The organism is Cupriavidus sp. 8B, assembly GCF_054589115.1.
Genome location: NZ_BAAILO010000013.1, coordinates 1 through 50,934, shown reverse-complemented (window position 1 = coordinate 50,934; position 50,934 = coordinate 1). Strand labels below are relative to the sequence as shown.

At 64.5% G+C, this 50,934-nt stretch carries 49 protein-coding genes and 5 pseudogenes; 27 read left to right on the top strand and 27 right to left on the bottom strand.

Annotation, left to right across the window (positions count from 1 at the left end; genetic code table 11):
* Positions 1-847 (top strand): transposase family protein (locus tag ACYP5B_RS01415; protein WP_459568273.1); only part of this gene is annotated, 847 nt, incomplete at its 5' end.
* Positions 848-1,205: 358 nt separating this feature from the next.
* Here ACYP5B_RS01415 and ACYP5B_RS01410 read toward each other — a convergent pair.
* A complete protein-coding gene (locus tag ACYP5B_RS01410) occupies positions 1,206-1,850 on the bottom strand; it encodes a BON domain-containing protein (protein WP_459568272.1) in 645 nt (214 codons plus the stop codon).
* A 228-nt stretch (positions 1,851-2,078) separates the two neighbouring features.
* On the bottom strand, positions 2,079-2,918 hold the full coding sequence (locus ACYP5B_RS01405; protein ID WP_459568271.1) for a universal stress protein: 840 nt from the start codon (positions 2,916-2,918) through the stop codon (positions 2,079-2,081).
* Between the two features lie 436 nt (positions 2,919-3,354).
* On the opposite strand from ACYP5B_RS01405, the gene ACYP5B_RS01400 reads away from it, so the two are divergent.
* A complete protein-coding gene (locus tag ACYP5B_RS01400; protein WP_459568270.1) occupies positions 3,355-3,843 on the top strand; it encodes a universal stress protein in 489 nt (162 codons plus the stop codon).
* Positions 3,844-4,055: 212 nt separating this feature from the next.
* On the opposite strand, the gene ACYP5B_RS01395 is transcribed toward ACYP5B_RS01400, so the two are convergent.
* From ACYP5B_RS01395 to ACYP5B_RS01380, 4 genes are all read right to left on the bottom strand, one after another.
* Positions 4,056-5,405 carry a phosphoribosyltransferase family protein gene (locus ACYP5B_RS01395; protein ID WP_459568269.1) on the bottom strand — a complete coding sequence of 450 codons (1,350 nt, stop codon included), beginning with the start codon at positions 5,403-5,405 and terminating at the stop codon, positions 4,056-4,058.
* Between the two features lie 133 nt (positions 5,406-5,538).
* Positions 5,539-8,253, bottom strand: coding sequence for a magnesium-translocating P-type ATPase (gene mgtA, locus ACYP5B_RS01390; protein ID WP_459568268.1), 2,715 nt, complete (start codon positions 8,251-8,253; stop codon positions 5,539-5,541).
* The gene (locus tag ACYP5B_RS01385; RefSeq protein ID WP_459568267.1) at positions 8,250-8,501 is read right to left on the bottom strand and encodes a hypothetical protein; all 252 of its coding nucleotides are present in this window, start codon (positions 8,499-8,501) and stop codon (positions 8,250-8,252) included. Before ACYP5B_RS01385 ends, mgtA begins: the two co-directional genes overlap by 4 nt.
* A gap of 113 nt (positions 8,502-8,614) precedes the next feature.
* Complete coding sequence (locus ACYP5B_RS01380; RefSeq protein ID WP_459568266.1) at positions 8,615-9,082, bottom strand: CBS domain-containing protein; 468 nt, start codon at positions 9,080-9,082, stop codon at positions 8,615-8,617.
* Between the two features lie 302 nt (positions 9,083-9,384).
* Between ACYP5B_RS01380 and ACYP5B_RS01375 the strand changes: the two genes are divergently transcribed.
* The 7 genes from ACYP5B_RS01375 (at position 9,385) to ACYP5B_RS01345 (ending at position 16,375) form a co-directional block, all read left to right on the top strand.
* Complete coding sequence (locus ACYP5B_RS01375) at positions 9,385-9,720, top strand: ElaB/YgaM/YqjD family protein (RefSeq protein WP_459568265.1); 336 nt, start codon at positions 9,385-9,387, stop codon at positions 9,718-9,720.
* Positions 9,721-9,727: 7 nt separating this feature from the next.
* The gene (locus ACYP5B_RS01370) at positions 9,728-12,028 is read left to right on the top strand and encodes a heavy metal translocating P-type ATPase (RefSeq protein WP_459568264.1); all 2,301 of its coding nucleotides are present in this window, start codon (positions 9,728-9,730) and stop codon (positions 12,026-12,028) included.
* A 160-nt stretch (positions 12,029-12,188) separates the two neighbouring features.
* Positions 12,189-12,683 carry a hypothetical protein gene (locus ACYP5B_RS01365; RefSeq protein WP_459568263.1) on the top strand — a complete coding sequence of 165 codons (495 nt, stop codon included), beginning with the start codon at positions 12,189-12,191 and terminating at the stop codon, positions 12,681-12,683.
* A 176-nt stretch (positions 12,684-12,859) separates the two neighbouring features.
* Positions 12,860-13,063: a YgaP family membrane protein gene (locus tag ACYP5B_RS01360; RefSeq protein WP_459568262.1), complete on the top strand. Its 204-nt coding sequence runs from the start codon at positions 12,860-12,862 to the stop codon at positions 13,061-13,063.
* 246 nt (positions 13,064-13,309) lie between these two features.
* A complete protein-coding gene (locus ACYP5B_RS01355; RefSeq protein ID WP_459568261.1) occupies positions 13,310-13,819 on the top strand; it encodes a hypothetical protein in 510 nt (169 codons plus the stop codon).
* Positions 13,809-14,591, top strand: a complete 783-nt coding sequence (gene phbB / locus ACYP5B_RS01350; protein WP_459568260.1) for an acetoacetyl-CoA reductase — start codon at positions 13,809-13,811, stop codon at positions 14,589-14,591. Before ACYP5B_RS01355 ends, phbB begins: the two co-directional genes overlap by 11 nt.
* The gene (locus ACYP5B_RS01345) at positions 14,588-16,375 is read left to right on the top strand and encodes a PHA/PHB synthase family protein (protein ID WP_459568259.1); all 1,788 of its coding nucleotides are present in this window, start codon (positions 14,588-14,590) and stop codon (positions 16,373-16,375) included. Before phbB ends, ACYP5B_RS01345 begins: the two co-directional genes overlap by 4 nt.
* A gap of 52 nt (positions 16,376-16,427) precedes the next feature.
* Here ACYP5B_RS01345 and ACYP5B_RS01340 read toward each other — a convergent pair whose 3' ends face one another.
* Together ACYP5B_RS01340 and ACYP5B_RS01335 are read right to left on the bottom strand one after the other, a co-directional pair.
* Positions 16,428-16,625: a DUF2950 family protein gene (locus ACYP5B_RS01340; protein WP_459568258.1), complete on the bottom strand. Its 198-nt coding sequence runs from the start codon at positions 16,623-16,625 to the stop codon at positions 16,428-16,430.
* Positions 16,561-17,004 (bottom strand): universal stress protein, encoded by a 444-nt coding sequence (locus tag ACYP5B_RS01335; protein ID WP_459568257.1) that lies wholly within the window; start codon positions 17,002-17,004, stop codon positions 16,561-16,563. The genes ACYP5B_RS01340 and ACYP5B_RS01335 overlap by 65 nt, the downstream gene beginning before the upstream one ends.
* A 1,148-nt stretch (positions 17,005-18,152) precedes the next feature.
* Here ACYP5B_RS01335 and ACYP5B_RS01330 point away from each other — a divergent pair.
* Positions 18,153-18,455, top strand: coding sequence for a hypothetical protein (locus ACYP5B_RS01330; RefSeq protein WP_459568278.1), 303 nt, complete (start codon positions 18,153-18,155; stop codon positions 18,453-18,455).
* A gap of 92 nt (positions 18,456-18,547) precedes the next feature.
* Here the strand turns inward: ACYP5B_RS01330 and ACYP5B_RS01325 are convergent.
* Positions 18,548-18,628, bottom strand: a pseudogene (locus ACYP5B_RS01325) (IS5/IS1182 family transposase); the annotation flags it as partial.
* On the opposite strand from ACYP5B_RS01325, the pseudogene ACYP5B_RS01320 reads away from it, so the two are divergent.
* Positions 18,625-19,115: pseudogene (locus ACYP5B_RS01320) on the top strand (transposase); the annotation flags it as partial. The pseudogenes ACYP5B_RS01325 and ACYP5B_RS01320 overlap by 4 nt on opposite strands.
* A gap of 20 nt (positions 19,116-19,135) precedes the next feature.
* On the opposite strand, the gene ACYP5B_RS01315 reads toward ACYP5B_RS01320, so the two are convergent.
* The 7 genes from ACYP5B_RS01315 to ACYP5B_RS01285 all read right to left on the bottom strand — a co-directional run bounded on the left by ACYP5B_RS01315 (position 19,136) and on the right by ACYP5B_RS01285 (position 25,495).
* Entirely contained in the window at positions 19,136-19,711 is a 576-nt protein-coding gene (locus ACYP5B_RS01315; RefSeq protein WP_459568256.1) for a hemerythrin domain-containing protein, read from the bottom strand.
* A 489-nt stretch (positions 19,712-20,200) separates the two neighbouring features.
* Positions 20,201-20,656: a hypothetical protein gene (locus ACYP5B_RS01310; RefSeq protein ID WP_459568255.1), complete on the bottom strand. Its 456-nt coding sequence runs from the start codon at positions 20,654-20,656 to the stop codon at positions 20,201-20,203.
* 19 nt (positions 20,657-20,675) lie between these two features.
* Positions 20,676-22,034, bottom strand: coding sequence for an MBL fold metallo-hydrolase RNA specificity domain-containing protein (locus ACYP5B_RS01305; protein WP_459568254.1), 1,359 nt, complete (start codon positions 22,032-22,034; stop codon positions 20,676-20,678).
* An 11-nt stretch (positions 22,035-22,045) separates the two neighbouring features.
* A complete protein-coding gene (locus ACYP5B_RS01300; RefSeq protein WP_459568253.1) occupies positions 22,046-22,882 on the bottom strand; it encodes a universal stress protein in 837 nt (278 codons plus the stop codon).
* A gap of 56 nt (positions 22,883-22,938) precedes the next feature.
* Entirely contained in the window at positions 22,939-23,361 is a 423-nt protein-coding gene (locus ACYP5B_RS01295) for an Hsp20/alpha crystallin family protein (RefSeq protein WP_459568252.1), read from the bottom strand.
* A 137-nt stretch (positions 23,362-23,498) separates the two neighbouring features.
* Entirely contained in the window at positions 23,499-24,143 is a 645-nt protein-coding gene (locus ACYP5B_RS01290; RefSeq protein WP_459568251.1) for a response regulator, read from the bottom strand.
* The gene (locus ACYP5B_RS01285) at positions 24,140-25,495 is read right to left on the bottom strand and encodes a PAS domain-containing sensor histidine kinase (protein ID WP_459568250.1); all 1,356 of its coding nucleotides are present in this window, start codon (positions 25,493-25,495) and stop codon (positions 24,140-24,142) included. The genes ACYP5B_RS01290 and ACYP5B_RS01285 overlap by 4 nt, the downstream gene beginning before the upstream one ends.
* A gap of 262 nt (positions 25,496-25,757) precedes the next feature.
* On the opposite strand from ACYP5B_RS01285, the gene ACYP5B_RS01280 reads away from it, so the two are divergent.
* The 5 genes from ACYP5B_RS01280 (at position 25,758) to ACYP5B_RS01260 (ending at position 30,882) form a co-directional block, all read left to right on the top strand.
* Positions 25,758-26,189, top strand: a complete 432-nt coding sequence (locus ACYP5B_RS01280) for a response regulator (RefSeq protein WP_459568249.1) — start codon at positions 25,758-25,760, stop codon at positions 26,187-26,189.
* Between the two features lie 182 nt (positions 26,190-26,371).
* The gene (gene fnr, locus ACYP5B_RS01275) at positions 26,372-27,091 is read left to right on the top strand and encodes a fumarate/nitrate reduction transcriptional regulator Fnr (protein ID WP_459568277.1); all 720 of its coding nucleotides are present in this window, start codon (positions 26,372-26,374) and stop codon (positions 27,089-27,091) included.
* A 16-nt stretch (positions 27,092-27,107) separates the two neighbouring features.
* Positions 27,108-27,329, top strand: coding sequence for a hypothetical protein (locus ACYP5B_RS01270; RefSeq protein WP_459568248.1), 222 nt, complete (start codon positions 27,108-27,110; stop codon positions 27,327-27,329).
* Between the two features lie 284 nt (positions 27,330-27,613).
* Positions 27,614-27,898 (top strand): DUF1488 family protein, encoded by a 285-nt coding sequence (locus tag ACYP5B_RS01265; protein ID WP_459568247.1) that lies wholly within the window; start codon positions 27,614-27,616, stop codon positions 27,896-27,898.
* A gap of 260 nt (positions 27,899-28,158) precedes the next feature.
* Entirely contained in the window at positions 28,159-30,882 is a 2,724-nt protein-coding gene (locus tag ACYP5B_RS01260; protein WP_459568246.1) for a bifunctional acetate--CoA ligase family protein/GNAT family N-acetyltransferase, read from the top strand.
* 3 nt (positions 30,883-30,885) lie between these two features.
* Here the strand turns inward: ACYP5B_RS01260 and ACYP5B_RS01255 are convergent, their stop codons facing one another.
* Entirely contained in the window at positions 30,886-32,271 is a 1,386-nt protein-coding gene (locus ACYP5B_RS01255; RefSeq protein ID WP_459568245.1) for an MgtC/SapB family protein, read from the bottom strand.
* A gap of 518 nt (positions 32,272-32,789) precedes the next feature.
* Complete coding sequence (locus ACYP5B_RS01250) at positions 32,790-33,170, bottom strand: TraR/DksA family transcriptional regulator (protein WP_459568244.1); 381 nt, start codon at positions 33,168-33,170, stop codon at positions 32,790-32,792.
* A 492-nt stretch (positions 33,171-33,662) separates the two neighbouring features.
* Between ACYP5B_RS01250 and ACYP5B_RS01245 the strand changes: the two genes are divergently transcribed.
* Both ACYP5B_RS01245 and ACYP5B_RS01240 read left to right on the top strand, forming a co-directional pair.
* Complete coding sequence (locus tag ACYP5B_RS01245; protein WP_459568243.1) at positions 33,663-35,180, top strand: bifunctional aminoglycoside phosphotransferase/ATP-binding protein; 1,518 nt, start codon at positions 33,663-33,665, stop codon at positions 35,178-35,180.
* 227 nt (positions 35,181-35,407) lie between these two features.
* Positions 35,408-35,944, top strand: coding sequence for a SagB/ThcOx family dehydrogenase (locus tag ACYP5B_RS01240; RefSeq protein WP_459568276.1), 537 nt, complete (start codon positions 35,408-35,410; stop codon positions 35,942-35,944).
* A 73-nt stretch (positions 35,945-36,017) separates the two neighbouring features.
* On the opposite strand, the gene ACYP5B_RS01235 is transcribed toward ACYP5B_RS01240, so the two are convergent.
* The 5 genes from ACYP5B_RS01235 to ACYP5B_RS01215 form a co-directional block, all read right to left on the bottom strand.
* Positions 36,018-36,548 (bottom strand): flavodoxin family protein, encoded by a 531-nt coding sequence (locus tag ACYP5B_RS01235; protein WP_459568242.1) that lies wholly within the window; start codon positions 36,546-36,548, stop codon positions 36,018-36,020.
* A 10-nt stretch (positions 36,549-36,558) separates the two neighbouring features.
* Positions 36,559-37,164: a lipid-binding SYLF domain-containing protein gene (locus ACYP5B_RS01230; RefSeq protein ID WP_459568241.1), complete on the bottom strand. Its 606-nt coding sequence runs from the start codon at positions 37,162-37,164 to the stop codon at positions 36,559-36,561.
* Positions 37,161-37,814 carry a BON domain-containing protein gene (locus ACYP5B_RS01225; protein WP_459568240.1) on the bottom strand — a complete coding sequence of 218 codons (654 nt, stop codon included), beginning with the start codon at positions 37,812-37,814 and terminating at the stop codon, positions 37,161-37,163. The genes ACYP5B_RS01230 and ACYP5B_RS01225 overlap by 4 nt, the downstream gene beginning before the upstream one ends.
* Positions 37,815-37,861: 47 nt before the next feature.
* A complete protein-coding gene (locus ACYP5B_RS01220) occupies positions 37,862-38,692 on the bottom strand; it encodes a universal stress protein (RefSeq protein WP_459568239.1) in 831 nt (276 codons plus the stop codon).
* Between the two features lie 98 nt (positions 38,693-38,790).
* Positions 38,791-39,270 carry a universal stress protein gene (locus tag ACYP5B_RS01215; protein ID WP_459568275.1) on the bottom strand — a complete coding sequence of 160 codons (480 nt, stop codon included), beginning with the start codon at positions 39,268-39,270 and terminating at the stop codon, positions 38,791-38,793.
* Between the two features lie 240 nt (positions 39,271-39,510).
* Here ACYP5B_RS01215 and ACYP5B_RS01210 point away from each other — a divergent pair, with 240 nt between their 5' ends.
* The 4 genes from ACYP5B_RS01210 (at position 39,511) to ACYP5B_RS01195 (ending at position 43,349) form a co-directional block, all read left to right on the top strand.
* On the top strand, positions 39,511-40,518 hold the full coding sequence (locus ACYP5B_RS01210) for a zinc-dependent alcohol dehydrogenase family protein (RefSeq protein WP_459568238.1): 1,008 nt from the start codon (positions 39,511-39,513) through the stop codon (positions 40,516-40,518).
* Positions 40,519-40,646: 128 nt separating this feature from the next.
* Positions 40,647-41,102, top strand: a complete 456-nt coding sequence (locus ACYP5B_RS01205) for a universal stress protein (protein WP_459568237.1) — start codon at positions 40,647-40,649, stop codon at positions 41,100-41,102.
* A gap of 46 nt (positions 41,103-41,148) precedes the next feature.
* Positions 41,149-42,759: a L,D-transpeptidase family protein gene (locus ACYP5B_RS01200; RefSeq protein ID WP_459568274.1), complete on the top strand. Its 1,611-nt coding sequence runs from the start codon at positions 41,149-41,151 to the stop codon at positions 42,757-42,759.
* A gap of 20 nt (positions 42,760-42,779) precedes the next feature.
* On the top strand, positions 42,780-43,349 hold the full coding sequence (locus tag ACYP5B_RS01195) for a DUF882 domain-containing protein (protein WP_459568236.1): 570 nt from the start codon (positions 42,780-42,782) through the stop codon (positions 43,347-43,349).
* Positions 43,350-43,560: 211 nt separating this feature from the next.
* Here ACYP5B_RS01195 and ACYP5B_RS01190 read toward each other — a convergent pair whose 3' ends face one another.
* Positions 43,561-43,992: a universal stress protein gene (locus ACYP5B_RS01190; RefSeq protein WP_459568235.1), complete on the bottom strand. Its 432-nt coding sequence runs from the start codon at positions 43,990-43,992 to the stop codon at positions 43,561-43,563.
* 90 nt (positions 43,993-44,082) lie between these two features.
* A pseudogene (locus ACYP5B_RS01185) lies at positions 44,083-44,196 on the bottom strand (universal stress protein); the annotation flags it as partial.
* A gap of 345 nt (positions 44,197-44,541) precedes the next feature.
* On the opposite strand from ACYP5B_RS01185, the gene ACYP5B_RS01180 reads away from it, so the two are divergent.
* From ACYP5B_RS01180 to ppk2, 3 genes and pseudogenes are all read left to right on the top strand, one after another.
* A complete protein-coding gene (locus ACYP5B_RS01180) occupies positions 44,542-45,723 on the top strand; it encodes a methionine adenosyltransferase (protein ID WP_459568234.1) in 1,182 nt (393 codons plus the stop codon).
* Positions 45,724-46,429: 706 nt separating this feature from the next.
* A pseudogene (locus ACYP5B_RS01175) lies at positions 46,430-46,969 on the top strand (ATP-dependent zinc metalloprotease FtsH); the annotation flags it as partial.
* Complete coding sequence (ppk2, locus tag ACYP5B_RS01170; RefSeq protein WP_267602051.1) at positions 46,956-47,753, top strand: polyphosphate kinase 2; 798 nt, start codon at positions 46,956-46,958, stop codon at positions 47,751-47,753. The pseudogene ACYP5B_RS01175 and the gene ppk2, both read left to right, overlap by 14 nt.
* Positions 47,754-48,036: 283 nt before the next feature.
* Here ppk2 and ACYP5B_RS01165 read toward each other — a convergent pair whose 3' ends face one another.
* On the bottom strand, positions 48,037-48,216 hold the full coding sequence (locus tag ACYP5B_RS01165; RefSeq protein WP_459568233.1) for a hypothetical protein: 180 nt from the start codon (positions 48,214-48,216) through the stop codon (positions 48,037-48,039).
* The gene (locus ACYP5B_RS01160) at positions 48,213-48,623 is read right to left on the bottom strand and encodes a hypothetical protein (protein WP_459568232.1); all 411 of its coding nucleotides are present in this window, start codon (positions 48,621-48,623) and stop codon (positions 48,213-48,215) included. Before ACYP5B_RS01160 ends, ACYP5B_RS01165 begins: the two co-directional genes overlap by 4 nt.
* Positions 48,624-48,683: 60 nt before the next feature.
* Here ACYP5B_RS01160 and ACYP5B_RS01155 point away from each other — a divergent pair.
* Positions 48,684-49,467, top strand: a pseudogene (locus tag ACYP5B_RS01155) (ISNCY family transposase); the annotation flags it as partial.
* 936 nt (positions 49,468-50,403) lie between these two features.
* Positions 50,404-50,934: hypothetical protein (locus tag ACYP5B_RS01150; RefSeq protein WP_459568231.1), on the top strand; the 531-nt coding region annotated here is incomplete at its 3' end.

Sequence of the window (50,934 nt, the reverse complement as noted above, 5' to 3'; positions counted from 1 at the left end):
CGGCAAGCCGGTCGCGTTCTACAGCGACAAGGCGGGCATCTTCCGGGTCAATCAGCCGAATGCCACCGGGGGTGACGGCTACACGCAGTTTGGGCGGGCCCTGTTCGAGCTGAACATCGACATCCTGTGCGCCAATTCCAGCCCGGCCAAGGGCCGCGTGGAGCGGATGAATGGCACCCTGCAGGACCGGCTGGTCAAGGAACTGCGGCTGCGCGGCCTCAGCACCATGCAAATCGCCAATGCCTTTGCGCCAGCCTTCATGGCCGACTTCAATGCCCGCTTCGCCAAGCCGCCGCGCAGCGACTTCGATGCCCACCGGCCGCTGCGCGTTGACGAGGATCTGGCACGAATCTTTACCTGGCGCGAATGGCGTAAGGTGTCGCAGAGCCTGACGCTGCAGTATGACAAGCGGTTGTACTTACTGGCAGACCGGCCCGAGCATCGCCGCCTGATTCATCGCTATATCGAGGTCGCGGAGTATCCGGACGGCAGGATCGAGCTCTGGGCCGATGGCGCTACCCTGCCCTACACCACCTATGACCGGCTGGCCGAGATCGATCAGGGCGCGATCGTGGAGCACAAGCGGCTGGGGCACGTGCTGGCCATCGCGGCAAAGGTCCAGGCGTTGCGCGATAGCCGGCAAACCGCAGGCCCGTCGCGCACGCTCTCGGGCGATCCCCCGCGGCCACACCAGCCTGCGCTGAACACCAAGCGCCAGCGGCTGATTAATCGGCTGGATCTGGAGCGCGCCATCGCCGGCACCACCGCCCCACCCTGTGCTGGCTTCTCCCCTTCCGGCCAGCTTGACCGCGTTACGGGGAAACCACAAAAAGCACGACCGCACTGACATTTCTAATTAGCCAGCCCACCGACAACTAAAAACAGCCTGGACATGGACATGTAGCGGCTAAGCGGTAATGTCGCAGTCAGCGTCGGCTGCGCCACGTCTTGCTTAGGGGCCACGCATACGCTAAGTTGACCTGTATCAACTTTGCCCAGTTGCAGAAGCGCATCATGTGCATCACGAGAGCCCTCAGGAACCGAGGGCTGCTGTGTGCTCAAGCATAATGCCCAGCGCCATCACGTGGCACGGGATGGCGCGGGGGCGAAGCTTTGGATTGCATTGCGAAATCCATGGTCAGCGATGCCGGTGAAGGCGTCCGTTGCCATGACACGCACGAGCTCGCGCCCTCTTCTGCCGCGCTTCAGGAGAGGGTGAGCTGATCGACCACGCTGGTCACACCCGGTGCTGACCATGCCGCGCCCACTGCCGCCTGCCGCTCCTGTGGAGAATCGACCCGGCCATTTAGGGTTACAACGCTGCCCTGCACCTCGACCTTAATATGAGCCGCTTCCCGCTCGGCATGACGCCGCAAGGCTGCGTCGATGCGCTTGGCAACGTCCGGCGGCCCAACGCACGGCTTGATCGCTAGCAGATTGATTACGCCGGCCACGCCACGCAGATGTCCTACGGAACGCTCGGCCAGTTCGCGCTGATAAGCCCATTCCACTTCGCCGGCGAGAGTGACCCAACCCTTCTCAACGCGCACCTTGATACTCGCGGAGGGCAGGCTCGCATGCCATTGCAGCGTTGCTCGGGCGGCCTCTGCCGTGGCTTCGTCATCGTGTTCACCAGGGACGCGTACATCGAGATTCACCACCACTGCCTTGACCCCTTCGACCCGCTCGGCGGCACGTTCGGCCGCCAGCTTTTCAATATAGGTCTTGAGGTGGCCGTTCAACGTCACGACGCCACGGCTGACTTCTACGCCAACCGAAGCCCCGTCAACTGCGGGATCCCACGCAAGCTCGTCATTCACGTCCTGCTTGATCTGCAAATCGGTCTTCATCTGACCACTCCTCCCGATGCCGGTGCCAGGCATACCTGGCGCGTTCGGTATTCCAGATTAGTTGTCACGTACGTACACCCATTGACATATGTCAACGACTGGCGCCGTATAACCGTCAGTTAAGCGCTCGATCCTCTTGCTCAAAGCGCAAGGATCAACGGGACGGCGGCCCAGCGCATGAGGCTGCGCGTCGCGCCGCCTAATATCAGTCCGCGATTGCGACAATATTCAGTGGGAAAAAAGCACGGGAACAGTCATGGCTTCCAGCAACGTTCGAGTCGTCCCACCCAAAACCACCTCACGAAGCCTGTTGTGTCCGTAGGCGCCGGCTACAACGAGATTGGCTTCCAGATCCGCCGCTTCCGACAGCAGGCGCTCGCCGGCATCACCGGATGCCGCCACAGGGAGGTTGCGCAACGCAGCCGTCACGCCATGCGCCGCCAACCAGGTCACCGCATACTGGGAAGGCGCGCTCCATTGGTCGCCAACTTTGCCAGCCAGAGTGCATGTGGCGATTGTCACTGCTTTGGCTTTGCGCAATAACGGCAGCGCATCTCGAATGGCTCGCGCTGCCTCCCGCCCGCCGTCCCAGGCGACCAGGACGCGGCTGCCAACCGTCTGAAACCAGCCTACACGCGGAATCGTTAGGACTGGCCGGCCGCTGGCAAGCACGATGGATTCGACGAAATTCTCGGCCACGAAGGCGGCCGGATCCGCCGGGTCGTCTTGTCCGACCACCAGGAGGTCTGCCAGCCGCGCCTCCCGCTGCCCGATGACCAGCGGAAGATCGTCGAAGGCGTGCCATTCGGCCGTGATCGGCAATTCCTCTGTCGCACCTTCGAAACCATGTCGCATGACCTCGCGATCCTGCTCGTACTGGGCTTGGAGGGCCTCAGAATAGCGCGCGCCGTCGGGGAGGCGGTATACCCAGGCCGGCTCCGGGCGACGACAGGCAAACATACCAACCAGCTTGGCATTGTGCTCGACCGCAAGTCGCGCGGCGATATCGAGGCGGTGGTAGGACCGCCGGCTGGCATCGAGTATGACCAGAATGGTAGCGAAGGACATAAGAATACTCCCGCCGGTTGGTGCGCTCTTGATCGATTCATAAGGCACTGTAGATCTTCCCGCGCGCAGCACAAGCGCGGCTTGTCCACTCCTTGAGCCAGGTCAAGAATCGCCGGACGCTTCGCAAAGCGTTTGCGCAAAGCGAGCAAGGTCTTGATTTGCATCAGACCACGCTAAATGCCTCCTACTAGGATTGGACAGAAGCACTGTGAAACAGAACGGTCACCTGTACGCTCCTCTTCCGAGCAGGCGCCGACGCCTTCGTTGACGCTGGCAAAGCTGGATGATGGTGAAGCGCGCGCCGCCCTCTACGTCCTCGACGATAGTGAGGTCATCTGCCACGCTGGATATCTCAATGCAAACGTCATGCCCTTCAGAAGAGTGAGGCGCAATAGCACCTCTCTGGCCGCTTGCACCCAGATCGATTGCAGTGACCTTGGCCGAGCAAGATCTTCTCCTCGCCTTTCACCCACAGGAGACCGAGAGGCGAAATGCTGTCCTGGCAACGGATGGCTCCATCTGCAGCGATGCGGCTGCGCGATGCGTGGCTGCTAAATGGATGTTCAAGGATATCTTTACCGTGCATGTGGTGCACTGCGTACCCGATCTGACCGATGAGAAAAAACGGTTCGCTAGTAAAGCCAATATTGCAGCCTGGCACGCCAAGGAAAATTTCCGGGCCATGCAATCCGTTGCGGATATTCTGCGCTCGGCAGGCGTGCCATTCGAACTGCATGGCCTTGTCGGCTTTGCGCCCGAGCGGATCGTGGAGTTGGCAATAGCCCTTGAGGCCGACGCCATCCTGATGGGTGCGCATGGCCAAGGCGCGTTCCTCGACGCAGAGATCGGGTCGGTGGCTGGTCGCGTTCTCGCCTATGCGCATTGCCCCGTGTTGCTGGTGAAGGCAGCCGGCCGAGTCAGCTGAGAGTTGCCACACTGCAGCGCACTCGAAACGAGTGGAGTCGGTACATAAGGAATCTCGCACGGTCTTGCGCGAAGCCCGCGCCTTGCGTCGACACCACTCGTTCGACCACCGCCAGCGAAGTGTACGCATCGATCAAGCGCCAGACACTGTCGGAACCGCGACTCGCGGACTATAGCCCCGCTGCGCGAGCAGTAGCGACATCCCGGGCATGCCTACATGACAGCGATCCGCTCATCGGCAAGCAATAGCGAGAACCAGCTTCCTGTCAGCGCGGCCAGTTCTTCAATCGCGGCGGGTTCCTCGAATATCCTGCCCTCGCCTGCCACTAGCCGCAATTGCCGGGGACAGCGAAGCCTGCCGAACACCAGATCATTGATTCGAATGCCCTCTGGATCGCCGGCCCCTACCACGAGAAGCGTAGGTATGGTCACCTTGCCCAAGATGTCGGTATCGGCCAGGTCCACGCGTCCCGCGGCGAGGACCAACGTGCGTAAATCCGTCCCCTCCTCCGCCGCCACGCTCAATGCAGCGGCCGCAGCGGTGCCGGTGCCAAAGCAGCCGAGCGGGACCGCCGGCAAACGCAGCCGCGCGTGCACGTAGCCTGGCACCGCCTGCATCACCACCCGCAGCCTGCCGGCCAGCATGGCGATGTCCCGGCGCTTCTCCATCCGCATCGCCTCCCTAGGCCCGATCAGGTCCACCAGCAGCGTGGCCAGCCCCCTGGCGCGCAGTTTCCTCGCCACATACTGGTTGCGCACGGCATGGTCGTCGATACCGTTGGCATGTACCATCAGCACCAATCCCACAGGACTGGTGGGAGCGTCGAGCACGCCGTGCAGCCTGATGCCGTCGCACGGGATGCTTACCGGCACGGCGGCCGCCAGGCTTTTCGTTCCGATGACCTCGGCATTGCGCGGTTCGGTATCGCGCCAGAGCAGTGCGCGAACTTCTCCGTCGTCCACCTCCGGAAAGCACTGGTAGGCATGGCGGACATCGTGATCCGGCCCGGCGGTGCGCAGGCACACCACCTCGTCGGCGCTGGCGCGGACCGCCGCCAGCCCTTGGGGGGTGCCCACGGGAACCGCGCAAACCAGCCTGGCTGGCTGCTGCCTGCGTACCGCGTGGATCGCCGCCATCATGGTGGCGCCAGTGCAGAGTCCGTCGTCCACCAGGATCACGACGCGGCCATGCGGGTCAAGCCGTGCGCGATGCGATGTGTAGATCGCGCATTGCTGCCGCAGCAGATCGAGCTTTGCCAGCCGCTCCTGGGCAAAATGCATGGGATCGGGCTGCCCGCCCACCGGGTCCTCGACGCGGTAGGTCCAGCCGTTCTCGGTCACGGCGCCGATCGCGGCGATGCCATTGGCCGGGCCCACCAGCTTGCTGACCAGTGCCACATCGAGTTGCCCCTCCAGCGCGTCGGCGAGTCCGCGACCAACGGGTACGCCGCCCTTTGGAATGGCAAGGATCAAGGGATGCTGGCCCCGATATTCGGAGAGTGCCTCGGCTAGCTGCGCCGCGGCCTCCTCCCGCCCCGCAAAGCGGGCAAGTGGCGGATTCATCGATTTGTCTCCCATCCTTCGTGCGGCGGCAGCGCGCTGCGAGCTAGTTCCGGCCTGCGCCCAGAATAAGCCGTTGGCGAAGCCAGTCCTTGTGCTATGTCAAGGGTTGGGCCACGGATCCCTGGATAGCGCCTCAGTCGATCGCAAACCGCCGGATCATCCATCCTCGCAGCGCATAGGTCAGGCAGCAATAGCCTAGGATGATCGGTGGCAGGAATAGCCAGAGCGTGCCCGGCGGAGACAGCAGGCCCAGCGGCGCCGCCAGCGGCGAGTACGGCAGCCAGATGCCGATCAGGCAGATCGCCAATGTGGTGGCAATCAGCGTGGTGCTGCCACGGCTTTGCACAAAGGGAATGTTCCGCGTGCGAATCACGTGAACGATCAGGGTTTGCGACAGCAGCGACTCCAGGAACCAGCCGGTCTGGAACAGGTGCTGCTGTGCGGGCGTGCTGGCGCCCAGCACCCAGTAGAGCGTCGCAAAGGTCATGTAGTCGAACAGCGAGCTGATCGGGCCGATGCATAGGATATAGCGGCCGAGCTTGCCGATCTCCCAGCGGCGCGGGCGGCTGACGGCATCGTCGTCCACGTTGTCGGTAGGCAGCGCAGTCTGCGAAAAATCGTAGAGCAGGTTGTTGGTCAGCACCTGAATCGGTGCCATCGGCAGGAACGGCAGCCACGCACTGGCGCCGAGCACGCTGAACATATTGCCGAAGTTGGAGCTCGCACCCATGCGCAGGTACTTGAGCAGGTTGGCAAAGACCTTGCGACCTTCGATCACGCCGTCATGCAGCACCAGCAGGCTCTTTTCCAGCAGGATGATGCTGGCCGACTCCTTGGCGATATCGGCGCCGCTGTCCACCGAGATGCCTACGTCAGCCGCCTTTAGCGCGGGCCCGTCGTTGATGCCATCGCCCAGTACGCCCACCACCCGTCCGCGCGCCCGCAGGGCCTTGACGATGGCCGCCTTGTGCGCCGGTGCCAGCTTGGCGAAGAGCTGCGTGCGCTCGGCGAGTTCCCCCAGCGCTTGCGGCGAGAGCCCGTCGAGTTCCGCGCCGAGTACGGCCCGATCCACGTCAAGGCCGACTTCGCGGCATATCTTGCGCGCGATCACCGGGCTGTCGCCGGTCAGTACCTTGACCTCGATGCCGCTGTCGCGCAGCGCCGCCAGCGCCGGTGCTGCGCTATCCTTGGGCGGGTCGATGAACGCGATATAGCCAAGCAGGATCAGCGCGGATTCGTCTGCCACCGAGTACGGCTGCGTATCCGGCGCCGGCGGCAAAAGCTTGTAGGCGATCGCGATCACCCTGAAGCCATCTTCGTTGAGTGCATTGCAGACCGTCATCAGCGAGTGGCGATGCGAGTCGTCAAGCGCCATGGCCTGCCCGCCGAGTTCGGCGCTGGCACATGCGGCATAGACTTCCTCCACCGCACCCTTGCAGACCAGGAGCCTGCCCTGCGGCCCGTCCACCACAACCGACATGCGGCGCCGTTCAAAATCGAACGGCACTTCGTCGATCTTGCGGTAGCCGCCCTCCTGCCGCAGCGTTTCGCCCACCTCGTCATGCAGGAGCACCGCCTTGTCCAGCAGGTTGTGCAAGCCGGACTGGTGGTAGCTGTTCAGGTAGGCGAATTCCAGCACGCGCGCGGTCTCCTGCCCCGCCAGGTCGACATGCTTCTTCAGGATGATACGGTCCTGCGTCAGGGTGCCGGTCTTGTCGGTACACAGCACATCCATGGCGCCCAGGTTCTGGATGGCGCTGAGGTGTTTCACGATCACCTTGCGGCGCGACATGACAAGCGCGCCTTTTGCCAGGTTCACCGTCACCAGCATCGGCAGCATCTCGGGCGTCAGCCCCACGGCGACTGCCACTGCGAACAGCAACGCCTCCAGCCAATCGCCCTTCGTCAGCCCGTTGATCAGGCACACCAGCGGCGCAAGGATCACGATCAGGCCGATCATCAGGCGTGCGAAACGCTGCAGGCCTTGCTCGAACACGGTGCCGGACGTTTCCTCGGACAACGAGCGGGCGATGCTGCCGAACACGGCGCGCGGCCCGGTCAGCACCACCACGATGGTCGCGCTTCCGCTGACCACGGCCGTGCCCATCAGCACGATGTTCTCCAGCGTGCCGGGTCCGTCGCCGCTGGCGCTCTCCCGCGCGAACTTTTCCACGGGCAGCGATTCTCCGGTGAGGGCCGATTGGTTGACGAACAGGTCCTTTGAAGCCAGCAGCCGGGCATCGGCGGGAACGAGGTCACCGGCCGACAGGTGAACGATGTCGCCCGGCACCAGTGCGCCGATCGGCAGTTCGCTGGTGATGGGCAATGCCCCCGGCTCCGACCGGCGCTGCGTGGCGGCGGTGGTATGCACCATGGCGCGCAGCGCCGCAGCAGCACGTCCGGAGCGGCGCTCCTGCACCGTGGCCAGGCCAACGCTGAGCATCACCATCACGGCGATCACCGCGGCGGCGTCGTAGTCGTGGATGGCTGAGGATACCGCTGCCAGGGTCAGCAGCATCACATTGAGCGGATTGAGCAAACGGCGCAGCAGGTCGAGCACCGCCGGGCGCGGACGCTCATGTTCCACCAGGTTGGGGCCGACGTTTTGCAGGCGCGCAATGGCCTCGGCGCCTGTCAGCCCCTCCGGGCCGGTATCCAGTTGCTGGAGCAGGGTCGCGGGCGGCATGCCGGCAGCCCGCAGCAGCGCGTCCGGCACGCCGCCGGACGAAGCCGGATTCTGCCTGCCAGTCGGCGCAGTACCTGCCGCGCCTTCCGCCGATGCGGGAGGCTGGCGCCGTAGCCGGCCCACCGTCTCGCCCAGGTACTGGATCGCCCGGCCAACAATCATGATAGCGGCCTTCCCTGTGCTTGCGCAGCGCTGGCGTCCCAGCCCCCGCCCAGCGCCAAGAACAAGGCCACGGTGTTCTGCAGCCGCTGGGTCCTGGCCTGCAGGTAGCCGATGTCGGCCTGCTGGTACTGCGCGTCCGCTACCAGCACCTGCAGGTAGCCGGCGGTGCCGGCCTGGAAGTTGGCCTGCAACTCCTGCAGCACGTTCACCAGTAACTTGTAAGCGAGCTTGAGAATCCCGGGCACCATGGTCTTGCTCTCTTATCCGTGTGTTGTACTGGACTGCACCGCCGTCCGGTCCCGGCGGGGTCTGGGAGAGACATCGGACATCGGGCACGGGCCAAGCCGCGCCCGCCCGCGATTCAGGCGTGCAGCGGTGTCTGCACGCTGCCGGAACGTTCACGCTCCCGCTCGTTGTGTAGCACGCTGGCGAGCATGTTCCACTGAGAGCCCAGGGCGTCAACGAGATCGTCCAGCGACAGCACGCCAACCACCGCTTCGGCATCCGTTACCGCGAGGCGGCGCACGCCGTGCGCCAGCATCGCCTGCAATGCATCGTCGATGCCCGCATCCTTGCCGATCGCCACCACGCCGCGGGTCATCACGTCCGCCACCGTCGCCTGTCCAGGCGCCGTGCCTGCGGCGGTGCTCTCTAGCACGATGTCGCGATCCGTTACGATGCCCATCGCGCGCTGGCCGCCTCCGAATGGCTCTGTCACCACCAGCGCACCAACGTGGCGGTCGCGCATCTGCACCGCGGCGTCGCGCAGCGTGCACGTATGCGGGATATGAACGGCGGACAACGAGCAAATCTCTTCGATCCTCATCATGCTTCTCCTGGCTTGACCTGGGTACGGGCCGATTAAGACGCCCATGGAGTGCATCGGCGATGCGCAGGGGTCGTCAAGGCACGCCGGTGCCGTGCACTCAGTCTACTGTCGGGTGCTCGGCGGCCATTGATGCAGATCAATCGCGCCTGCGGCGCGGAGCGTCCGCCCCAGACTTGATGCCGATCAACTGGCGCGCCGAAGCCCTGCCTATAGTTGGAGATGCCATTCCGCTATTCCCCATGGCGGATCCGACACGCCTCGTCCCACCGCATTCACTTCATTGAACCAGCCAGGAGACCGCCGTGAACGACCTCAGATCCGCCCTGTCCGCGCACCGTGCCATGCTACAGCACGATATCAACGTCCTGTTGTCAGATGTGCAGGCATTGCTGCGCGACGCCGCCGCCTTGACCGGCGAGCAATCCGGTCAAGCCCGTGAGCAGTTCAAGACACGGCTGGAGACGTTGCAACTGCGGCTGCGCGAGTTGCAGGCGCAGGGCCGCGAGCAGGTACGGGATTGGGCGGATTCCGGCGAGGAGTATGTGCAGGCGCACCCATGGCGCGCGCTTGGCACGACCGCAGCCATTGCCGCTGCCTGCGGGGCGCTTTTCGCCATCGCGCTCACCCGCCGCGATTGATCTTGACATGGCGCTCCCGGAGCCTCACTACCACCGCTGGCTCAATATGGGGCTCCTGGCGGCCTCCGCGGTCACGCTAGCCGCGGGATCGCTACTGTATTGGTTCGGATCGGCCGCGCTCGCCCGCACCGTATGGCTGATCGGCATCCTGCCGGTGTTGGTCGCCCTGAGTGCCAGCACAGTCCTGGCGGCATGGCGCCACAAAGCTGGGGTCGATGTCCTTGCGCTGCTGGCCATCGGCTTCGCGTGGTGGCTTGGCGAGCACTTCGCCGCGGCCGTGATTGCCCTGATGCTGGCGAGCGGACGCGCACTGGAGAGTTACGCGGAAGCGCGCGCCTCAAGCGAGATGAGCGCACTGCTGCGCCACGCCCCGCGCGAGGCCAGCCGCTACGAAGAGGGCGAATGGCGGCCGGTGCCGCTGGACCTCGTGCATCCGGGCGACCGGCTGCTCGTACGCGCCGGCGAAGTGGTACCAGCCGACGGGACGCTGATCGAGGCCGCTGACCTGGACGAATCCACCCTGACCGGCGAGGCCATTCCGCAGCGCCGCGCGCCGGGCGAGCCGCTGCGCAGCGGCGTGGTCAACGCCGGCGCGCCGTTCGAGATGCTTGCCGGCGCCACGGCGGCGCAAAGTACCTACTCTGGCATTGTCCGCCTGGTGATGGAAGCGCAGCAAAGCCGCAGCCCGTCGATGCGCATGGCCGACCGCTACGCCCTGCTGCTGGTGCCGCTGGCTTTGGCGGTGGCTGGTGCGGCCTGGTTCATTACCGGCGATGCGCGGCGGGCGCTTGCAGTGCTGGTCGTAGCGACGCCCTGCCCACTGATCCTGGCGGTGCCCGTGGCCATCGTCTGCGGCATGTCGCGCAGTTCCAGCCGGGGCATCCTGGTCAAAAGCGGCGCGGCGCTCGAAAGGCTGGCTCAGAGCCGCGTGCTGTTCTTCGACAAGACGGGCACGCTGACTGCCGGCCACGCCCACGTCTCGGCAATCGAGGCAGCGCCGGGACACGCGCCCGACGACGTGCTGCGCCTGGCGGCCTCGCTGGCACAGGCATCGGTGCATGTGAGTTCCCGCGCGCTGGTGGCCGCGGCACGAGAGCGCGGCCTGGCGCTGGCGTTGCCAGCGCAGGTCTGCGAGGAGCCAGGCGCCGGCCTGAGCGGCATCGTCGACGGACACGTTGTCACCGTAGGCTCCTTGGCCCATGTGGCTAAGACAACCGTGCCCAAGCCGTGGAGCACGGCGCTGTTGCGGCGGATGAGCCATGAGGGCACGTCCGCCGTCTTCCTTGGCGTCGATGGCGCCATGGGCGGCGCGCTGCAGCTCGCGGACCAGATCCGGCTCGACACGCCCCGCGCGTTGCGGTTGCTCAGGCAGGCCGGCATCTGGCGTATGGTGATGGTGACCGGAGATCGCGACGACGTGGCGCAGATGACCAGTGCGATGCTTGGCGTGACGGAAGTGCACGCCCAGCAGACGCCGGCGCAGAAGCTAGCGGCAATCCGCGAGGCGCAGCGCCACGATAGGGTCATCATGGTCGGCGATGGCGTCAACGACGCGCCCGCGTTGGCGGCTGCCGATGTCGGCGTGGCGATGGGCGCGGCAGGCGCGGCTGCGTCGGCGCAGGCAGCGGACGTCGTACTGCTGGTGGACCGCCTGGACCGCCTGGCTGAGGCGATTCAGATCGCCCGCCGCGCGCGCCGCATCGCCGTGCAAAGCGTCGTGGCGGGCATGGCGCTATCCCTGGCGGCGATGACAGCCGCCGCGTTCGGCTACCTGCCGCCGCTGGCAGGTGCGCTGCTGCAGGAACTGATCGATGTCGCGGTGATCCTGAATGCGCTGCGGGCACGCATGCCAGGGCCGGACTGGCGCCCCGCGCAGATCACGCCAGCCGAAGCCACGAAACTGAAGACCGAACACAACGAACTGAGGCAGGTGCTCGGCCAAGTGAGATCGATGGCGGATCGCGTAGCCGACCTCCCTGGGAGAATCGCCGCCGTGGAACTCGCGCAACTCAATCAGGCATTGCGCCAGCAATTGCTCGCGCATGAGCTCCACGACGACGCCGACCTGTATCCGGAGCTGGCGCAACGGCTTGGCGGCAAGGACCCACTGGCCGCGCTGAGCGGCGGGCATCGCGAGATATTCCACCTGGTGTGCATGCTGGAGCGCATCGCCGCCGATCAGGCAGCGGACGGCCTCGACCTGGAAAGCGCGCAGGAGGTACGGCGCCTGTTGTATGAGCTGAATGCGATTCTGCGTCTGCATTTCGCGCAGGAGGACGAGCTGTATCACGCGCTGGGCGACGCCTGATTGACAACGCGGCCGCACAGCAGGGCAAAAGAACGGCCGGCGACCCGGCCCCCCCCTTGCGCCGCATTGCGCTGGATCAAGCCGCGCGCGGCGCCACCGACAATACTGGAACAGCCTGCGCCCTGTTGGCGCAGGCAGATTGACACGGACCAAAACCATCATGGCTAGCAAGCGTGTCGTCGCCTGTCTCGCGGCAGCGGCGTTGATCGGGCTCGTCAATCCAGGGTTGCCCGTCCATGGGGCGCAACCGTATGCTGATACCCCGCTTCAGGTACAGGAGATGAACGGGATCACTTATGTTTCCGGTGGTATCGGCGACGACGAGGTGAAAGCCATTCGCTCGATGGCGGGTCGTTTCAATGTGCGGCTTGGCTTCTATAACGCGAAGGGCGGCGAGGCGCTGTCCGACGTCACGGTATCGGTGGTGGATAGCAACGGCAAGCAGCGTCTGCGGGTAGTCTCGTCCGGTCCCTTGCTATATATGCAGCTGCCGGCGGGCGCCTACACCTTGCGTGCCGAATATCAGGATGACAGCCACGCGCGCCGATTCACAGCCGGGCATACCCCGGTCAGCTACGTATTTCGCCTGCGCGTCAATGAGATGGAAGATGACTGGGTCTATTGCGAGTCGAAGTGCCCGCGACCTGGCCGATGACACCGGAGCCGTTTAACGGCGCGGCGTGCACTCCAGCGCTAGTACGCGTCAAAGTTGCCATAGATCAAAGTCACCGGCAGCCATCAGGCTATATTGGGCTCGTGCAGCCGCTGAATTGCGAAACGAACCCGGCGACGCCGCACCTGTATTTGACGGGCTATCGAAAGGAGGACGCTGTGCAAACCAATATCGGTACGGTTGACCGCACTCTCAGGATCGTCGTCGGCCTGGCCTTAATCGGCCTTGCCGTCACCGGCACGATCGGCGCGTGGGGATGGATCGGCGTGGTTCCGGTCCTGACAGGGCTCGTCCGCATCTGTCCCCTCTACAGCCTGCTCGGCGTCAAGACCTGCCCGGCCTCCGGCGGAAAGCCCGGCTGATCCGGCCGACGCCCGCGGTAACGCCGCTGCCATTCCCACCGGCGACACGCCATGGGAGGCCCAACACTCGATGTGGATCAACGAGCGCGGCCGCCACGCTTCAGAATCATCTCGCAGACGAGTTGCCCGACATGCCTGCCCTGCACTCGTCCTTTCCAGCAATGCCAATCCAGGGTTCTTCCCGCGTGGGAGTACCCATGGCATAGCAGCGGCACAGGGTATGCGCGCCAATCACGGAGAGACACCATGACAGACCAGACTGACGTCCCACTCGCTTTCTTCAGCGCCAATTGCGAGGCGGGCCTGCGTGCGCTGACCCTGTTGCAGGAGAGCCGCCAGCGTTTCCTTGAAATCCAGCTCGAAGCCATCCGCAAGGACATCAAGACAACGCACGAAGTGGGTGCGCAGCTTGCCAATGCAAGCAACTTCGCCGCGCTCGCCGCGCTGCCAGTCACCTTCCTGCGCAACGAAGCCGAGCATTGCGCGCACCTGATGCAAGCGTGGATGAGTCTAGCCATCCAAAACCAGACCGCCATCGTCCAACAGGTGCGCGAAATCGGCGAGTCCTGGCAGCGATGCCAGGCGATGAGCTTGCAGCAGGCGGGGAATACCGCTTCGCCGGTGGCGCCGGTGCAGGATATATTCGAGAAATTCAGACAGGCCACGGCGTGGAATCCCGCGTTGAACGGCACCGGCGCGCAGGCGGGAGGCGGCGCCGCAGCCAGTCCGCGAAAGGGGCCCGCCCATGCCAGTTGAGCACGCAGGCGAGGCGCTGGCCAGCCTCTCTTCAAGGCGGATCGCGCTGGTGACCGGCGGCATGGGTGGACTGGGTGAAGCCATTGCGATCCGCCTGCACGACGCCGGCTACCGCGTGGCAGTCACCCATTCGCCGGGCAATGACCACGTGCAGACCTGGCTCGACCGCCAGCGCGCCGCCGAGCGCGCGTTCAGCGCGTTCGCCGTCGACGTTGCCGATTTCGACGCCTGCCAGCGCTGTGCTGCGCAGGCCCTTGCCGAGCTGGGACAGGTCGATATCCTGGTGAACAACGCTGGCATTACCCGCGACATCACTTTCCGGCGCATGACCAAGGCCGATTGGGACGCCGTGCTCAGGACGGACCTGGACTCGATCTTCAACATGACCAAGCCCCTGTGCGACGGCATGGTCAGCCGCGGATGGGGCCGCATCATCAATATCGCTTCGGTGAATGGCTCCAAGGGCGCCTTTGGCCAGACTAGCTATTCCGCTGCCAAGGCGGGGGTGCACGGGTTCAGCAAGGCACTGGCGCTGGAAGTGGCCAGCAAGGGAGTGACAGTCAACCCGGTATCGCCCGGCTACCTTGCTACGCACATGGTCACGGACATCCCCGCCGACATACTCCAGACCAGGATCCTGCCGCAGATCCCGGTCGGCAGGCTGGGGCGGCCGGACGAAGTGGCCGCGCTGATTCCCTTCCTGTGCTCCGATGACGCAGCGTTTGTCACCGGCGCCAATATTGCCATCAATGGCGGGCAGCACATGCAATGAACGCACCGACACCCGGCAAGGAACTCACCGCCGCGCCCGAGGCGGAATGTGGCTGCGACCCCGTCGCGGCGGAGCCTGACCAGCTCGACGAGCAGCTCCGCTCGATGTTGGCCGGCGCCACCCAGGGCATGTCGCTCGCCTCGCTCTGGCTGGCGGGGCTGGACTGGGCATTGCACCTGGCCGTTTCCCCCGGCAAGGTGGCCACCGCCCTGGGCCAGTGGGTGAGCGGCGCGGTAGCCGCGACCGGCGGGATGTGGCCCGGCCCGGCGGCCGCGGAGCCAACACCCGGCGTGCCGGCGCCGCCATCGGACCTGCGCTTCGCTGACCCCGCCTGGCTGCAGTGGCCTTACCGCTGCTGGCGCGATGCGTTCCACAACCACGAAGCGCTATGGGAGTCGCTCACGCGCGGCCTGCCCGGCGTATCCCCGCACCATGAGCGGCTGGTGTCGTTCTGCGCGCGACAGGTGCTCGATACCCTATCCCCCGGCAATGCGTGGTGGCTCAATCCCGTGGTGCTGCGGGCCACCGCAGCCAGCGGTGGCGCCAATCTGCTCAATGGCGCCCAGCACTGGCAGCACGACATGCAGAACGCAGTGGCCGACCTGGCACGCGCGCCGAAGCTGCGCCGCGCGCCCGCCTTCAAGGTCGGACGGGACGTCGCGATCACGCCGGGCAAGGTGGTGTTTCGCAATGCGCTGATCGAGCTGATCCAGTACGCGCCTGCCAGCGCCGAGGTGTGGCGGGAACCGGTGCTGATCGTGCCCTCCTGGATCTTGAAGTACTACATTCTGGACCTGCAGCCGCGTGACTCGATGGTGCGCTACCTGGTCGAACAGGGCCATACGGTCTTCATGATCTCGTGGAAGAACCCGGGCGCCGAAGCCCGCGACTTCGGGCTTAACGACTACCTGCGCCTCGGCGTGCAGGCCGCCTTGCGCGCAGTGCAAGAGCGCTGTCCCGATACACTCATCCACGCCGCCGGCTATTGCCTGGGCGGTACGCTGCTGTCGATCTGCGCGGCGGCGCTTAGCCGCGACGACAGCGGCTTGCCGTTGCAAAGTCTGACCTTGTTCGCCAGCGAGACGGACTTCAGCGAGCCAGGAGAACTCGGCCTGTTCATTGACAGCAGCGCCTTGTCCACGCTGGACTCGATGATGGGCCAGCAAGGTTACCTGGACGGCAGCCAAATGGCCGCAGCCTTCCAGATGCTGCACTCGCGCGACCTGGTATGGTCCCGCATGATGAGCGAGTACCTGCTCGGCAAGCGGCTGCGCCCGAACGACTTGGTGTCATGGAACCGGGATGTCACCCGCCTGCCCTTCCGCATGCATTCGGAGTGCCTGCACAAGTTGTTCCTCAACAACGACCTGGCGGAGGGACGCTATTGCGTGGATGGCCGCCCCGTCGCCCTGGCAGACATCGGCATGCCGATCTTCGCAGTAGGCACAGAACATGACCATGTCTCGCCCTGGCGCTCGGTCTACAAGCTGCATCTGCTGACGTCGGCACCGTTGACGTTCCTGCTAACCTCCGGTGGCCACAATGCTGGCATCGTGGCCGACCCCTCGCATCCCGGCCGCCGATACCGGGTGGAAACGCGCGCGGCGCAGGCAACCTATGGCAGCCCCGAACGCTACCTCTCGACTGCGGAACGGCATGATGGATCTTGGTGGCCCTGCTGGCAGGGCTGGCTGGCGTCGCACTCCACGAGCCGGGTCCCACCGCGCGACGCTGCGCCCGGCGCGCTCGCCGACGCACCCGGGAGATATGTGCTGGAGCGCTAGGGAGACCGTTGCGATGCGAGCCCGCGCGCACCGCACCCACGGCGTGCGGAAGTCAGCGCATTAACTGCTGCACGATCTTCCAGCTGGCGTCGGGGTTGTACTCTGTCATCTGGCGCGCGATGACACCCGTTTTCGGGCCAAGGTTTTTCTCGAATACGATACCGTGGTGCTTAAGCAGCTTGAATCTAACCGCGGACCAATAGCACAGGCAGATTGGTATGTCGGACCAGCCCCTCCGCGACGCTGCCAAGCAGCAATCGACGCGTACCGTGACGGCCGTGCGTGCCAATTACCAGCAACTCGACTCCTTCCTCTTGGGCAGCTTGCTCGACAACCGTTGATATTTCGCCCATGGCAACCGGCTCATCAAGCAGCCGTGTCTTGCATGGGATCTGCTGCGCCTGGACTTGAGCGCATGCGGCTACAAGCAGCGCCTGGCCAGCCTCTTTCAGCGCCGCGCGGACTTCCGCAGGATTGATATAGCCTTGGTCGTATCTCAGATAACTGTTATCAATGACATGCGCGACTGTTATCTCGCTCCCGCATGCCTTCGCCAACTGAATCGCTTCGGCTAGTGCGAGTTCGGCGTTCTTGCTGCCGTCTACCGCCACCATGATCTTGCCGTACATACCTTCTCCTAATCGCCCATTGGGTTGGAGACTCAGTTCCTTAGTCCAAGAAGTAGAAGCTCGCAACAAGGAGCGCTCCAAACACTACACCACCCAAGGAGAGCGCGGTGACGAGGCCCACCCGCGACCGGAGTCGCTCCGTGAATCCTTGGAGCGCAACACCGATGAGGAGGAACACCAGGAGGTCCGGGAGGCCATGGGTCACCGAGTGACCTCACGAAGCGACAGAGCAAGCCCAGACACTAGCGAAAGAGACAGCCAACACCCGCTTCCTCAATGAAGGTTAGATCCGCATCGACACGCCGATGTGATCTGCGTCAAGGAATGCAGCCGCGTCCCAAATTGAGCCGCTGTGGTCATGACGGCGAGCGCTGTGCCGCCGCCTGCAGCAGGGGTTGCCAAGGAGAAAGCTTGATCTGGCTGAAGGCCGGCCCCAAGTACCCAGCATGCACTCAGGGTTCCCCGCCCAGGTGTGACGTGGACGAGCCGACTACGTTCAGGAGAGGAAAAAACACCGTCGGCGTCTCCCCTTTTCGGGAGGCTTTCAACGCCGCTTACCGACCACATTGAGAATGCGTTGGCCCTCTCTGGTCAGGCGAAATTGGGACCGATCAGGCCTCGAGGTCTCGAGCCGCGCCAGTTGGCGCTCGACGAGCGCACTGATATCAGCCGGGTCCAATTTGCCGGTCTGATCCGAATCACTGAGAATCATAAGTGCTGCGATCTCGTGGGGGCTTAGCATCTCTGTCTCCGGCAGAGGTTGGCGATTACAAGTGGGGCGCTGCAAGACGGAGCCGGAAGGGCCACGCGTCGCATGCAGCAACTGAATTTTAGGGGCCGCTGTGTCAGGGCGTGGCCCTGAGTGCGGATCTTTTGAGGTAGGTCAACTCGGCCTACCGTTCGGCCAAGCTCCGGTCCTGCCGCTTGCGATAAGGAGGCTCGCGCTTGCGTACACCAAGGATGACGCCCCCTCTAGAGCCGCCAAGCAAACTGATGTACTGACGGCTCGGCCGACATTGGATCGCCGGGCGAGGATAAACCATATTCGTTCAGTTTTTTGGCCTGGCATGCACGTTCACAGACAAGAGATTTAGTGCGCCGCAGCAGTCCGACATATCCGGACTGGGTGTGAGGACCGGCTGGTTCCGGTGGAGTGGCGCGTTGCTGAAGGCCCGCCGCTGGTAGCCGTCCAGCGCGAGGCGCCGCTGGACGACCTGTTCATCGTGGGTCACGACGATCCCGACGAGCCGACGGCGTTTGTCGCAGGCCAGTTCGTGGAGACGATCATCCTGGAAGCTGGCCGTCCGGTGTTGCCATCCCCAGCGCCGGCTGGCTCCGCGAGATCGGCAGGCACGTCATGGTCGCCTGGAATGGCAGCCGAGAATCCGCCAAGGCGATCCCTCCGGCGGCGCAAGCCAGTCATCGCGGCGCTTGCCCACGACAGCGCATGACACCCCATCCACCGAATCGGCACGCCGCAGTCGCAAGGAAGGCAAGGCATCATGGCACTCGGGCCTGAATGCCATGCCTGGCCAACCAGGCGAGCGGATACGTTCGCGAGCAGCAACTCGTGTAGTCGGACCCATACGCCCGCCTTCTGCCAGTCGCGCAAACGCCGCCAGCAGGCTGCGCGAGGCCGGCCAACTCGATTTCTCACGTGCGGCCGTCGATTCGTCGTCGGTGCGAGCTGTTGGGGCGGGCGAAAAACGGGGCCGAACCCCACGAATCGCTCGCGACCAGGTTCCAAGCATCACATTCTCGTCGACGCGACTGGAGTCCCCGTCTGCGCGCTCCTTACCGGCGCGAACCGCAACGACGTCACCCAACTTCTGCCACTCGTTGACGCGATTCCACCGATTCGCGGCGTGCGTGGTCGACCACTTCAGAAGGCCAAGGTCATCTACCCCGATCGCGGCTACGATTCCGAACCGCATCGTCAGCGACTTCGCGAACGCGGCATCAAGCCGATGATCGCGAAGCGCCGAACCGAACACGGTAGCGGCACAATTTCCGTCGTCTTCGCATTCGCTTCGAGCGTCGGGCTGATATTCACGAAGCATTCCCGAAGATTGGCTGTTCCCTCGTGCTGGAATATCTTCAGGCGTGCATAGCAGTCTTCTTGAAACGGTCTCTAAGGTTCCCTTATGGCCCTGACGATCATTGCAAAGAGGCGGCCGAAATCTGCCTCTACCTTGACGCCGCCGAACGGATCGCGGTTTGAACCAAACGCCTCATCCAGTGCGTTCCAGTCCTCCTCCGTCAGCCATTGACGCGCGGCAGGCAGAATCACCTCTTCTTCCAGACGCCTGTGATTTGCGGAGAACACAGCGTATTCTTCGACCAACTCGCGCAAGGCCGGGAGCGCGGACTCGTCAGCCAGCTCGTATCGGGTGAACGCATGTTCGATGTCTCGGATTCGCGCTTTGCCCTGAGCGTGCTGTTCCTCTAGCTCGTCGATGGTTTTGTCGAGGTTGTTGGAACGGTGCCGCAAGCGAGCGAACAGATAACGCTCTTCCTTGGGATGATGTAGCCGCTCCGGATATTCGCTAATGTAAAACAGCATGGACCGAAACATCACTGGCCTAGGCACATCTACGCCGGCACCGAGCAGTTTGACAAGGCGTTGCATGCCAGTGACAACCATCGATAGCTGCTGATGCTCTCTCTGGATGACCAGTATGGCTTTTCTCTCTGCCGGCGTTTGCATATCATCCCCCTTACTTATGGACGCGGCATCTTCAACCTGCAATCCAATATTAGTATAGTGGGCGCGGCACGTAACCCTATGATCTGCATCAAAGGCAGTGACGACCAGATCCAGGTCAACTATCGGCCTCAACATGTCGGGATGCTACTGAAATTGTAAGGAACCGGAATTAGCTAGACTACGTACGGTTTTGCTGGACTGGAAATCGTTGGACTGGCGCGCAGCCAATCCCGACGCACGGCGCTCAACAAGCCACTGCGGAAGGCCATGACCCGGTCGCCGGGCTGGGATTCCGGTCCCTGGGTGGATTAGGTGAGCGTGAAGCCGGTTTGAACGGTGAGCACCACGTTGGAGATTAACGTCATTGCAGGGTGAAACGTCGAAGGTTGCGTTGGTAATCGAGTGTGATGACAAGTCAGGTAGGACCGGGACCTGCTAAGCCTGCGGGGTAATACGAGCCTTGAGCTCGCAGTACGAATGAGGCGCGGGTCAGCGTATTTCATCGGGGCCAGCAGCGGTGCTACCGGCTGCAAGAAGGCCATCTTCGCCCAACAGGATAGTGTCATCACGCAATGGCGTAATGCCCGGCGGGAACCGGAAAATCCAGTCCGACTGGATCAAGTGCGCATGGGCACCAGGCTGCCACACCGAACGCGTTATGTCGTACAACAACGGCGTGTAGGTCAGCGGGACCAGAAGATAGGCGCAGATCTTGTCATACTGGTCCAGTGGATGGGCGCGATGACGAAGCAGATCCAGCAAGGCCTGCCGCTTCCCGCCGAAATCGAGCCGCCGTGTCAGCAGCATCGCGGATGCAATCTCCGATCCGGCAAGCTTTGCCATAAGCGTCTGCATCAGCAGTTCGTAGCGCGCGAGCCATTGGACGATCGCCCCGAACAATTGCAAGTGTCGTGGCGTGAGACAGTCTTGCGAGCCATTTTTCATCGTTCCATGCCTCCGCTGGCTAGTCCAGCGAATATGAACGAAGATACTCCGGCATCGTGACCGGCCAGCGCAGCTTCCGCTCAATCCGCTGCCGCAGGGCGTCGCTCGCAGCCGGCTCGCCATGCACTACGAAGGTCTGCCGTGGGGGGCTGACGAAGCCGCCAAGCCATGTCATCAGTTCGTTGGCGTCCGCATGCGCCGAAAGCGAGGTGATCTGCTCCACCGAAGCCTGGACGGCAACCTGCGTGCCGTGGATGCGCAGTTCACGCATGCCCGAGGCGAGCGCCGCGCCGCGCGTACCGGCGGCCTGGAAGCCGGATAGCAAAATCGTGTTGCGCGTATCCTGGCCATATGTCTCCAGGTGATGCACCACCCGGCCGCCGGTTGCCATGCCGCTGCCGGCCAGGATGATCTTGGGCGCGCGGTCGCGGTTCAGCCAGACGGACTGCTGCATGCTCTGCACCAGGATGGCCAAGTTGCACGCTGCCGTGCAGGCGGCGCGGTCGATCCGAAGTTCGTCCGGGTGCAAGGCAAAGACCGTGGTGGCGTCGATGGCCATCGGGCTGTTGAGGTAGACCGGCACGTGCGGAATACGGTTTTGCTGGCGCAGCTTGTAGAGGCAGTACAGCAGCGCCTGGGTGCGCCCGACGGCAAACGCAGGAATCACCACGCTGCCGCCGCGGCCAATGGTGCGGCTGACGATTTCACCCAGCGTGTCGAGCGGATCGTCCGCGGGATGGGCGCGGTCGCCATAGGTGGACTCCACCAGCAGGTGATCCGCTTCGCGGATGATCTCGGGGGCGCGCATCACGATGTCCTGCTGCCGCCCCAGGTCGCCGGAGAAAACGATCCGCTTGCCGTCCACGTGCAGCGTCACGATGGCCGAGCCAATGATGTGTCCGGCGCGATGAAACTCCGCTTCCACGTCGGGCGTCACCCTCACCCGCGTATCGTAATGAAACGGGTCGAGCCGGCGCAAGGCGCGCACGGCGTCCGCGCCGTCGTAGAGCGGCAACGCTGTCTGATGCCGCGAGAAGCCCTTGCGGTTGGCGTAATGCGCATCTTCCTCCGCCAGGTGCGCGCTGTCGGGCAGCAGGATCTGGCACAACTGCGCGGTGCCCATGGTGCAGAAGACCCGCCCCCGAAAGCCGTTGCGCACCAGCAACGGCAGGTATCCGCTATGGTCGATATGCGCGTGCGTCAGCACCACCGCGTCCAGCCTGGACGGATCGACCGGCAAGCGGTCCCAGTTGCGCAGGCGCAGCGCCTTGTAGCCCTGGAACAACCCGCAGTCCACCATCACACGGCTGCGGCCGGTATCGAGCACATACTTGGATCCCGTGACCGTATCGGTCGCGCCGAGAAATTGGAGCTGCATGGGGCGCTCCGTCAGTGCGACAACAGCAGTGGCACTGGCGCATGGTGCATCAGCGTGCGCGTGGTGCCGCCCATGATCAGTTCGCGCATGCGCGAGTGCCCGTACCCCCCGGCCACCAACATGTCGGCCCCCAGCGCCCTAACCGCGTCAAGGAGGGTGGTGCCGACCGGCCACGCCTTCTGCTCGTTGCGCACGCCGGCCATGATGCCGTGGCGCTGCAGGTAATGCCGCAAGCCAGCCACCGGCTCCGAGTCTGCCCGCGGTTCGCCGCGATCGTCCCAGACTCCGACGATGGTGACATGGCTGGCGCGCAGCAGCAAAGGCATGGCATCGGCCACGGCCCTGGCCGCCTCACGCTGCCCGTCCCATGCGATCGCCACGTGCCCGCCATGCAGCCGCCGATACTCCGGCGGCACCAGCAACACCGGGCGGCCGGCGTTGAGGAGGACGTACTCGGCCTCCCCGGCACCCAGGGAAGCCACTTCCTGCGCTGCCACAGGCCGCGCCATCACCACCAGGTCGGCCACGCGGGCCTCCTGCGCCAGGACCCAGCCGGTCTCCTCTTCCACCACGCGGTGCGAAAACGGCACGCCCGGCGCATGCCCAGCCATGACCTCGCTCAGTATTTCGCCCTGCAGTGCTGTCTGCGACAGCAGCCTGCGGCGGGACGCCGCCATATACCGCGCAGCGTCATCGCCAGCACCCCGGATCGGGTCCATGCGCAGGCCGGTAGCGCTGACGCCGGTGATATGCGCGCCACAAGAGGCCGCCAGGTCGGCGGCCATCCTGACGCGCGATGCGCAATCGGGATCCGCTCCGAGCGCGACCAGCACGGTTCGGTAGTCCATGATGTGCTCCGTATTTTGGTGAGCGCGCGCGCGGGCGGGCCCGGGGATGCGCGTTCTCAGCGGATCGTCACGCGCTGCTGCGGCGAGGCTTCCTTCTTAGGCAGTACCACCCGCAGGACGCCGTTCTCGTAGCTGGCATCCACCTTGCTCTCGTCCACGGAACTGTCCAGCGTAAAGGCACGTTGCATCGAGCCGCTGTAGCGCTCACGCCGGATCACACGTTCGCCTTCCTTCTGCTCGGAAGACTTCTCCACCTTGGCCGAGATCATCACCGTGCCGCGATCGACGGACACTTCGATATCTTCCTTCCTGGCGCCGGGGATCTCCGCGACCAGGTTGTAGGCCTTGTCGGTCTCGGTCACATCGACCTTGAATGCGAATCCCCCTTCATAGTTGCCGCGAAACGCGCGCAGCATGCCCTGCAGCATGTCGCCGACCGGTTCGATCGACAGCGGATCGTAAACCCTGAGATTGCTCATTGTCGCCTCCTTGGAGTGAAGGACCCGCATGGGGAGCGGACCTCCACTTCATGGTGGCACAGCGCGCTTATCGCTCCTTGTCCCAGATCAAGCGCGGCGTCACCCGACCGCGAGAGATCGACGGAGCCAGGGCTGGCCTAGATATCGCCTTCGTCGAACAGGCGATGGCGGATCGCATAGCGCACCAGCGCCGCCTCGCTGGGTAGCTGCAGCTTTTCCATCAGCCGCATCTTGTAGGTGCTCACTGTCTTGGCGCTCACGCACAGGCCGGCGGCGATCTCGATCAGGGGCTCACCCAGCACCAGGCGGCGGTAGACTTCCATCTCTCGGTCCGACAAGCGCAGGTGGGGATCCTCGAGGTGCTCGTCCTGCAGACTGTTGGCCAGCTTCTCGGCCATCGCCGGGCTCACGTAGGTGCCGCCCGCGGCGACCTTGCCGATGGCGCTGACCAGTTCAGTGGCCGCGCTCTCCTTGGTCAGGTAGCCCGCCGCCCCGGCCCGGAACGCACGCACCACGTATTGCTCCTCGGCATGCATGGTCAGTACCAGGATGCGCAGCGCGGGCTGCTCCACGCGCAACTGCTTGATCAGCTCCAGCCCGCTGCGGCCGGGCATGGAGAGGTCGAGCAGGATCACGCGGGGCTTGCACTCGCGCGCCATCTGGAGAACGGCGGAGCCATCCACCGCCTCGCCCACCACCTCGAAGCCGCCTGCGCGGCTCAGGATATGGCGCAGCCCGTCGCGCACCACGGCATGATCGTCGGCGATCATCACGGGAATCATGGACTTGCCTCCGCGCTTGCAGTCGTGGCCAGTGGGAAACACACGGTCAGGCAGAAGCCTTCGCCAGGCGCGTGCCTGGTCGCCACGGTGCCGCGAAGCAGCCGTGCGCGCTCCCGGATCCCGACCAGCCCCAGCGATACCCGCTCGCCAACGGCAGGTTGCGTGGGGGGATCGCCCCGGCCGTTGTCCCGCACGGTCAGCTCGTAATGGTCGTCCTGCCGAACCAGCTCGATATCGACACGGTTGGCCTGGGCATGCTGAACGACATTGCTGAGCGCCTCCTGCACGATACGGAACACAGCGGTGGCCGCGTGCTCGCCGACGTCTTCCTCCTCGGCGGCATGGGTGATGACATTGATGCCGTAGCGGGCAGAGAATTCTTTTGCCAGCCATTCGATCGCCGGGATCAGGCCAAGTTCGTCCAGCAATGCCGGGCGTAGGTCGGCGGCGATGCGCCGCACCGAAGCCACAGTTTCGTCAATGACCAGGTGCATGGCGGCAGCCTGGTCCAGCAAGCCAGGGGCCGTTCCAGCGTCCTTGAGGTCGCTGGCGAGGATAGCCAAGTCCATTTTCAACGCGCTCAGGCGCTGGCCGAGGTCGTCGTGCAATTCGCGGGCGATGCGGCGACGTTCCTCTTCCCGCGAAGCCTGGACCCGGTCGGACAGTTGCTGAAGCTCCTCCCGCGACTGCCGTAAGGCCGCCTCCGCCCTTACCCGCTCCGTCGTGTCCCGCAGGATAACGGTAAACAGCTTGCCGCCGCCGTCCTGCGTCTGGGAAATGGAGGCCTCGATGGGAAACTCCGTGCCGTCCTGCCGCAGCGCATGCAGTACACGCTGCTGGCCCATCTGCCGGTCCGTGACCCCCGTTACGCCGAACCGGCGCACGTGCGCCTCATGGGCCATGCGAAAGCGCGCCGGAATCAGCTCCGCCAGAGGGCGGCCGATCATGTCCGCGGCGGCATAGCCAAAAAGATGCTCCGCCGTGGGGTTGAACAATACGATGCGCTGCCCTTCGTCCACCGTGATGATCGCTTCCATCGACGAGCGGATGATCCCTGCCAGCCGGGCTTCGCTGCCCTGGGTACGCGCCAGGTTTTCTTCTGCGTCACGCCGCAGCCGCCGCAAGCGCACCAGCCCCAGGGACAGCATCACGGCCACCGCCAGTCCCCAGGCGCCGAACATCGGCGCGGCCAGGCCGCCAGGCCGTGGGGCGAGCGCGTTGATGAACCACAGTGCCAGTAGCATCAGCAGCACGAGCACGGCGCCACCCGCCGCCAGTTCGCCAAGCGTGGCATGAAGCGATGTCTTTGGCGCAGAAGGCAAATTCGGTGAAGGAGGTTCTTTGGTCGCCATGGCTGGTCACGAAGCGCTTCCGGATGCTCAAAAAGCCCTGCGAGGACTGTTGAAGCTCCCTTGTAAAGGTAGCCGATTTGCGCGAAATGCACACGCTAATTGTGATGTGCTCATAATTTGGCGAGGAGGGAACGGCTGGCGCCATCAGTCGGATAGCCGACGGCCCTTGTCAGGCTTTCCTGACAAGGAGGTTCTCTTTCCGGACGACACTCTCAGCCGCCCCTTCTTTCGAGAGGCCCCGCCATTCACCATACTCGGAAGCATGAACCACCCGGCCCGCCCCGAACCCCTGACCGTACTGCTGCTCGAGGACTCTACCCTGATCGGGGCGCGGCAGACCAGGATGCTGAGATCGATCAAAGAGCTGGAACTGCTCGCCTTGGCCCGGGATCCGCGCGCGGCCCTGCTGGCAGCACAGATCCTCCTGCCCGATGTCGTCATTCTCAGCCTGAACCGGAATGAAAAATCCTGGCTGAACGTGCTGCAGGACCTGAAGCGAATGCGTCGCCACGCAACAGTGGTAGTGCTGAGCAACTGCTCGGTGCCGCCGATGCGCAGTGCCTACCTACAGGCCGGTGCGTCGCTCTTTTTCGACAAGACCACGGAGTTCGACGCGTTGCGCCGCGCCCTGCTCCGCCTGGCTGCGGACAAGAGCGCGGCGACGGGTACGGTCCAGGAGTTCACAGCAGCATAGCCAGCGCGGGGCCTTTGTGCCTCGCTTGGTGCCGGCAGCGAGAGCGAACCACAACAGCGGCCAGCCGATCCGGCTGGGCCCAAGAGACAAAGGAAGCAACCATGTCAGAGTATCTGCAGCGGGCAACACCGGCAGCAATGCCTTTCGCCCCCCTCGGTGCCGAAGTCCTTGAGCCTCTGTCCATGTACAGGGACACCGCCCCGCCTGCAAGTGTGCCCCGCAAGGCAAATTGCTCAAGCTGCGCAATGCGCGCCATCTGCATGGGTGGCAACCTGAACGACGCGGATCGCACCAGGCTGGATAGCGTGATCCATAACTGGCGCATGGTGCGGCGCGGCGAAGCGCTCTATCGTGCCGGCGACGCGTTCCAGAGCATCTATGCCCTGCGTTCCGGATCGTTCAAGACGGTGGTGTCCCACCAGAACGGATGCGAGCAGACGACCGGCTTCTTCATCACCGGCGAGACGCTCGGGCTCGACGGCATCTGCACCGAGCGGCACGCCTGTGACGCCATCGCCCTGGAAGACAGCGCGGTATGCGTGATTCCCTTCCATCTGCTCGAAGCACTCTGCCGGGAAATGCGTTCGCTGCAACAGCATGTGCACCGGATGCTAAGTAGCGAAATCGTGCGCGAATCAGGCGTCATGCTCCTGCTCGCCAGCCTGTCCGCGGAGCAGCGCGTGGCGGCATTCCTGCTCAATATCTCGGCCCGCCAGCAGGCGCGCGGCTACTCCCGCCGCGAACTCACGCTGCGCATGACGCGCGAAGAGATCGGCAGCTACCTGGGCATGAAGCTCGAGACCGTCAGCCGCACCTTGTCGCGCTTCCAGCGCGACGGCCTCATCGATGTCAAGGGAAAACGCGTGACCCTGATGGATCTTGACGCGCTGGACCGGATCTAGGGTCCTGCAGTGGGGCTTGCACGGTGCGCTTGAGCAGCACCTGCATCGCCGCCAGCGAGCGGGTATTGGCTGCCATCTGCGCGGCGGCGGGCCTGCCGCGGCCCAAGACGTCGCATTCTCTCCCGCCGGCACCGCCGACGCAGCCATGGAAGTACTGGCCAGAGTCGCGCTGAGCGCGAGGGAGATGCGCCGCTGCGTGGCCGTGCACGCGGTACTCACGGGCTGCGCCTACACGTAACAGCATGCCGTTGCCTCCGACATCGTCAATTGCGACACCATTGCCCATCCGACGAACGTGATTGCACCGACTGCGTCGCTAGCTGACGCGGTTGCTGCAATGGCGTCACGGTAAGTGCAAGCCCCGACCATTAGGGCCGGCTTGACGTGGGTCAGGAAACCCCGCGGTTCGGCTTGCGGCTGCAACGGTAGCGCATAGACTGGCAGAGCAGAGAGCCGCCGCGCGCGCTTGCCGCTTTGTGCTTTTCCTTGCCCTGTCTTTTCTTCGCTCCGGGGGGCGATGCCATGACCATCAAACAGATCTGTTTCCCTAAAGCCAGCCCCTCCTATTGCCCGGCCGATCTCTCTCTCGAATGTCCTGTCAGCGTGAACGGTACGCCGGCTAGCTACGCAATTACGGCCGAGGCACTGGAAGACCACTTTGGCGCGCGTTCGCACCGGCCGGAAGACCTGCTCCAGGCTTTTGAAGGACATCGCGAGGATATCGAAGGCGTGGCGCGGCAGTTGTTCGAAATGACTGCGGCCCACAATATCGTGCTGCACAGCGGCCATTTCCGTTTCGTGATCTAGCGCGCGCCAACGCCCGCAAGGCTGGATCATGACCGGCGTTGTCACGATCACGCTGAATTCCCGCCGTGGATGTGGCGTTACTGTACATCGAGATTGCCAGCAAGACGCGCGAGAATTCTTCCGTTAGCGCGACATCTAGCGGGAGCGAGTTCCGGTTCATTTCAGCTTCGTGCTACCGGGTCCGACTGTCATCCAGGACGAATGGAAGCGTTGCCTCGGCCAGTGCGCGCGACACGCACTACCCCGAGCCCCCGACCACGATGAGCATCCGTAACCTAGAACATCTGTTCCATCCGCGCTCGGTCGCGGTGATCGGCGCTTCCGCAAGACCGCACAGTGTAGGGGCCACAGTGTTCGCCAACCTCCATGCCGACGGTTTTGCCGGCCCGGTGCACGCGGTGAACCCAAAGTACCGTGCACTGGATGGCCGGCCTTGCTACCGCTCCGTCGCCGCGCTGCCCGATACGCCTGAACTGGCGGTGATCTGCACGCCGCCCGACACGGTGCCGGGCCTGATCGCCGAACTGGGCGAACGCGGCACCCTGGCCGCCGTGGTCCTGACCGCAGGCATGGCGCGCCCGGCCGGCGCGAGCGGGCAAACGCGGCAGGATGCGATGCTCGGCGCCGCCAGGCCATATCGGCTGCGTATCCTCGGCCCCAACTGCGTGGGGCTGCTCGTACCAGGACTGGGGTTGAACGCCAGCTTTGCGCACGCGCCGCCCCTGCCCGGCAAGCTGGCCTTCGTCTCGCAGTCCGGCGCCCTGACCACGGCGGTGCTCGACTGGGCGAGATCGCGCCAGATCGGCTTTTCGCACTTCGTCTCGCTGGGGGACAGTGCCGACGTCGACCTGGCGGACGTGCTCGACTATCTCGGCAGCGACCCGGGCACGCAGGCGATCCTGCTCTATGTGGAAGCGGTCAGGTCCGGCCGAAAATTCATGTCTGCCGCGCGCGCCGCTGCGCGGAACAAGCCGGTGCTGATCATCAAGGCGGGCCGGGTTCCCGAAGGCGCGAAGGCGGCCACTTCGCATACCGGCGCGCTGGCAGGTGCCGACGATATCTATGACGCGGCGATACGCCGGGCCGGGATGCTGCGCGTGGATACCACCGAGGAAATGTTCGACGCGGTTGAAACGCTCGCGCGGGCACGGCCACTAGCAGGCGGTCGGCTGGCGATCATGACCAACGGCGGTGGCGCGGGCGTCATGGCCACCGATGCGCTGATTCTTGGCGGCGGCCGGCTGGCCAGGCTGGGAGACAACACGTTGAAGCAGTTGGACGCGGTACTGCCGCCAACCTGGTCGCACGCCAATCCCGTCGACATCGTCGGGGATGCTCCCATCGAGCGTTACGTCGACACCTTGAAGCGACTTGCGGCAGACCCCGGCAGCGATGCCATCCTGATGATCCACGCTCCCACCGCGATCGTGCCAAGCAGTGATATCGCCACTGCGCTGACCTGCGCCATCATGCCGGCCACGCCGTTGACGGCATCGCTCCCCATCTTCACGAGCTGGCTCGGCGGCGACTCGGTGGCCCGCGCCCGCGACATCTGCCGGCACGCGGGCCTTCCCACCTACGACACGCCGGAACAGGCCGTGCGCGGCTTCCTGCAGGTTGTGGCCTATCGCCACAACCAGGAACTCCTGATGGAGACGCCACCATCGGTTCCGGCAGGCCCCGAGCCCGACAGCGAGCGGGCGCGACAGTGCATCCGCAACGCGCTCGCCGCCGGCCGTTCGATGCTGACCGAGCCCGAAGCCCGCACGGTCCTGACAGTCTATGACATCCCTTTGGTAGAGACCCGGACCGCTGCCGATATCGATACCGCCGTCGCCGCCGCCGAAGGCATCGGCTTTCCGGTTGTCGCCAAGATCCTGTCGCGGGACATTACGCACAAGTCCGATGTCGGCGGCGTGGCACTGGACCTGCAGTCTGCCGCCCAGGTACGGCAGACCCTGGAGCACATGGAAGCCCGCATTCGCGGCGAACGGCCCGGGGCTCGCCTGGACGGCTTCACGGTACAGCGCATGATCAGCCGGCCGGGGGCTTTCGAATTGATCCTCGGCGCCGCCACCGATCCGGTGTTCGGCCCGGTGGTGCTGTTTGGCCACGGGGGCACCGCCGCCGAGCGTATCGCCGACCGCGCCATCGCCCTGCCGCCGCTGAACGTCAACCTGGCGAAGGATCTTGTCGGCCGCACGCGCGTTGCGAAGCTGCTTGCAGGCTATCGGGACCAGGCGCCGATCCGGCATGAGGCCCTGTACCAGGTCCTGATCCAACTGTCGCAACTGCTATGTGACCTGCCTGAAATCACCGAACTGGATATCAATCCGCTGCTGGCCGACAGCGCGGGCGTGCTGGCCCTGGACATGCGCATCAGCGTGGCCACGGCCACGCAGCCAGGCGCCGCCCGCCTTGCCATTCGCCCCTATCCCAAGGAACTGGTGGAGACTGTGACGTGGCACGGCGCACCGTTGCTGCTACGCCCCGTGCATCCCGAAGACGAGCCCGCCTACCAGGCCTTCTTCGCCGCCATGACGCCGGAGGATATCCGCATGCGCTTTTTCTGCATGATCCGGCAACCGCCGCACAGCCAGCTCGCGCGCATGACCCAGATCGACTACGCCCGCGAAATGGCGTTCGTCGCGGTCGGTCCTGCGACCGGGGGGCCGCCGCCCATCCTGGGCGAAGTACGGGCCGTGGCCGACCCCGACAACCTGCGCGCCGAGTTCGCCGTGGCGGTGCGCTCCGACTGCAAGCACCAGGGCATCGGCAGCTTGCTGCTGGGCAAAATGGTGGCCTACTGCCGCGCACATGGCACGCGGGAACTGGTCGGCACCACGCTGGCCACCAACACGGCGATGCTCAGGCTCGCCGAAAGCACCGGTATCCAGGTTCTGCGCACTGGCCGGCCGGCCAGCGAGGGCGTTGAACTCCGACTCCCGCTGGCAGCGCCCAACCCAAACGATGTGCGGTGGTGAGTTCTATCGCATGCGTGCCGACATGACGCGCGTGTAGGGCGCGCACGGCGAAGTGGTCGCCATTGCCATCGAGGGCGACTGGCCCGATGCATGGCGCGAACCGCATTGTCCGGGGCAAGGGCAGCGACGACGCTTAGCGCAGACCTCTGGCATCAGCCCCAGGAGATAACCATCAGGGCAGTGCACCAGGTCGCGGCGGCGGCCAGCACAAGCCCGCTGCCCACGCGACACGCGAAGGCGCGTCCACCTGCCGCGGCCACCACGATCTTGGTCATGGTGTTGGAGGAAAGTGCCGCCAGCACCGGCCAGACCGCAGCCTCGGGGGACAGTCGCCCGGCTGCTACTTGCGCCGCGACCGATACCGTCGCGGCGTGCGCGTCGGCAAATCCGCCGGCCACCGCAACGCCCGGACCCGGCCCATGCCCGCGCGGCGGCGTTTGCGAGCAACAGCAGCGCCATTAGCAGCACGAAGCCCGCCGCCACCCGCCAGTCCATGGACCGGCCGGCCGGTTGCGTGCCGTTCTGCGCGGCCGGTTCGCGGGCCGAGCGCCACAGCCAGGCGCCCGCGTAGAGGAGCATGGTGGCCAGCCCAGCGGTGAGGGGCAGTGCCAGTTCCCGGAATGCAGCCGCACTGGTGGCGGCAAGCAGCAACAGCATCTGCACGAAGGTGGCCACGCTGGAGAGCGAGGCGGACGCCACTGCCGCCTCGTGCGTGCCACGTGCCTTGCGCACCATCGCCGCCATCGAACCGATCGTCGCCACACTGGAAATGAAGCCGCCGAACAATCCGGTCAGCGGCAGGCCAGCCTGTTCGCCGAACAGGCGCGTGGCGATATGCCCGCCCGCCCCCACCAGCATGACCAGCACAGCAACCAGCCAGAGCGTGCGCGGGTTCCAAGCATCGAACGGCCCCATATATCGGTCTGGCAGCAAGGGCCAGATCACGAGGGCGGCGGCGGCGAGCGTCAGGGCATCGCTCACCTCCTGCCGGGTCAGCGCATTGCGCACCAGCCGGTGCAGGGTAGCCTTGCCGTGCAGCAGGATTACCAGGACCGTGGCGATGCCGGCGGCTAGCGCAGGCTGCGAGACGGCGAGCGCGCCGAGCAGTACCGTGCACAGCAGCGCAATCTCTGTGGTCAGCCCCGGGTCGCTGGCTGCGATGTGGCGGTATCCCATGGCGGCCAGGGCGGCCACCGCCAGCAAGACCGCCGGCAGCAATCCGGCAATCGGCAGGAACGCGCCGAGCGCGCCGCACACGCTGGCAATGGCAAACGTGCGCAGGCCTGCAGAGGCCTCGGCGCCGTCCGGCGCCTGGCTGCGCTCCCGCTCAAGCCCGAACCCCAAACCGATAGCCAACGCGACGCAGAACACGACCACCGTTTGATTCATGCCGGGATTCCCTAGGCAACGAACAAGAGGTAAGAGAGCGAGTGCAATGCCAACGCCTGCCTTTCAGGCTGGATCATGCCAAGCGTCAACTGGCAACGGGAGATGTCAGGACTTTCCAGGTCAGGAACGAAGCTGCCACGCGGCTGGCCGAAGCGCTCTCCAGGTACGCTGACACCGATTTTCACTTGCGCCGCGGGAACATGGTCGGCGACACGGTGGCAGGCCGGGCACATCAGTGCCTTGGCGCCGGGCGGCACGGCCCGCCATTGCCAGCGTCCTTTCAGGAAGACCGCATGGCAAGTGGGACAGGATGCGACCGCAGGCGCCGGCACCGGCTGCTAGGCATCGTGGATGGGATCCAAGGGAAGCCGGTCCCAACGGGCCGGCATGACTTGGCTGGAACGCTCACGTACTCTCATGTCTGACTCCTGAGATCGAATCGGGCGGCGCTCACGCGGACGCCCTCCTGTATTGCGGACTCACCTGGAGGGTCCGATCACGGGAAAGCCTGGCCATGCTCATTGCATACCGGTGGGCGTCCGCACCATGTGCTCGTGCTTGCGCTGGCATGGCGTGCAGCGTTTGGCTGTGGGATACGCTTGCAGACGAGGATAGGGGATAGGCTCGCCGCAGTCCAGGCACTCGCCGCAGCTCAGCTCGGCGATCCGCTCACGGGCCGCCGCTATGTCGGCCAGTTCCATACGGTAGTGTTCCGCCACGGCATCGTCCATGCGCTCTTCGGTGCCATGCCCGGCAAGATCTGCATCGTCGCTCGGTTCGCTCTCGGCGGCCACACTGCGGGAAACGGCAACAGCGTCCATCTGGCCGCGGATCCTCTGCTCTCTGCTGTCCAGCAAGGTGACCAGGCTGGACAACTGCTCTTTGGTCAAATCGGACATCGGGGGCTCCCGGGCATGTAAAGGTGGATCCTCTCAATGCGGCGATGAGATCGGGCAAGCGGCTTGCGCAAGGTCAAGTGTCGCGATCCGGATCTTGTCGCCCTCAGCCGCATTGCGGGCAACGCCGGGCTCGTCAGGTACGGTGGCGTCTGCCCTGGGCTTGGGCGGCCGGAACCAATCCGGTCCCGACGCGCAGCCGGCGCAGAGCATGGCGGCAAGGCAGGCTGCAAGGCCACGCGAACGCGTGGAGCCGCCACCCAGACCCTCTTCAGAATTCCTCATTCTCATCGCTACTCTCCCGTCGCAAGCGCATGGGCCGCCGGCAAGAAGTGCTCGCAGCGTCGCGCGCCGAACCTTCATTCCGCTTCAAGCTTCAATATAGGCGGGTGGCTGCCGGCCAACTTGATCCGCGTCAATCCAAATTCCGGCCACGTGCATAGCATGGGCATATGACCTTCCCGATCGGGGAGGCAGGCACCTGGAGAGCCCGGCATGGAACCGGCGGTACTCACGCAAGCGTTGATGCGCCCCACGGCCTACCCACATCCTGCGGGCAAAGTCAGCCTCATCGAGACGCACATCTCGCAAGTGTTCCTGGCCGGAGCCTTCGCCTACAAAGTGCGCAAGCCGGTGCGCCTAGATTTCGTCGACCTCTCCACGCTGGCTGCGCGCAAAGCGGATTGCGAAACCGAACTGGAATTGAATCGCAGGATGGCGGCGGCGCTCTACCTCGGCCTAGTACCGATCGTGGCGGGCCCTGGTCAGCGGGATGTCCGGGTAGGAGGCACTGGCGAAGCGCTGGAGTATGCGGTGAAGATGCACCGCTTCCGCCAGCGAGACCTGTTCTGCGCCATGGCAGAGTCGGATCGGTTGACCGCATCGCATATCGAGACACTGGCTCAGCGGCTTGCCGCGATCCATCGGGCTGCGCCCATAGCCGGGGCCGGCAGCGGGCACGGCACGCCGGAGCGGATCGCGGCGGTGGCGGAACAAGCCATCGCGCGTGTTGCCGTGCTCGCCTCGGCCACCGATGCAACGGCACACCTAGCGACGCTGCTGCGCGAGCGCGCCGCTTCGATGCAGCCCGCCTTTGAAAAACGGCTGGCGAGCGGTCATGTCAGGGAGTGCCATGGCGATTTGCATCTCGGCAATATCGCCTTGATCGACGGCGTGCCCACGCCTTTCGACTGCCTTGAATTCGATGCCGGGCTGCGCTGGATCGACACGATCAGCGATATCGCCTTTCTCTTCATGGACCTGTTGCACGCCGGCAGGCAAGACCTTGCCTATCGCCTGATCAATACCTACCTGGAGTGCAGCGGCGACTACGCGGGCCTGGCATTATTGCCGTTCTACACGGCCCTGCGCGCCGTGGTGCGCGCCCGCGTGCTGCTTGAGCGGGAGCACCAGCGCAACGTGGCGGGCACGAGCACCGCCGTGGAAATGGCAACGATGCAGATGCGCTGCGTCGATTTGCTTGCGCTGGCCAGCGTCACCCTGACGCGGCCTCCGGGTGCGATCACCATCATGCATGGCCTCTCGGGCAGCGGCAAGAGCACCGTTGCCCAGCAGCTCGCGCTAGCCGCAGCCATGGTGCGCGTGCGCGCGGACGTTGAGCGCAAACGTCTTCCACATAGGCACGTCGCTGCACAAGGCGATCTTTACACGGCTGAACACACCACCCGCGTCTATGGCCGACTACTGGCAATCTGCCGGCTTGGCAGTGCCGCTGGCTTCCCCATGATCGCCGACGCGACCTTCCTTGCACGCGAGCAGCGGCTGCGGTTTGCGTCGCTGGCCGCGCGCCGGGGCGTGGCGTTCTCCATTGTCGAATGTAATGCCGACCTGGCTACCTTGCGCGAACGCATCGCCGCGCGCGCGCGCCAGGGCGGGGACCCCTCCGATGCCGACCTTCAGGTGCTGGAGTGGCAGCGGCGCGTGCAGGAGCCGCTGGGCAGCGATGAATGGCGCCATGCAGTGCGAATTGGCGACGCTAGATCAACCGGCTGATGCAGATCAAGCTGTGCCATCGACGCGGAACTAAGCTCGAATGACTCCGGCGGCGCGCGTCGCAGGCCGGTCCGCAAATCCCGAGCTCCAGGAAGAGGTAAAACATGAGCGAAGTAAAGAGGCTACAGTACCAGTCGATCACCGGCTAATTGCCACGCCCCGCAAGCGGCGAGGCTGACAAGCACATTGACCTACCCGCACCCGATATGTCTGGGGGCCTGCCCTTGATGGGCGCGTTTTGGCAACGCAAGAGCACCCGGTCGTTCACAGTGGAAGCGTTAAGCACCCGGCAACTCGGCGACCTGCTGTGGGCCGCCGACGGGGTCAACCGGGAGGGCGGCGGGCGCACCGCACCCTCGCCTCATGGCTTGAACGAGATCGACATCTACGTGGCGCTGCCCCAAGGCCTGTATCGCTACGACACGGCCCATCACCGCCTTATCCTGAAACGTGCGATTGACGTGCGTAACCTGACTGGCTACCAGGATTTTGTCGGCCTCGCGCCGCTGGACTTGATCTTTGTCGCGAACTATAGCCGGATGACCGGTCTCGTGCCACAGCAGCGCGGGGTATTCGCGGCGGTCAGCGCGGGCGCGATTGCGCAGAATGTCTACCTGTATTGCGCCTCGGCGGGGCTGGGCGCAGTAGCGCGCGGATGGCTGAACCACCGGGCGCTCGCCGAAGCCATGTCGCTGAACGAGGACGAGGTGCCGTTGCTCGCGCAGACCGTGGGTTTTCCCGTCGACGCCGTGAAACCACAGTAGCGCAGTAGCCGGCCGGCCTGCAACCACAATTGAAGGATGCGCGGGCTTGGCCGGGTCCTCGGCGTGTGCCGGTTCAGGCTTCTCTAGGTGATAGCCATGCAGGCCGCTGCGCGGTGCCGGTACGTGCATTCGCCGCCTCTACCTGCTCTGCAAAAGCACGCAGCGCCTGCAGCGCTGCCCCGCTGTTCACATCGCTCTGGCGCAGCGCAATGACCGGTGACGGTGCCTCCGAGGCCAGGCGGGCGACTTCCTCTGCCGCATTGAACCCACCTTGCCGGGCCATCACGCAGATCACCGACGTCTTGCAGGTCAGTGGCAGGCTGTCACGCAGGAAGCTGCGCATAGGCGCGGCCAGGTGGCCAACCCAGATGGGCGCGACGATGACAATCTGCTGGCACTCGTCCAGTGAAGGGCCGGCGTAGCGGTAGCCTACATGCCGCTGCAACAGGACATCCAGTACGCAGCGGGCATCGCCCAGCAAGCCCGCGCGGCTGACCTGGTCGCCGACTTCCGCGATCGGCCAGCCGGTATGCGCCGCCAGTTCTTCCGCGGCTTGGCGTGACGTGCCGGTACGTGAGTAATAGACGATCAGGATCTTTTCCATCGATGGCTCCTCAGCTCTCGATCCGCGTTATCCGCGTGCCGACCATCGACAGGTTGATCATGATGCCGCTGTTGGTCAGCACGAAGCCCACAATGTCGCCTCGCACGGTATTGCTGTCTACGCTGGCACCGATGCCCAGGCTCAGGATCGATACCGATCCGTCCACACCCACGGTCCAGCCCTGGCTGGCGCGAAAGCGCTCAAGCGCCTGCTCTGTCAGGAACACCAGCACCACGGCCTTGGATCCCATGCCCGCCTGCACCCCGAGCGAGGCGCCGACCAGCCGGTAATAGGCCTTGTCTCCGCCGGCACCACGCATCATGCCGTCACCCTGCTCCACGCCTGCCACCGCGCCGCCGGCCAGCACATCGGGAAAGACCAGCACACCGCTGGACTTGCCCACCAAGGCCCGCGCGCCGGGATTGCGTACGTACAGGCGCGCCAGTACGGCTTCGCAGCGTGTATCGAGCTCGTCGGCATCCAGCACGAGCTTGCCGGCGGCACCTGCCCACGTGGCCGCCGGCAGGCCTGCGGCGCAGCACAGCACGGCAGCCCCGGCGAGCGCTTGGCATACCAGGCGCCGCTGCATGGCGGCAGGCGGCAACGTGCGGGTCATGGCCCCACCATCATGCGGTCCACCATCTGGGCCACGCCGGGAGCGGACCACGCCGTCTCGCGGGCGGCGCGGATCTCGGCCCAGTTGCGCAGCGTGCCGGACAACGTGACCGTGCCGCCGGCGACGGCGATGCGCAGGCGTAATGCATCGGCGATCACCTGGCGCGAAAGCGCAGTGGTAATACGCTGTGCGAGATCTGCCCGGACGACCGTCGGGCGCACGCTGATGCCGTTGGCAATGCTGGCCGCGCCGCGCACCTGCCGCACCGTGTCGGCGGCGGCCGCGCGTTGGTAACCGTGGTCCACCTCGCCCGTCGGCGTCACCGCGCCCTGTTCCACCATCACCTTGACGGTGTCGGGGAGTAGGGCGGCGTTCCACATCAGCGCGTTTTCGATCCCGAGTGCAATATCGGCATCCGGCCGCTGCTCCTCGGGCGACAGGCGCACGTCGAGTTCGACCACCACCGCGCCGACGCCGGAATCACGCCGCACCGCTTCTTCCACTGCGTGCTTGGCGGCAAAGCTGTCAAGCTGGCCGTTCAAGGTCACCACGCCATCGTTGACCTGAACACCGATGCCCTCCACGCGGATTTCGGGATCCCACTCCAACTCCTCGCAGACGTCCTGCTTGAGTTGCGCATCGCTCTTCATCCTGTTCTCCGGTGCGCTTGTATATCGTCGCGGCGCCGTGCCGGCAGTTAATGTGACATCAGTACCGGCACCGTCATGGTGTCCAGCAAAGTCGCGGTGACACCGCCCAGTACCAGCTCGCGCAGGCGGCCGCGCCCGTAGGCGCCCATCACCACCAGATCGGCGCCGAAATCCGCCGCGCGCGAGAGCAAGGTTTCGCCGATGGCGATGTCCGATCCTTCCTGGCAGTGTTCGATGTCTGCGTGGACACCATGGCTTGCCAGCGCAGCAACGGCATGGCTCGGTGGGCTCGCATCGGGCCGCGCGCCCGCGCCTTGCGCGCAAAGCACCTTGGCCTGGCCACCGGCGATCAGGGGCATGGCGTCATGCAAGGCACGCGCGGCCTCGCGTCCGCCGTTCCACGCCACCATGGCACGTGCGCCGGGCACGGCGAACTGGCCGGCGAATGGAATGACAAGGACCGGCCTGCCACCGTCGAGGATGATGGATTCCAGGAACTGGGTCGCGACAAAGCTGTCAGGGTCGGCGGGATCGTATTGCCCGGCAACGACAAGGTCGGCCTCGCGCACTTCGCGCAGTGCCATCATCAATGGATCGCCCTCCACCGCGCGCCACTCGGTTTCCACCCCCAGGTCCTGCGTTGCGGCCTCGAAGCGGCGGCGCACTTCCTCGCGTGCATCGCTGCCCCGCTGGCGGTCCTCGTCGATATAGGTCGCGGCACCCTCCATCAAGTAAAACCAGGCCGCATCCGGCATAAAGCCGGCAAACAGCCCGATCAGCCGCGCATGGCGGGCCACGGCGAGCCGGGCAGCGATTTCAAGCCGGTCCAGCGCGCGTGGACTGGTGTCCAGATGGACCATGATGCTGGCGTAATCCATGACATTCCTGTGCGGTTGGGAGGCCTGTATCCAGTCTAGGAAACGCCAGGATACGGCTATTGACTCAGGTCAAGCCGATGACCCCCGCTTACTTCGGCTTACGCCGACTTTGCGCCGGCGCTCCCTTCTGCCAACGGCGCGTGCACCAGCAATACCGGCTGGCGGCATTGCCGGACCAGTCCCTCCGCCACGCTGCCCATCAGCAGGCGCCGCACGCCGCGGCGCCCATGCGTACCCAGCACGAGCAACTCGGCGCCCGTCTGTTGCGCCACCTGCTCGATCGCGTTGGCGACGTCGCCCAGCGCCAGCGGTTCGTCCACCATCAGCGCGTTGCATGCCACCTTCTGCGCCGCAGCCTTGGCCTTGGCCTCGTCCAGCAGGATCTGACCGCCCTCAAGCAGGCTCGTGCGCAGGTCGGTCAGGTCGACATAGCCCACCTCGTACCTGAGATAGCTGTTATCGATCACATGCACCACCGTCAGCTCGGAGCCTAACGCAGTCGCTAGGCGAAGCGCCTCCTCCAGTGCCCGATTGGCGGATTCGCTGCCGTCCACGGCAACCAGTATCTTGCTGTACATCATGCACCTCCTGCATCAGGGAAATCTGCGGATAGCCGGCACGGACACGCCTGCGCGCCGCCCTTGGATGCATCTAGTGTGTATGCCCGGACGCGCTCGGTGTTGACGTGGATCATGGCATCCGCAACTTTATGGGGCGCCCACCTGGCGCACGCCATTGACGCGAATCAAGCGGCGGCGGCGGGCGTCGCCTAGCATGAATGCTGGGCGCCTCTGGGGGCGTTCGCGGAGGATGGCAACATGCAAGATACGATGCGCGCGATGATCTTTGACGGCACCGGGCCGGCCCTGCGCCTGGCGCGCGTCCGCGTACCGGTTCCGGGCCCCGGCGAGGTGCGTATCGCTGTGAGCACCTGCGGCGTCTGCCGCACCGACCTGCACATTCTCGACTGCGAACTCGCGCACCCTAAGGCGGCGCTGATTCCTGGACACGAAATCGTCGGCAGGGTCGAGTCCTGTGGCGCAAGCGTGACGGGCCTTGCCCCGGGCGACCGGGTAGGCGTGCCCTGGCTCGGGCAGACCTGCGGGCACTGCAGCTATTGCGCGGCGCATCGCGAAAACCTGTGCGATGCGCCGCAGTTCACCGGCTATACGCGCGACGGCGGCTACGCCGAGTACGTCGTGGCCGACAGCCGCTATTGCTTCCCCATCCCGGAGCACTACGACGACGAGCATGCGGCGCCCTTGCTGTGCGCGGGCCTGATTGGCTACCGCACGCTGTGCATGGCGGGGGACGCCCGTGACGTCCGGTCTATCGGCATCTACGGCTTTGGCGCGGCCGCCCACCTGGTGGCGCAGATCGCAGTAGCCCAGCAGCGCGAGATCTTCGCCTTCACACGTCCCGGCGACGCCGCCGCCTGCCAGCTCGCCCGCGACACCGGGGCCTGCTGGACCGGTCCAAGCGACCAGCCCGCGCCGCAGCCGCTCGATGCCGCGCTGATCTTCGCGCCGGTGGGTGCGCTGGTGCCGATGGCGCTGCAAGCCGTCGCCAAGGGCGGCACCGTGGTTTGCGGTGGCATCCACATGAGCGATATTCCGGCCTTCCCCTATCGCCTGCTATGGGAGGAGCGGTCGATCGTGTCGGTGGCCAACCTCACGCGCAACGACGGGCTGGAACTGATGCGAATCGCCCAGGCCACGCCGCTGCGCACCACCACGACGGTCTATCCGCTGGAGCAGGCCAATGCCGCACTAGCCGACCTGCGCGCGGGCCGCCTGGCCGGCGCGGCGGTACTGCGCATCGCCTAGCCTGCCTGCTGCCGGTGTTCGTGTAGGTGCTTGATGCAGGTCAATACGCCATCTGGCCCGCCCCCTATGCTGCAGATGACGGTGGCGCCCATGCGCGCGCACCTATATCCAGCCAGGAGGCACGGACCATGTACCAGAGAATATTGCTCGCGGTGGACGGCAGCCGCTCTTCGGACCTTGCCCTGAGCCAGGCCATCACGGTGGCCAAGGCGACCGGCAGCGAGGTAATGGTGCTGTTCGTGGCGGACGACAGCGACTTCTTCTTCTCCGTGGGCAGCTACGACCCCAGCAAACTGATGGAAGGCATCCTCGCCGCGGGGCGCGATGCGCTAGCCGCGGCCGCCACGCGCCTGGCGCAGGCCGGCATCCCGCATACGACGAAGATTCTCGAAAAGCCCGCTTCTCCCGGGCAGATATCCACCACCATCGTGGAAGAAGCCGATCGCTGGAGTGCGGATCTCATCGCGATTGGCACGCACGGCCGCCGCGGCTTCCGGCGCCTGATCATGGGCAGCGTTTCCGAAGGCGTGGTGCACAAGAGCAACAAGCCTGTGCTGATGGTCCGCAGCGAGATCCCGGAATGAGCGTAGAACGCGGACGACAGGCGTCGTGCTGGCGGCGCGCGGCTTGATGCGAGGCGTCTCGCTGATCCGCTGCGCCGGCACGCCCAGAATTGTGGCAGGCTTGCTGGCCGCATGGGCCTTGAGTTGGCAAGCGGGAGCGCTGGCCGAGGACGCCGCGCTCTGGTTTTCGCAGGGCCGCCCCACTGCCGACGCGCGGCAGGCCGCGGATATCCTGGTCGCCGCCGCGGCCGACGGGCTGGAACCCCGCGACTATGACGCCGACGGCCTGCATCGTGCGCTTGGCCAGGCCGCACAAGGGCCGCCACTGGCGCCGGAAGCCGTGGCGCGGCTTGACGGCGATCTGACCGCGGCAATGCTGCGCTATCTGTCCGACCTGCACGGCGGCCGCGTCGAGCCGCGTCAGATCCACGAGAATTTTGCCGCCGCACCGGATGGGCAGTTCGATCCTTCGGCCTACCTGCACGCAGCCGTCGCCAGGCACAACCTGCCCAAGGCCGTCCAGCAGGCCGCGCCGTCGTTTCCGCTGTATGGCACCCTGCGCGAGGCGCTCGCCCGTTACCGGGCGCTGGCAGGTGATCCGGCCTGGCAGGCACCGCTGCCGCCGCTACCGGGCAAGAAGCTGGCGCGCGGCCAGGCCTACGCTGGCGTGCCGGTGCTGACGCAGCGGCTGATCGCGCTGGGCGACCTGCCCACGGGCACGCCCGTCCCGGAGCGCTACGAAGGCGCGCTGGTGGAAGGTGTCAAGGCATTCCAGGCCCGCCACGGGCTGGAGGCCGACGGCGCTATCGGCGCCGGCACACTAGCGCAGTTGAATGCCTCGCCCACCAGCCGCGTACGACAAATCGAACTGACCCTGGAGCGCCTTCGCTGGACGCCCCTGCTGGAGGGCCCGCGCATGATCGTGGTCAACGTGCCGGAGTTCGTGCTGCGCGCCTATGAAGTCCACGACGGCAACGTCCAGGTCAAGGTGGAGATGAAAGTCATCGTCGGCAAGGCGCTCGACACGCGGACACCGCTCTTCAAGGAGGACATGCGTTTCATCGAGTTCAGTCCGTACTGGAACGTGCCACCCTCTATTGCGCACGCGGAGACCGTGCCCAGGCTGCGGCGCGACCCCGGTTATTTCGAGCGGCAGGGCTTCGAATTCGTCGGTGCCGACGGCAAGGCGGTGACCACGCTGTCAGCGGCCAGCCTCGACGCCGTCCAACGCGGGCAAATGCGCATCCGGCAGCGCCCAGGGCCGATGAATGCGCTTGGGGACATCAAGTTCATCTTCCCCAACAACGACAATATCTACCTGCATCACACGCCCGCGCCCGGGCTGTTCACGCGGGACCGGCGCGACCTGAGCCATGGCTGCATCCGGGTCGAAGAACCGGTGGCTTTGGCCAGCTTTGTGCTGCAGGACACGCCCGGCTGGACCGAAGCGCGCATTCGCGAGGCCATGGGCAAAGGGCAGTCCAGCACGCTGCGGTTGCAGCAGCCGCTGCCGGTGGTGCTCGCGTACGGCACGGTCATCGTCAAGGCCGACGGGCGCGTGTATTTTTTCTCCGATATCTATGGGCTCGACCGGGTGCTGGACGAGGCGCTGCGGCAACGCTCCGCCAGCCGGCGGACTTTCGCCTGGACGAAAACGCGCGCAAGATTGAGTCGTTGAGCCAACCGAGAGCGCGTCCGATGACCAAGCCGTCCAGCGACCTTCGTCGCCTGTTTCTGTGCAACACTGGAAAGCTGGCCCTGGCCGGCGCGCTGCTGCCGCTGTCGGCCCGCCCTACCCTTGCGGCCCTGGCAACGTTGCCGGAAGCCCGCAGCCTCGCCTTCGACCATACCCACACCGGCGAGCGCATTGCCATCGTCTACGCCGTGGGCGAGCAGTTCGTGCCCGCGGCGCTGGCCGCGCTCAACCGGTTCCTGCGCGATCACTACTCCGGCGAGGTCGGGATGATCGACCCGCAACTGTTCGCGCTGCTTTACCGCCTGAAGCAAACGCTGTCCTGCGAGTCACCCTTCCAGGTCATCTCCGGCTATCGCAGCCCGGCCACCAACGCGCACCTACGCAAGACGCGCGGCGGCGGTGTGGCCAGCCACAGCCTGCATATGGATGGCAAGGCCATCGATATCCGCCTGCCGGGTGTGTCGCTGGTGGACCTGCGCGATGCCGCCCTGTCGCTGCGCGGCGGCGGTGTGGGCTTCTATCCGCAAGAGCAGTTCGTGCATGCGGATACGGGACGCGTGCGGAATTGGTAAGTGGCAAGGTTCTGTCGCGTTCGCTTGCGCGCGCTCGGCCCGCCGCTGAGCGGCTTCCAATTTGGTCAGCAGGCGCCCCCGCTCTGCCTGCCCCTGCATGCGTGCCTGCTCCGCTGCTCTCCACTGCCGGCTGAAGGTCGCGCCGGGCTTCAGCCTCGCTCACCTGCAGCCGCGCCGCGGCTCGCCAGATCGACTGCACCGCATCCGCAGCTCACGCTTCCTGCGGTGCTCTAACAAGCATGACAGGCATCTTGCACTGGCGTACAAGCGCTTCGGCCACACTGCCCATCAACAGCCGGGTCACCCCGCGACGTCCATGGGTGCCGATCACGACGAGTTGAGCGTGGCTACCTTCCACGACTTGCCGGATCTGGTTGGCAACGTCACCGAGCGCCACGATGTCGTCGAACAGGACGACATGGCAGTGCAGGTTCTTGGCTTCGGCCTTCGCCTGTGCCGCCGTCAGCAGTTCCTGCCCCCTCCTGACCAGGCCTGCCCGCACCTCTGCCAATTCATATCCGCTGTCAATGACGTGAACAATCTCCAGCTCCGCGCCGCAGGCACCGGCAAGATCGATCGCCTCTTCCAGGGCCTGATCGCTGCAGTGGCTGCCGTCGATCGCCACCGAGATCTTCTTGTACATGCGCCATCTCCTTCAGGATTGCTGCATTGTGTTCAGCCTGCGGCTAAGCGCCACGGCCCCCGAGGCCGCATCGCCCCATCTGCTGGCCAATCAGTCCGACAACAGCACTGGTATGGTCATCGACTTCAGTAGCGTGCGCGTTACGCCGCCCAACACAAGTTCGCGCATCCGCCGGCGCCCGTAGGCACCCATTACATTACGATCTGGTCTGCGGCCCGGGTGAACTACCTCTGGCCGACATGATCGCCCCTTACTGTCGCAGACTCAAGGAGATACGCCTCGACACCATGGCGCGCTTCCTGCGACTGGATGGTGTAGTAGCCACATCCCGTGAGGGGCAAGCGCCGCGGCGAATCTGGTTTTCCGCATTCATCCTAGGTTGCGCGGATGACAGGTATCTTGATTTCCCTCAACAACAGGTTAGTCGCTCGCACATAGGGTCTTCCAGACGACATGCCAATTGCAGTCAGGTTCGCTGAACCACATGCTTGGGCGCCTCGGGGCGAGGCATAAAATGATTACAGGGTGACCGCGTGGAGGAGGTTTGACATGCTGACCTCGGAGAAAATTGCGCTCAACGTTTCGAACGCACCATCACAGTGGGACGTGCGCACGGAGATGTGCGAGCACAAGGGTATTGGTCATCCGGACAGCATTTGCGACGGGGCGGTCGAGGCTGGCGCCCGCGCCCTATGCCGGGCTTACCTCGAAACGTACGGGGCAATCCAGCATTTCAATCTGGATAAGGCGCTGCTGATCGGCGGCATGAGTGCGCCGAAATTCGGTGGCGGCGAACTGCTGCGTCCAATGCGATTGATAGTCTCCGGCCCGGTTACCGAACTGCCGTCGATCAAGGCTGAGGCAGTCGTTGGACAGGCCATTCGCGAGTACTTGACAGCGAGCCTTGGCGAGATTGGCAATCAGATTAGCATCGAGCCCATTCTGCGCCCCTCGGCGCCGAATCTCCGCCGGGTGACCGGCTCCTCCGTCCCACTGGCCAATGACACATCTTTTGGTGTCGGCTATGCACCCCACTCCAGCCTCGAAGGCTCGGTGCTGTCTGTCGCACACCTTCTCGACTCAAGTGGATTCAGGGACTCTTTCAAGGCGGCAGGCCACGACTACAAGGTCATGGGTAGTCGACTGGATGCGCATCACCGCCTCATCGTTGCCCTCGCGTTTGTCGACCAATATGTGCACGCCGTTGAGGAATACTTCGCGCTGAAGGATGAAATCACGTCGCTTCTTGCCAGGCACATCCGCCCTTTGTGTGAGATTGAAGTCAATACCCTGGACGACCTCAGTGTCCGTGACGAAAGCGGAATCTACCTGACCGTGACGGGCCTGAGCGCGGAGCACGGTGACGACGGTGAAGTTGGTCGTGGGAACCGGGTCAATGGCCTGATTACACCCTATCGGCCAATGTCGCTTGAGGCTGCAGCGGGGAAGAACCCGGCTTCGCATGTCGGCAAGCTCTACAACGTGTTAGCCCATCGGCTGGCAGCATATATTGAGGCCAACGTGGATGGCGTGGATGTTGTCATCGTCCGACTTCTGTCATCGATTGGTCGCCCAATCGACCAGCCGCAATTGGTCGCCATCGATGTGGCAGCGGCAGATGGGCTCTCGGCCGCGCGCCAACAGCAAATCCGTTACCTCGTCGGGCAGCAACTGGCGGCGCTTCCTGCCCTGGTAAAGGAACTGGTCAGCGGGACGGTCGCGGTGTTCTGATTCCGCAATTGCTGGCCAAGTCTGCCCGCTCGGGGTGGCGGAAGTACCGGGCGGGTCACTTCAGCGTCTGCTACCTGTTCATGCACTGTTCTGCACTCTCCCCCCTCACCCGCGACACTAGATCGCCGCGGCCGCGGCATTCCTTGATTGGCGTCAAGAGCAGAATCAGGTGGGAGCCGATACTCAAAATGCAAATCATGCATTTCAGATTGCTACTCGCCAAAGGCGAAGGGTAGACCGGCCCCCCTTAGGGAGTAAAGACAGGGGCACCGACGCGCAGACAGCCCAAGCGACTGCCGGTGGCACAGCGGCGCGCAAGCAAACTTTGCAAAGAGGGTCCATCAATGAACTCGCTTACACAGAATCCGGCATGGCTCCTGATTGCTGCGGCATTGGCGTTATTGATATGGCGCCTCTTCATGGCTCGCCGGAACAGCGAGCACAGGGACGCCTCGCACACAATCCAGGAGTACGGACAGGTTGAACACGACCCCGTCACCGGTAACAAGGTCGATGCCGCCCACGCCATCACGGCAAATTTCGAAGGGAAGACTTTCTTTTTCGAATCCGAAACTTCGCGGACGGTTTTCCAGCAGGACCCCGCACGATACGTCCACAGGCACCACCGTGACCACGGCTGCTGTTAGCTGGAACCCAACAGTGCCACCTCAATCGGAGGATAGAGCGAACCACGACCACGACAGCCACGCAGCAAACAGCGACGGAGGACCGCTACCTACTGAAGCAGAGCGAACTTCTTGACCGGCTCGACGTGCTGCTCGGTGGCCGCGTCGCAGAACAAATTGCTTTCGGCGATGTCTCGTCCGGCGCGCAGAACGATTTGCGGCGCGCCACAGACATGGTGCGCCAGATGATTACCCAGTTCGGGATGAGTGCACAGCTTTGACTTGCAACCTATGAGGAAATGCGAAATCCCATGTCATGGGCGCTGGCATGATGCCGCGCGAGTGCAAAAATGCAGTGAAAGCACGGCGCAGATGATTGATGCCGAGGTCAGACAGATTCTGGCCGATGCGAACGCGCGAGTGAAGCAAACACTCCTGGCATATCAAAACGAACTAGAAGCACTGGCGAAGCTACTACTTGAGCAAGAAGTCGTAGACCGGCCTGCCCTAGACCTGCTGCTCTCCGACAAAGTTGCCCGCTAACACCAGGGAAGTCGTCCGCAGAAGTTGCCAGTACGCCAGATTTACGGAAGTGGAATCATGAAAATGACGGCAAGTAGCAAAGATTCCCAGCGCGAGGTCAGTGCGCTCTCCCATCAGGAGTACGAGGAAAGCCTGCACCTACTGCAAATTGAGCTAGTAAAGCTGCAGAAGCACTTCCTTCGCTGCAACGACAGAATACTGGTAGTTTTTGAGGGCCGAGATGCCTCCGGGAAGGACGGAACGATTAAGCGCATCGTTGAGCATCTCAGTCCGCGTGAAACTCGAGTGGTCGCCCTCGGGAAGCCTTCCGACCGCGACCGAGGCTCATGGTATTTCCAACGCTATACGACGGAACTGCCTGCCGCCGGAGAATTCACGCTCTTCAATCGCAGTTGGTATAACCGGGCAGGTGTCGAGCACGTGATGGGCTTTTGCACCGGCGCCGAATATGAGGAATTCATGTCAAGCGTCCCTGAATTCGAGGGAATGCTCGTGCGCTCCGGCATTCGCCTCATCAAGTACTACCTCGACATCACGAAAGCGGAGCAAGAGAAACGTCTTGCCGACCGCCGCCGGGACCCGCTAAAGCAGTGGAAAGTGAGCCCCATTGATGAGCAAGCGGTTGCACTCTGGAGAAAGTACAGCAAGGCTCGAAACGAGATGTTTGCCCGCACCAACACCACTGTGCCATGGAACGTCGTGAGCGCAGACGATAAGCGCCTGGCGCGCCTCAACGTCATCAAGGATTTGCTGAGTCGTCTACACTATGCAAACAAGGATGAGGGGTTGATTCGGCCAAGTCGGCAGATTGTGTTTCCCTATGCGGACGAGCACCTCCTGAACGGAGCCATTGCGAAATGAATCGTTGGCCGGACATTGTCTTTGTGCTCGCAGCGGTCGACATTTGCCGCGCGTTCGATACTGAATGATACGTCGCAGCGCAACGCCAGGCACTGTGCGCTTGCCATTTCCACTGCCACGCGCGCTTACTCCAATCCCGGCATGTCGATGTCACAAATCACCAGGTGCGCGCCCGCTTTGGCGAGGCCGACCGCGATGGCGCCCCGCCCATGCCGCGACCGGCGCCGGTGACCAAGGCGACACGCCCTTCCAGATTCTAGCTTTGATTTTGCATCATGATTCGTTACCTTGTCGTTTGTATGAGTTGAATGTCGATGGCCGGTTGCTTGCACGCAGCGCGCGCGGCCAGCGCGAAGAACAGCGCGGAGGCGATGGCAAGGACGTCGGCGGCCAGCAGCACGTGGGTCGGCGGCGCGGCGGTGCCACTCGCCTTGAGAAGGTCGCTGGCGGCGCCGACCGTCATGTTGCCCTGGCGATCGCGAACACATTGATGCACAGCATGCTGAAGCCAGAGATGGGGGAGCGCATCTTCTGCGGCGTCATGCCGGTAATCGCCGTATTGGCCGGGCCATAGAGCGCCAGCGGCAGCAAGAAGCCCGCGCACATGCCGGCATAGAACAGCGCGGAGCCCGCCGGCGCAAAGCGGTAGGCGATCATCAGCGGCGCGCAGGTCACCACCAGCAGCGCCATGAAGCTGGCATGGCCGCCCGGCAGCCTGCGGGCCAGGCGGTCGCCGAGGATGCCGCCCGCCAGGCAGCCAAGCGTGCCGAACAGCAGTTGCAGCGCGGCGATCCGGGTGGCGATGCCGGCGCCGTCCATGCCGCGCTCGTTGACCATCCAGAGCTGGGTGAACGAGAGCGCGGCAAACACGGCATGCACCAGCACGAAGCCGACGATGGTGAAGCGCAGCGCCGGGTTGCCGCCAACTGGCTGACCTTGTCCAAGGAAACGATCCGCCGACTGATGGTGAGCGCTGGGCTTTGGGTGCCGCGCAAGCAGCGTCCGCCCAAGGTCTACCAGCCACGCAACCGCCGCGCGTGCCTGGGTGAACTGATCCAGATCGATGGCTGTGACCACAGGTGGTTCGAAGAGCGGGCGCCGGCCTGCACTTTACTGGTCTACGTCGACAATGCCACCAGTCGCATCATGGATGCTTAGCTTTGCCCACTCGGCAGCGACCTTCACATACTTCGCCGCAACACGGTCCTACCTGGGCCGCCATGGCAAGCCGGTGGCGTTCTACAGCGACAAGGCCAGCGTGTTCCGGGTCAATAAGCCCCATGCTACCGGCGGCGACGGCCACACCCAGTTCTCCCGGGCTTTGTCCGAGCTGAACATCGAAGGCATCTGTGCCAACAGCAGCCAGGCCAAGGGGCGAGTGGAACGGACCCACTTGACCTTACAAGACCGGCTGGTCAAAGAGCTGCGCCTGAGTGACATCTGCACGATGGAAGCTGCCAACGCCTTCATGCCCGAGTTCATCGCCGACTACAATGGACGCTTTGCCAAGGTGCCGCGCAACAACCACGACGCCCATCGGCCTCTGCGACCGGATGAGAGCCTAGATCTGATCTTTACTTGGCGCGAGCCGCGGTGTGTGTCCAAGAACCTGACGATTCAGTACGATAAGATGCTCTACCTGCTTGCTGATACCCCGGAGCATCGGAAGCTGGCTGGCCACTACATCGACGTCTATCACTACCCCAATGGACGGATGCCGCCGCCAACTCCGCTGCCTTGGCGGTGCCGGGAGCTGCTGGCTCGTCAGACTCGGCGAGTCCGACGGCCGAGGCCAACATCGCAGCGCCGGCGAACGCGGTCCGCCGAGATCCTTTGGCCGCTGGGCGTCGCCTAACTCCGACCATTCACTGCGCGGCCAAGTTCACAACCATGCCGCCGACGGCGAGCTTGTCCCTCAGTGCCGCGGATCGCCCCCAATAATGACCACTTTGCCGGCGTCCAAGCGGCGGATCTGCTTGGCTAGTGCCTCTACGGACGTCCTCGGGTCCCGGAAAAATCGCCTGTGGTGTCTAGCCAGATCGGATGTTCGATCAGCAGAGTCAGGTACTTGCGCGAGGGCGGCTCTAGCAGACCAAGCCGCGATCTCTACCCGCGTGTGCTTATCTTGGCCGCCGGCCAAATCACATCGAACATACGAAGACCCCAATATGCAGCCACCGGGAAAATGCTGCAGCGCAGGAAGTTGATGGTGGCAGTTTGCCGTATCCGACGATTCGCGGTCTGCGCGGGACGCGGCGACCCCGGGAGGCCATCGACAATGCCAATGATCGCGGCACTGAGCCCCAGGGAGCCGGTGGTGCCTGGTCTGCGAGCACGTATCTGCGGGCCGGATTCCTAGGCGAGGCAAAGAGGACGGCAGCTTCCGTCCCTCCCCGTCGCCGCGAGCGGGTCGGGCAGATTTGTCCTGGCTGCGTCGAGGAAGCGGAGTGGATTTAGGTCGCGCAGTACACAGAGGTTCGGACCCGGCCAAAGCAACATAGGCCTTCTCCCAGGCATAAACTGGAAGCAGGCGGCGGCCGCAGTGTGTCCTGGCGCCCAATTTGTTAGCCGCCGGGCAGGCTCCCGAGCGTGGCGGGAGCCTGCCGCGCGGCGATTGCCACGCCACGCCGAAACTGCCTTCTCATATGCCATGAGCTACATTCGCGCACCGTTCACCGACGATCAGGTCCAGAAGCTTAACGAGAACCAGGTCGGCCTCGGCGGCCCGGTTCTGCGCGCCTTCACCTGTAGGAACAGCGCCGACCATCGCCACGGAGTCCAAGGTGGCGCCCCTGGCATCCTGATTGCCACCAAGTACGGCTGGGTTTGCCCACACTGCAACTACAAAAGAGACTGGGCATTCGCAATCATGGCGACCCGGTTGACTTGCCCGCCTACCGCCATCCAATCCTATATGTATGCAACGCCCTCAATCGAGCAGGCCAACATCCTCCTCGGGCAATATGAACGGCTTGCGGCATCCGAGCGCCCCGGCGCCGCCGTGATGGTCGCTTGCATCAAGAATCGCATCGAGGAAATGTCGCTCCCCGGATTTGGCTCTATCGAGCTCAACGAGATCCCCACCGACGCGGTGGTGAGACGATCAGAAGGGCGTAATTACCGGATCGTCTCGGGGCAATCACATCTCCAAGCCGCCCTGCGCCTGACCGGCCGCGCGCTA

Excerpts from the sequence above, each read along its gene's own strand:
- ACYP5B_RS01410 (WP_459568272.1), bottom strand. The coding sequence starts at position 1,850 with ATGAAGACCGATTTGCAGATCAAGCAGGACGTGAATGACGAGCTTGCG.
- ACYP5B_RS01405 (WP_459568271.1), bottom strand. The coding sequence starts at position 2,918 with ATGTCCTTCGCTACCATTCTGGTCATACTCGATGCCAGCCGGCGGTCC.
- ACYP5B_RS01395 (WP_459568269.1), bottom strand. The coding sequence starts at position 5,405 with ATGAATCCGCCACTTGCCCGCTTTGCGGGGCGGGAGGAGGCCGCGGCG.
- mgtA (WP_459568268.1), bottom strand. The coding sequence starts at position 8,253 with ATGATTGTTGGCCGGGCGATCCAGTACCTGGGCGAGACGGTGGGCCGG.
- ACYP5B_RS01385 (WP_459568267.1), bottom strand. The coding sequence starts at position 8,501 with ATGGTGCCCGGGATTCTCAAGCTCGCTTACAAGTTACTGGTGAACGTG.
- ACYP5B_RS01380 (WP_459568266.1), bottom strand. The coding sequence starts at position 9,082 with ATGATGAGGATCGAAGAGATTTGCTCGTTGTCCGCCGTTCATATCCCG.
- ACYP5B_RS01370 (WP_459568264.1), top strand. The coding sequence starts at position 9,728 with ATGGCGCTCCCGGAGCCTCACTACCACCGCTGGCTCAATATGGGGCTC.
- ACYP5B_RS01365 (WP_459568263.1), top strand. The coding sequence starts at position 12,189 with ATGGCTAGCAAGCGTGTCGTCGCCTGTCTCGCGGCAGCGGCGTTGATC.
- ACYP5B_RS01355 (WP_459568261.1), top strand. The coding sequence starts at position 13,310 with ATGACAGACCAGACTGACGTCCCACTCGCTTTCTTCAGCGCCAATTGC.
- phbB (WP_459568260.1), top strand. The coding sequence starts at position 13,809 with ATGCCAGTTGAGCACGCAGGCGAGGCGCTGGCCAGCCTCTCTTCAAGG.
- ACYP5B_RS01345 (WP_459568259.1), top strand. The coding sequence starts at position 14,588 with ATGAACGCACCGACACCCGGCAAGGAACTCACCGCCGCGCCCGAGGCG.
- ACYP5B_RS01335 (WP_459568257.1), bottom strand. The coding sequence starts at position 17,004 with ATGTACGGCAAGATCATGGTGGCGGTAGACGGCAGCAAGAACGCCGAA.
- ACYP5B_RS01315 (WP_459568256.1), bottom strand. The coding sequence starts at position 19,711 with ATGCAAACGCCGGCAGAGAGAAAAGCCATACTGGTCATCCAGAGAGAG.
- ACYP5B_RS01310 (WP_459568255.1), bottom strand. The coding sequence starts at position 20,656 with ATGAAAAATGGCTCGCAAGACTGTCTCACGCCACGACACTTGCAATTG.
- ACYP5B_RS01305 (WP_459568254.1), bottom strand. The coding sequence starts at position 22,034 with ATGCAGCTCCAATTTCTCGGCGCGACCGATACGGTCACGGGATCCAAG.
- ACYP5B_RS01300 (WP_459568253.1), bottom strand. The coding sequence starts at position 22,882 with ATGGACTACCGAACCGTGCTGGTCGCGCTCGGAGCGGATCCCGATTGC.
- ACYP5B_RS01295 (WP_459568252.1), bottom strand. The coding sequence starts at position 23,361 with ATGAGCAATCTCAGGGTTTACGATCCGCTGTCGATCGAACCGGTCGGC.
- ACYP5B_RS01290 (WP_459568251.1), bottom strand. The coding sequence starts at position 24,143 with ATGATTCCCGTGATGATCGCCGACGATCATGCCGTGGTGCGCGACGGG.
- ACYP5B_RS01285 (WP_459568250.1), bottom strand. The coding sequence starts at position 25,495 with ATGGCGACCAAAGAACCTCCTTCACCGAATTTGCCTTCTGCGCCAAAG.
- ACYP5B_RS01280 (WP_459568249.1), top strand. The coding sequence starts at position 25,758 with ATGAACCACCCGGCCCGCCCCGAACCCCTGACCGTACTGCTGCTCGAG.
- fnr (WP_459568277.1), top strand. The coding sequence starts at position 26,372 with ATGTACAGGGACACCGCCCCGCCTGCAAGTGTGCCCCGCAAGGCAAAT.
- ACYP5B_RS01265 (WP_459568247.1), top strand. The coding sequence starts at position 27,614 with ATGACCATCAAACAGATCTGTTTCCCTAAAGCCAGCCCCTCCTATTGC.
- ACYP5B_RS01260 (WP_459568246.1), top strand. The coding sequence starts at position 28,159 with ATGAGCATCCGTAACCTAGAACATCTGTTCCATCCGCGCTCGGTCGCG.
- ACYP5B_RS01255 (WP_459568245.1), bottom strand. The coding sequence starts at position 32,271 with ATGAATCAAACGGTGGTCGTGTTCTGCGTCGCGTTGGCTATCGGTTTG.
- ACYP5B_RS01250 (WP_459568244.1), bottom strand. The coding sequence starts at position 33,170 with ATGTCCGATTTGACCAAAGAGCAGTTGTCCAGCCTGGTCACCTTGCTG.
- ACYP5B_RS01245 (WP_459568243.1), top strand. The coding sequence starts at position 33,663 with ATGGAACCGGCGGTACTCACGCAAGCGTTGATGCGCCCCACGGCCTAC.
- ACYP5B_RS01240 (WP_459568276.1), top strand. The coding sequence starts at position 35,408 with ATGGGCGCGTTTTGGCAACGCAAGAGCACCCGGTCGTTCACAGTGGAA.
- ACYP5B_RS01235 (WP_459568242.1), bottom strand. The coding sequence starts at position 36,548 with ATGGAAAAGATCCTGATCGTCTATTACTCACGTACCGGCACGTCACGC.
- ACYP5B_RS01230 (WP_459568241.1), bottom strand. The coding sequence starts at position 37,164 with ATGACCCGCACGTTGCCGCCTGCCGCCATGCAGCGGCGCCTGGTATGC.
- ACYP5B_RS01225 (WP_459568240.1), bottom strand. The coding sequence starts at position 37,814 with ATGAAGAGCGATGCGCAACTCAAGCAGGACGTCTGCGAGGAGTTGGAG.
- ACYP5B_RS01220 (WP_459568239.1), bottom strand. The coding sequence starts at position 38,692 with ATGGATTACGCCAGCATCATGGTCCATCTGGACACCAGTCCACGCGCG.
- ACYP5B_RS01215 (WP_459568275.1), bottom strand. The coding sequence starts at position 39,270 with ATGTACAGCAAGATACTGGTTGCCGTGGACGGCAGCGAATCCGCCAAT.
- ACYP5B_RS01210 (WP_459568238.1), top strand. The coding sequence starts at position 39,511 with ATGCAAGATACGATGCGCGCGATGATCTTTGACGGCACCGGGCCGGCC.
- ACYP5B_RS01205 (WP_459568237.1), top strand. The coding sequence starts at position 40,647 with ATGTACCAGAGAATATTGCTCGCGGTGGACGGCAGCCGCTCTTCGGAC.
- ACYP5B_RS01200 (WP_459568274.1), top strand. The coding sequence starts at position 41,149 with ATGCGAGGCGTCTCGCTGATCCGCTGCGCCGGCACGCCCAGAATTGTG.
- ACYP5B_RS01195 (WP_459568236.1), top strand. The coding sequence starts at position 42,780 with ATGACCAAGCCGTCCAGCGACCTTCGTCGCCTGTTTCTGTGCAACACT.
- ACYP5B_RS01190 (WP_459568235.1), bottom strand. The coding sequence starts at position 43,992 with ATGTACAAGAAGATCTCGGTGGCGATCGACGGCAGCCACTGCAGCGAT.
- ACYP5B_RS01180 (WP_459568234.1), top strand. The coding sequence starts at position 44,542 with ATGCTGACCTCGGAGAAAATTGCGCTCAACGTTTCGAACGCACCATCA.
- ppk2 (WP_267602051.1), top strand. The coding sequence starts at position 46,956 with ATGACGGCAAGTAGCAAAGATTCCCAGCGCGAGGTCAGTGCGCTCTCC.
- ACYP5B_RS01165 (WP_459568233.1), bottom strand. The coding sequence starts at position 48,216 with ATGACGGTCGGCGCCGCCAGCGACCTTCTCAAGGCGAGTGGCACCGCC.